Raw genomic sequence first — 54,763 nt, forward strand, 5'->3', positions numbered from 1 at the left:
GGCGGCGTCAGTGCGGCCGCACCGTGGTCGCGGTGGCGCGCGACTGCGCCTGGCGCAGGATATGCGGCGGCAGGCGCTTGAGGATCAGGTGGACTGCCAGCGGGATCAGCACCACGTCGTCGATGATGCCGAGGCCCGCGACGACGTCAGGCACCAGGTCGATCGGCGAGATCGCGTAGAGCAGCAGGCCGATCGCTGCCGGCTTGAGCCACGCCGGCGCGTCCGGATGGCGCAGCGCATACCAGAACAGGCGGCCGTCGCGGCGAACCAGCGTCCACAGGGCCGAAAAACGCTTCAACATGAGAGGCCTCCTTCACATGGCGCGCGCCTGACACTGGCGCATACGCAGAGAGGTTGGGCCGGTGTTGCGGGGTTCAAGTTCCGCGGGTGCCGGGAGATGCCTGGGGCGCTTTCTAACCTGCCAGTTTGCTCCCCTCTCCCGCGCGCGCGGGAGAGGGGCCGGGGGTGAGGGCAGGGAGCGTCAAAGGCTGAGGCCTGTGGGTTAAAACCGTTGGCCTCGCTTGATGTGGTTCCAAGCCAAACCGCCCCTCACCCCGGCCCTCTCCCCGTGAGGGGAGAGGGAGAACACCTTGCTTGGGCGAGTTCGAGCGGCTTGGGTGCATCTCGCTGTAGCCTGCCCGAGCGCCGTCGAGCAATCAATCAACCCGGAATCTTCCCTTCCACGCCCTCGACATAGAACTTCACGCCGTGCAGGAATTTGTCATCGGCCACTTGGTCCTTGGCCAGCTGTTCCTTGCCGGTGTTGTCCTTGATCGGGCCCTTCCAGATCGGCGCGCTGCCGTCGATGATGCCCTTCTTGCGCTCGTCGACCAGGGCCTTGACGTCAGCCGGCACGTCGGCGTTGTAGCTCTTCAGGTCGATCATGCCTTCCTTCAGGCCCCACCACGTGGTGCTGTTCTTCCACTGGTTGTTGAGCACGTCTTCGACCACCTTGTTGTAGTAGACGCCCCACGAGATCACCGACGCGGCCAGGTGGGCCTTGTCGCCGAACTTGCTCATGTCGCTGTCCCAGCCGAAGGCATGCACGCCTTTCTCCTGAGCGGTCTGCACCACGGCGGCGGAGTCGGTGTTCTGCATCAGCATGTCGACGCCCTGGCCGATCAGCGTGGTCGCGGCTTCGCGCTCCTTGCCCGGATCGAACCACTTGTTGACCCACACCACCTTGACCGTCGCGTTCGGGTTGACGCTGCGCGCGCCCAGCGTGAACGAGTCGATATTGCGGATCACCTCGGGGATGGGCACCGACGCCACCACGCCCATCTTGCCGGTCTTGCTCATCTTGCCGGCGACCACGCCGGCGAGGTAGGCGCCTTCATAGGTGCGCACGTCGTACTGGGCCAGGTTGTCGGCGGTCTTGAAGCCGGTGGCGTGCTCGAACTTCACGTCCGGGAATTCCTTCGCCACCTTGAGCATCGACTCCATATAGCCGAAGGTGGTGCCGAAGATCAGCTTGTTGCCCTGGCTGGCCAGGTCGCGGAACACGCGCTCGGCGTCGGCGGCGGATTCCGGCACGTTCTCGACGAAGGTGGTCTTGACCTTGTTGCCGAACTTCTCTTCGACGGCCTTGCGGCCGTTGTCATGCGCGAAGGTCCAGCCGGCATCGCCCACCGGGCCGATATAGACGAACGCGACCTTGAGCGGCTCGGCTGCCTGGCCGGCCGCGGGTGCGGAAGCGGCGCCCGCGGGTTCGGCGGGCTTGTCGGCCTCTTTCTTGCCGCAGCCGGCCAGGGCCAGCACGGCGGTGGCGGCCAGCGCCGCCAGGGTCTTCCTGCGCGTGACGATCATGATTTCTCCTTGTGTGAATTGTGGGTAGCTCGGGGATTTCCGTCAGAAAAAAATTCAGGCGTTGCCAGGGCGGAACGGCTTGCCCAGCGACGCCGGCATGTTCAGGCGTATCCACGCCGGATTGCGCGAGATCAGCGCCAGCACCACGATGGTGGCCGCGTACGGCAGCATCGACAGGAACTGCGACGGCACCGACACGCCGATGCCCTGCAGGTAGAACTGCAGGATGGTCACGGCGCCGAACAGCCACGCGCCGACCAGCACGCGCCCGGGGCGCCAGGTGGCAAAGGTGGTCAGCGCCAGCGCGATCCAGCCGCGGCCGGCGACCAGGTTCTCGACCCACATCGGCGTGTACACCAATGACAGGTAAGCGCCGGCCAGCCCGCAGCAGGCGCCGCCGAACAGCAGCGCGCCGAAGCGGATGGTGCGCACCGGGTAGCCCAGCGCATGCGCGGACTCCGGCGATTCGCCGATCGCGCGCAGCGTCAGCCCGGCGCGGGTGCGGAACAGGAACCACATGATGGCGAAGCACAGCAGCAGGCTGAAATACACCATCCAGTGATGCTGGAAGAAGGCCGGCCCGACAAAGGGCAGGTCGGCCAGTCCCGGCACCGCCTTGGCCTGCGCCGGCATGGCGAAGCCGACGAAGCGCTGGCCCATGAAGGCCGACAGGCCGGTGCCGAAGATCGACAGCGCCAGCCCGGTGGCGACCTGGTTGGTGGCCAGCACCAGCGCCAGCCACGAGAACAGCGTGGCCATCAGCATGCCGGCCAGCGCGCCGGCGGCAAAACCGAGCAGCGGCGACTGGGTCTGGTAGCCGACCATGAAGCCGGCCACCGCGGCGACCAGCATCATGCCTTCGGCGCCCAGGTTGAGCACGCCCGAGCGTTCGTTGATCAGCAGGCCCAGCGCCGCCAGCAGCAGCGGCGTGCCGGCGTTGATGGCGGTGGCGATAAGGGGAGCGAGTTGTTCCATGTTCTTTGTGTGCTCCGCTCAGGCCGTGGTGGCGCGCCAGCGCAGGCGGTTTTCGATCAGCGTGTCGCACGCCAGCAGGAAGAACAGCAGCATGCCCTGGAACACCCAGCCGATCGCCGACGGCAGGCCCAGGCGCGATTGCGCCATCTCGCCGCCGATATAGAACAGCGACATCATGATGCCGCCGAACACGGTGCCGACCGGATGCAGCCGCCCGATAAAGGCGACGATGATGGCGGTGAAGCCGTAGCCCGGCGAGATCGACGGCAGCAGCTGCCCGATCGGCCCGACCACTTCGAACGCGCCCGCCAGCCCGGCGGTGGCGCCCGAGATCAGCAGCGCGCTCCACAGCGCGCTGCGCGCCGAGAAGCCCGCGTAGCGCGCCGCCGCCGGCGCGGTGCCCCCCACCTGCAGCCGGTAGCCGGCAAAGCTGCGGAACACGAACACGGTCATTACCGCCACCAGCACCAGCATCACGACAAAGCCGGCATGCAGCCGCGAGCCCGACATCAGGTTGGGCAGCAGGTATTCGGACGAGAACACCTTCGATTGCGGGAAGTTCATGCCGTTGGGGTCCTTCAGCGGCCCGTTGACCACCCACAGCAGCAGTTGCTGCGCGATATAGGTGAGCATCAGCGAGACCAGGATCTCGTTGGCGTTGAAGCGGTCCTTCAGCAGCGCGGTCAGCGACGCCCACGCCATGCCGCCGGCGATGCCGGCCAGCGACGCCAGCACCAGCACCACGGTGCCGTTGACGGTCTGTCCCGGCACATCGAAATACAGCACCGCCGCGCCCGCGCAGATGCCGCCGGCAATCAGCTGGCCGTCGGCGCCGATATTCCACACGTTGGCGCGGTAGCACACCGACAGGCCCAGCGCGCACAGCACCAGCGGCACGGTCTTGAGCAGCACCTCGCCGATCGCGCGCCGGTCGCGCAGCGGATCGGCCAGGAACACCTTGAGCGCCGCCACGGGGTCCTTGCCGAGCGCGACGAACAGCAGCGCGCCGAACAACAGCGTCAGCGCCAGCGCCAGCACCGGCGAGGCGTAGGCCATCGCGCGCGACGGCACGCCGCGCGGCGCCAGCGTGAGGGGGGAACGTGGCATGAGGGTGCGCACATCAGCCATGGCTTGCCACCTCCGCGCCGGCATGGGCCGGGCCGCCTTGCCACAGCCCGCTCATCCAGAGCCCGACCTGCTCGCGCGTGGCGGCCTCGGTCGCCACCGACGGCGACAGCCGGCCCTTGGCGATCACGTGCAGCCGGTCGCAGATCGCGAACAGCTCGTCGAGCTCTTCCGACACCACCAGGATGGCGCAGCCGGTGGCCTTCAGCGCCAGGATCTCGTTGTGGATCTGCGCCGCGGCGCCGACGTCGACGCCCCAGGTGGGTTGTGCCACGATCAGTACCTTCGGGCCGCTCTCGATCTCGCGGCCGACAATGAATTTCTGCAGGTTGCCGCCCGACAGGCTGCGCGCCAGCGCATGCGGCCCGCTGGCCTTGACGCGGAAGCGGCCGATCACGGCCGAGGCCAGCCCGCTGGCCGCGCCGGGCGAGATCATGCCCTGCCGGACATAGGGCGGGGTCTGGTGCGACAGCAGGATATTGGTGGCCAGGCTCATGCCCGGCACCGCGCCGCGGCCCAGCCGCTCTTCCGGCACGAAGGCCAGTCCGGCGCGGCGGCGCCGGCGCGCATCGAGGCGGCCCGCCGGCTTGCCGTCGAGCTGCACCGCGGTGGCGTCGGCGCGCGTGTCTTCGCCGGACAGCGCGGCCAGCAATTCCTGCTGGCCGTTGCCCGAGACCCCCGCGATGCCGACGATCTCGCCCGCATGGACATCGAGCGAGACCTGGCTCAGCTCGGTCGCGAAGGCATGCGCGCGCGGCAGCGACAGGCCCTGCACGCTCAGCCGCACCGGGCCGCGCTGCGCGGCCACGCGCGCCTCGCGCGGCGGCTCGCCGCCGATCATCAGCCGCGACAGCGACGCCGCGGTCTCCTGGCGCGGATCGCAGACGCCGGTGACCTTGCCCATGCGCATGACGGTGGCGTGATGGCACAGCGCGCGGATCTCGTCGAGCTTGTGGCTGATGTAGAGGATGCTGGTGCCTTCGGCGGCCAGCTGGCGCAGCGTGACGAACAGCGTTTCGACGGCCTGCGGCGTCAGCACCGAGGTGGGCTCGTCCAGGATCAGCAGCTGCGGGCTGGCGAGCAGCGCGCGCACGATCTCGACGCGCTGGCGCTCGCCCACCGACAGCGTATGCACATGGCGGTTGGGCTCCAGCGGCAGGCCGTAGCGTTCGGCGGTGGCGCGGATGCGCTCGGCCAGCTGCTTCATGTTGCCTTGCTGCGCGGCGGGCAGGCCCAGCGCGATGTTCTCGGTCACGGTCAGGGTGTCGAACAGCGAGAAATGCTGGAACACCATGGCGATGCCCAGGTTGCGGGCGTCGTGCGGGCTGGCGATCGTGACCGGCGCCCCGTTGAAGTGCATCTCGCCGGCGTCCGGACGGACCGCGCCGAAAATGATCTTCATCAGGGTGGACTTGCCGGCGCCGTTTTCGCCCAGCACGGCATGGATCTCGCCGGGCGCGACGCTGAGGCTGACATCGTCGTTGGCGACGACGCCCGGGTAGCGCTTGCTGATATGGGCCAGCGCCAGCCGGGGAGGGAGTTGTGATGTCACTGAGGCGGCTCGGGTTGTTGTTGTGGCAGCAACGGGGGATGCGTCAAAGCGCGGCAGTGCGTGGCGCAGCATCGCCGCGACGCATTGCAGCATTCATCATGTTTTCGTGATGCCGGATATTGGTGACGAATTATATAAGTGCGCGGGGGCTGGAAGGCCTGAATCGGGCCGGTGTCCAGTCTGTGCAACGGTTGCGGGGTGGTTGCAAGTCGCGTGCCGGCCGAGGCGCAAAAAAACCGCCGCGTCCTTGCCGGAAGCGGCGGTTATGGGTTGGCTGGAGAAGCCAGAACCGCGGAGGTTTGATCCCCTCTTCCGCTGGCCGGGAGAGAGTAGCCTGCACGCTTGCCATGCCGACTTCCCGGTAACCGACACGTCGTCCCCGCGTAGGCGGGGACCCAGTGTCTTTGAAGCGCAAGCGCTTCTCAAAGTCGCTGGGTTCCCGCTTTCGCGGGAATGACGGGGTCTTTGTTTTTTTGGGTCGCACTAACCAAATCAAAGGCTTGGCGAAGGTTCCTGGGTAGGGGAGCATGCCCGCGGCATGTCGTTACGCCTGCGTACCAGCCACGCCCGCCGCAAACCTCCCATCCCGGAAATCGGCCAGGGTCTGGTAGATCTGCTCCTGCGTGTTCATCACGAACGGGCCGTATTGCGCGATCGGCTCGTTCAGCGGGCGGCCGGCGATCAGCAGGAAGCGCGCGTCGGCCTCGGCCGTGACGATGACGCCGTCGGACTGGCCGGCGTTGTCGAGCACGCCCATGCGCTGCGCTTCGACCACGGCGCGGTCGTCGCCGGTGCCGACCGAGACCTCGCCCCGGTACACGTAGATAAAGGCGTTGTGCCCGGCCGGCAGCGCCTGCGCGAAGGCCTGGCCGGCCGGCAGGTCCACATCCAGATAGACCGGCTCGGTCACCGGACGCGTGATCGCGCCGGCGACGCCATGGCTGGCGCCGGCCAGCACGCGCACGGTCCCGCCCTGCGGCAGCGCCACCGTCGGGATTTCGGCGGCGGGCAGGTCGCGGTACCACGGCGCGGTCATCTTGTCGGCGGCCGGCAGGTTCAGCCACAGCTGGAAGCCTTCCATGCGGCCGTCTTCCTGCTCGGGCATTTCCGAGTGGACGACGCCGGCGCCCGCCACCATCCACTGCGCGCCGCCGTTCTGCAGCAGGCCCTCGTTGCCGGCGCTGTCGCGATGGCGCATGCGCCCGGCCAGCATGTAGGTGATGGTCTCGAAGCCGCGGTGCGGATGATCGGGGAAGCCGCCGACGTAGTCGTCCTTGCTGTCGGTGCCGAAGGCATCGAGCATCAGGAACGGATCCAGCCGGCGCTGCAGGTTCTGCGTCAGCACGCGGGTCAGCTTGACGCCGGCGCCGTCCGAGGTGGCGATGCCGCGCACCACGCGGTCGACGGTGCGCGAGCGCCGCACGGTTTCCGCGGCGGCGGCGGGAATGGTGGCGAGGGTACGGGTGTCCATGTCTTGCTCCTGTGGGGCGGACTGGGGCGGTGATCGCCGGCCAGTCCGTCGTTTCGGCTACCCAGTCAATTTAGTGGTTTGGTGCGGAATGAGTAGAGGCCGCGGGGGCAAAAGATTGTTCTGCCGGCGCATCAAATCACGCACGGCGAGGCTCCGATTCCGGAACGATCGTCGCCTGGGATGTGCAGTCCGCGGTGCCTTCGGCGCGAGCGTGGCGAAGGCCGGAGATAGGCGCCAGATCGGCGCCGGAAACTCTAAAGGTGACAAGATCGATGAAGATCGCTATAATAGCGCTCTCTTTGTCATCCGTTGATGCGAGAAGCAGGGTGGGGAAATCCTCGCCAGCCCTTGCCAGTCAACGGCCGATGGACCGGCGGCGCGTCGGAAAACTTCAATATTTGCGCTGCCACTGGCCAACCGATCGCGACGTGCCTTGCACGCCGGTTGCGCCGCTTCAGGGACTGCTGCCCAAACGGCATCCCGTCAATCGAGATTCCCCGCCCACGGCGGACGAATCCACAGACCGTCCGCCGGCAATCGTGCCGGTCATGGCGGCAATGCAATCTGAACCGGGCCTGGTGGCGCCTATCTCCGCACGCACCAGCCCATATTGTTTTCCATCGCCTGGAAGTGGCGTTCTGCGCGCTTTTTGGCCTGGAGAAGGGGAGAATATGTCAAAGCAACCGGCACGGGCGCTGGCCTGGGCGGGACTGACGCTTGCCGCGCTGGCCGCACTGGTGGCGTGGATCGGCGTCGATGTGATCCGCCAGTACCAGGAACGCCTGCTCTACGACGTGGCCGACCACCTGCGGCTGGTGGTGCTGTCGATGACGCTGGCGCTGGCCACCGGCATCCCGGCCGGGATCGCGCTGAGCCGTCCGTGCATGCGCCGCTGGGCCGACCGGCTGATGCAGGTCTTCAACGTCGGCAATACCGTGCCGTCGCTGGCGGTGCTGGCACTGGCGCTGGCCGTGCTCGGCATCGGCGAGCGGCCCGCCATCCTGGCGCTGTGGCTGGCCTCGCTGCTGCCGATCGTGCGCAACACCTACGAGGGCCTGCGCAATGTCTCGCCCACGCTGCTGGAAGCCGCGCGCGGCATCGGCATGACCCCGGCGCAGCGCCTGGTGCGCGTGGAGCTGCCCAACGCGCTGCCGGTGATGCTGGCCGGCATCCGCATCGCGCTGGTGATCAACGTGGGCACGGTGCCGCTGTCGTTTCTGATCGGCGCCAACAGCCTTGGCGAACTGATTTTCCCGGGCATCTACCTGAACAACCAGCCGCTGCTGCTGCTGGGCGCGGCCGCCACGGCGCTGCTGGCGCTGGCGCTCGATGCGCTGTTTGCCGCCGCCGGGCAGCTGTACCTGCGCCGCCGCGGGCTGGCGCGCTGAACCGAGGGGCCGACATGAAAGATCCGATGCAATTTATCCGCCGCCGCGCGCGCCGCGCCGCCATGCTGGTGGCAGCCGTCACCGCGTTCGCGGCGGGGCTGGCGCTGGCCACCGCGCCCGAAGCGCGCGCCGAGTCCGCGCCGATCCGCGTGGGCGGCAAGAACTTCACCGAGCAGCTGCTGCTGTCGTCGATCACGTCGAAGTACCTGCGCGCCAGGGGCTTCAGTACCGAGCTGACCGCCGGCCTGGGCAGCACGCTGATGCGCCAGGCGATGGAGAGCAACCAGCTCGACGTGGTGTGGGAATACACCGGCACCGCGCTGATCGTGTTCAACAAGGTCGAGGAAAAGCTCGACGCCAAGGAAACCTATGCGCGCGTCAGGCAGATGGATGCTGCGCGCGGGCTGGTGTGGCTCGATGCCTCGGGCATCAACAACACCTACGCGCTGGCGATGCCGAAGGAACGCGCCGGCAGCGGCGTGACCACGCTGTCGGCCTTTGCCGAGCAGATGCGCAAGGCCGGCGCCGACACCAGCCACCCGTTTGCGGTGGACATGGAATTCGCCGCGCGCCCGGACGGGCTGGAGCCGCTCAAGGCGCTGTACCAGCTGCCGTTCTCGCGCCGCGACGTGATCCAGCTCGATCCCGGCCTGGTCTACACCGCGCTGAAGAACAACCAGGTGGAACTGGGCCTGGTGTACGCGACCGACGGCCGCGTCAAGGGCTTCGACCTCGTGCTGCTCGAGGACGACCAGCATTTTTTCCCGCCGTACAACGCGGTGCCGGTGGTGCGCAAGCCGGTGCTCGACAAGCATCCGGAACTGGCCGGCCTGCTCAATGCACTCGCTGCCAAGCTCGACAACGAGAGCATGACCGAGATGAACTACAAGGTGGACATCGGCCAGCAGCCGGTGGACAAGGTCGCGGAGGATTTCCTGCGCGGCCACGGACTGATCTGAGGAGGGCCGCATGGACTTGATCTCTTACCTGCAGCACAGCTGGCCCACGCTGCTGAAAATGACCGGCGAGCACCTGGCGCTGGTGGGCTCGGCGGTGGGCCTGGCGATCCTGATCGGGGTGCCGCTGGGCATCGTGATCACGCGCTTCCGCGCGCTGGCCGCGCCGTTGCTGGCGCTGGCGACGATCGTGCTGACGCTGCCGTCGATCGCGCTGTTCGGGCTGATGATCCCGGTCTTCGCGCGCTTCGGCCATGCGCTTGGCTACGTGCCGGCGGTGACGGCGGTGTTCCTGTACTCGCTGCTGCCGATCATGCGCAACACCTACACCGCGCTGGCCAATGTCGATGCCGGCATCCAGGAAGCGGGCCGCGGCATCGGCATGACCACCTGGCAGCGGATGCGGCTGGTGGACCTGCCGCTGGCGGTGCCGGTGATTCTCGGCGGCGTGCGTACCGCCGTGGTGATGAATATCGGGGTTGCCACCATTGCCGCCATCATCGGCGCGGGTGGCCTTGGGGTGCTGATCCTGCAGGCGATCAGCCAGAGCAACATGAGCAAGCTGGCCGTGGGCGCGGTCCTGGTCAGCGTGCTCGCCATCGTGGCGGACGCCTTGCTGCAGTGGCTGCAGCGGGCGCTGACGCCGAAAGGAATCCGGCTATGATCGAACTCGACCAACTCACCAAGTCCTTCCCGCAGAAAGACGGCACTGAAACGCGCGCCGTCGACGCCGTCTCGCTGACGGTGCCGCGCGGCGAGATCTGCGTCTTCCTGGGGCCCTCGGGCTGCGGCAAGACCACCACGCTGAAGATGATCAACCGGCTGATCGAGCCCACCTCCGGCACGGTGCGCATCGAAGGCGAGGACACGCGCGGCCTCGATGGCGTGACGCTGCGCCGCAAGATCGGCTATGTGATCCAGCAGATCGGCCTGTTCCCCAACATGACCATCGAAGAGAACATCATGGTGGTGCCGCGCCTGCTGGGCTGGGACAGGAAGCAGTGCCGCGAACGCGCGCGCGAGCTGATGGCGATGGTGCAGCTCGATCCCAACCGGCTGCTGTCGCGCTATCCGCGCGAGCTGTCCGGCGGCCAGCAGCAGCGCATCGGCGTGATCCGCGCGCTCGCGGCCGACGCGCCGCTGCTGCTGATGGACGAGCCCTTCGGCGCGGTCGACCCGATCAACCGCGAGAGCATCCAGAACGAATTCCTGCAGATGCAGCGCCAGCTCGGCAAGACCGTGATCATGGTCTCGCACGACATCGACGAAGCCATCAAGCTGGCCGACAAGGTCGCGGTGTTCCGCCGCGGCCAGCTGGTGCAGTTCGACCACCCCGACGCGCTGCTGGCGCATCCGGCCGATGAGTTCGTGCAGGCCTTCGTCGGCCACGACAACACCCTCAAGCGCCTGTTGCTGGTGCGCGCCGGCGACGCCGCCACCATGCCGCCGAGCTGCCGTCCCGACATGCCGCTGGCCGAAGCGCTGGCCGTGATGGACGACGCCGACGTGCGCCACCTGCCGGTGGTGGACGACGCGCAGGTGGCGCTGGGCTACGTCACGCGGCGCGATGCGCGTTCGGGCCAGGGCCAGTGCAGCGACGTGATGCGGCCGTTCGCGGTGACCGCCGCGTTCGACGAGCACCTGCGCATCGTGCTGTCGCGCATGTACCAGCACAACACCAGCTGGCTGCCGGTGATGGGTGCCGATGGCGCCTACCTGGGCGAAGTCACGCAGGAATCGATCGCCGGCTACCTCAGCTCCGGCCGTTCGCGCGGCCAGGCCGCCGCGCCGACGGCCCCGGCGGCCCCGGCTGCGCCGGCCGCGACGCTGCGCGCGGCCGCCTGAGCCGAGCGGGCCGGGGGACAGGGTCTCGGCACGGGCGCGGCTGGCGCGCTATGCTTCAGGCATGCTCCGCTACTGCCGCTCGCCGCTGTGCCTGGTCATCGAAACCCGCTGGCTGATCCCGCGCGGGTTTGACGGCTTCACGCCCGGTCCGCTGATCCTGCTGCGTCCCGGCGCCAGCCAGGCGCTGATCGAACATGAAAAGGTCCACGTGCGCCAGTTCTGGCGCAGCTGCGGCCTGATGGGCGTGCTCTACCTGGCCAGCCGGCGCTGGCGCCTGCGCTATGAGGTCGAGGCCTACCGCGAGCAGTTGCGGCACAGCCCGCCCGCCGCCGCGCGCGGCCTGGCGCGTGTGCTGGCGTGCAAGTACCGGCTCAGGATTTCCGAAGACGAGGCGTACCGGCTGCTGACGCAAGACCTGCAGCGCGATGCCGAATGAAAAAAAACGGCCCGCACCAGTCGCTGGTGCGGGCCGTTTTCTTGTCTGGCGGAAGCGGTGAGATTCGAACTCACGGATGGGTCACCCCATCGGCAGTTTTCAAGACTGCTGCCTTAAACCACTCGGCCACGCTTCCGGAAAAGTGCGGGCATTGTAGCGCGAGAGGGCAGGCCCTCCGGCGCATTGCCGCGTGCAGACGCAACGGTCTGGCCGCGCATTATACAAGGCCCGGGCGCTTTGATGGGGAGTCGCGCTGCGGGCATGGGCGCAGGCGTAAATTTCCTGCCACATCGATTGCCGCGCTGTCGGGCTCTGTCTGACAAGACGGAACCTTCATATCGCGCCATCGCTCATATTGTCGTGCCGGGCACTGCGGTGTGTGCCGCATCCCCGGCTTTCGCCTGGCAACAGAGGAGAACTCAAAATGCGAATCCCAAGCAAGACATGGCTGATCGTTCCGGTGGCCGCGGCGGCCGCGCTGGCCGGTTGTGCGGCGCCATACAACAGCGGCTACGACCAGGGCTACAACACCGGCTACAACGCGCCGCCTCCGGGTTACCAGAACCCCAACACCTCGCAGGCCCCGGCCGGCGCGGTGTACTACGGCCGCGTGGAATCGATCGAGCCGGTCACCACCACGCAGGGCAGCTCGGGCCTGCTCGGCACGGTGATCGGCGGTGCCGCGGGCGGCCTGCTGGGCCATCAGATCGGCGGCGGGCGCGGGCAGACCGCGGCGACCATCGGCGGTGCCGTGGTCGGCGCCGTGGCCGGCAACCAGATCGAGAAGCGTGCGGGCAGCAATACGCAGACGGTCTACCGCGTGAACGTGCGCCTGGATGACGGCCGCCTTGCCACGGTGACGCAGTCCAACCTGGGCAGCCTGCAGGTGGGCATGCGCGCGCGCGTGGCCAACGACATGGCGACTCCGTACTGACCTGCCAGGCCGACGTTTGCCAGAAGTCAAAGGCCACGCGCTTGCGTGGCCTTTTTTTGTCTGCGCACGGCGCGCTCAGTCCTTCAGGAACATCTCCTGCAGGTCATTGAGGAAGCGCCGGCCCAGTTCGGTGGGGCGAATCGTGGTCAGGTCCGCTTCCAGCAAGCCCTTTTTCTCGGCCTCGGCCAGCTGCTTGCTGATGGTGTGCAGCGGCAGCCCGGTGTAGTCCTGGAAGCTCGATGCCGGGACGCCGTCGGTCAGGCGCAGCGCGTTGAGCATGAACTCGAACGGCAGCTCGTCGGCGCCGACGTCGCGCGCTTCCTGCACCGCGTTGCCGGCCATGGCCTGCGCCATGTAGGTGGCCGGATGCTTGTGCCGCATCTGGCGCAGCACGCGCTGCGGGAACGACAGCTTGCCGTGCGCGCCGGCACCGATGCCGAGGTAGTCGCCGAAGCGCCAGTAGTTCAGGTTGTGGCGCGCCTCGCGATGCGGTTTTGCGTAGGCCGAGGTTTCGTAGTGCCGGTAGCCCGCCGCGGCGGTGCGCGCTTCGATCCAGTCCTGCATGGCGTAGGCGCTGTCGTCGTCCGGCAGCGCCGGCGGGAACTTCGCGAACAGCGTGTTCGGCTCGAGCGTCAGGTGGTACAGCGACAGGTGCGTGGTGCCGTACGACAGCGCGGTTTCCACGTCGGCCTGGCATTCCTGCAGCGTCTGGCCGGGCAGCGCGTACATCAGGTCCAGGTTGATGTTGTCGAAGCTGGCCTGGGCGATGTCGATGGCGCGGCGCGCTTCGGTGCCGCCGTGGATGCGCCCCAGTGCCTGCAGGTGCCGGTCGTTGAAGCTCTGGATGCCGATCGACAGCCGGTTGATGCCGCTGGCCCGGTAGCTGGCGAACTTGTCGGCTTCGAAGGTGCCGGGATTGGCCTCCATCGTGATCTCGGCATCGGCGTCGAGCGGCAGCAGGGCGCGGATATCCGACAGCAGCCGGTCCATTCCCGCCGCCGACAGCAGGCTGGGGGTGCCGCCGCCGATAAAGACGGCATGCACCGGGCGGCCCCAGACCAGCGGCAGCGACTGCTCCAGGTCCGCGCGCAGCGCGTCCAGGTAGAGGTCTTCCGGAATCTCGTGGTTGTCGGCGCCGGGCGCGGCGTGCGAGTTGAAATCGCAATACGGGCACTTGCGCACGCACCACGGGATATGCACGTACAGCGACAGCGGCGGCGAGCCGGACAGGCGGATCTGCCCCGGCTTGAGCCACAGCTGCTTGCTGTCCACGGGCGCGGACGCGGCCGCCGGTACGATCGGAATCATCGGACGGCAGGCTCCGCGGCCTCGGCCTGCAGCCGCGCCGCCAGCGCGCGCAGCGCCTGGGCGCGATGGCTGACGCGGTTCTTCTCTTCGGGCGGCAGCTCGGCGGCGGTCTTGCCCAGCGCCGGCAGCAGGAAGTGCGGGTCGTAGCCGAAGCCGCCCGCGCCGCGCGGCGTGTCGACGACTTCGCCGTGCCACACGCCTTCGGCAATGATCGGGCACGGGTCTTCGGCGTGGCGCACGAACACCAGCACGCAGTAGTAGTACGCGTGGCGGTTGCGCTGGCCGGCCAGCTGCGTCACCAGGTGGGCGTTGTTGGCCGTATCCGACCTGGGCTGCCCCGCCATCTGCGCATAGCGCGCGGAATAGACCCCGGGCGCGCCGCCCAGCGCCTGTACGCAGATGCCGGAGTCGTCGGCCAGCGCCGGCAGGCCGGCGAGCCGGCTGGCATGGCGGGCCTTGGTCAGCGCGTTCTCGACAAAGGTGGCGAAGGGCTCTTCGGCCTCGGGGATGCCGAGCTCGCCCTGGTTCACCACGTCAAAGCCGAGCGGGGCCAGCAGCGCGCCGAATTCGCGCAGCTTGCCGGGATTGTTGGAAGCCAGTACCAGGCGTTGCATGACGGGCTCCGTGGCTCAGGCCAGGCCCAGCGCTTCGCGCTGGTGCTGCACCAGGCGGGCGATGCCGGCTTCGGCCAGGCGCGTCATGGCGTCCAGGTCGGCGCGGCTGAAGGGCGCGCCTTCGGCCGTGCCCTGCACCTCGACAAAGCCGCCGCTGCCGGTCATGACCACGTTCATGTCGGTGTCGCAGCTGCTGTCTTCGGCATAGTCGAGGTCCAGCACCGGCACGCCTTCGACCATGCCGACCGAGACCGCCGCGACGTGGTCGCGGATCGGGCTGGCGGCGATCAGGCCGTCGCGCAGCATGGTCGAGACCGCGTCGTGGGCGGCGACAAAGGCGCCGGTGATGGCCGCGGTGCGGGTGCCGCCGTCGGCCTGCAGCACGTCGCAGTCGAGGTGGATGGTGTATTCGCCCAGCGCCGCCAGGTCGAACACCGAGCGCATGGCGCGGCCGATCAGGCGCTGGATTTCCTGGGTGCGGCCGGTCTGCTTGCCGCGCGCGGCCTCGCGGTCAGAGCGCGTATGCGTGGCGCGCGGCAGCATGCCGTATTCGGCCGTGACCCAGCCTTCGCCGCTGCCCTTCTTGTGCGGCGGCACCTTGGCCAGCACGCTGGCGGTGCACAGCACCCTGGTATCGCCAAAGGCGCACAGGACGGAGCCTTCGGCGTGGCGGGTGTAGTGGCGGGTAAGGCTGATGGAACGCAGCGCATCGGCTGCGCGGCCGCTGGGTCGCATGTGAGGGTTTTTCCGCAAGGGGTAGAAGGGGGAGAGACCGCGATTCTACCGCTGCCGGCACCGGCGCGCTGGCGCGCCGCGCCGGCCGGCCTGCTTGCGGGGACGTCAGCGCATCAGGTTGCTGGTCTTGTCGATGGCGGCGCGGATCTCGGCGATGGAGCGCTCGATCTCTTCCTCGGACAGCAGGTCGCTGTCGGTGCCGCTGCGCTCCAGGATCGAGGTGGTGAAGGCATTGAGCGGCAGGGTGTCGGTCATCACCGCGTCCTGGCCGGCGGTGTTGTTGTCGAGCTCCCACATCATGGCGATGCCGGTGGTGTTGTCGGCACCTTCGCCGGCCTGCTGCAGCGCCTGGTCGATCAGCGCCGGCACCGCCTGCACCACCGACAGCCGCGACAGCTTGTCCACCAGGGCCGGCTCGTCCAGCGGCCCCCACAGGCCGTCGGAGCAGAGCAGCGCGACGTCGCCCGGTTCCAGCCGCACCGGGCCGCCCAGGTCGATCAGCGGCAGGTTGGGGGAGCCGAGGCAGTTGTAGAGCTTATTGCGCTCGGGGTGGTTGGCCACCTCCATCGGCAGCACGCGCTCCTGCTGCAGCAGGTTCTCGATCTTGGAGTGGTCGCGCGTGCGCGTCAGCAGCCGGCCCTTGCGCAGCAGGTAGTAGCGTGAATCGCCGGCATGGGCCCAGTGGATCTGGCCGTGCTGCACCAGGCAGCAGACCACCGTGGTGCGGGGCACGTCGGCCATCTGGTTGGCTTCGGCATGGCGGTGGATCTCGCGGTGCGCCAGCATGATGGTGTCCTGCAGGAACTCGGCCGGGTTGCGCACCGCGGGCCGCGCCTGCAGCTGGAACTGGCGCGCCAGCGTCTGCAGCGCCTGCTGCGCGGCGACTTCGCCGTGGGCATGGCCGCCCAGGCCGTCGGCCAGCACCATCAGCAGCGCATCGCGCGTGAAGCAATAGCCCATGCGGTCCTGGTTGACGCGGCGGCCGCCTTTCCTGCTTTCCTGGTAGACAGAGAATCGCATGTTGGCTGGTTGTCTTTCTTTGGGGTTCGATGGCCCGGCAACGGGCGCACAGGCGCGGCGGCCGGGTTTGTGATTCAGTCGACGCTCGCGCCGGGTGCCCGCCTGGGTGCCGACTCATCGCGCCGGCGCAGCAGCGTCAGGAAGCGCGAGGTCGCGGGCGCTTTTTCCGGCGGGGCCGGGGCGGCTGCCGGCGCCTGTGTGGGCGGGGACAGCGCCTGCTCGCCCAGCGCGTTGGTCTGCTCGCGCAATTCCTTCTGCAGCCGGAACACGCTCTGCGGACGGCCGGACGGCTCCAGCCGCAGGCACCACTCGACCAGGTCGACCAGGCCGTTGGTGTAGCTGCTGCGCAGGCGCATCAGCGCCTCGCCCATGCGGTCGTCTTTCTCGCGCTGGTTGGCTTCCTGCGGCGGCAGCCCGGCCATGCAGGCGTAGAGCGTCGCGCCCAGGCTGTAGATGTCGGTCCACGGGCCCAGGTCGGAATGCTTGCCGTACAGCTCCGGCGCGGCAAAGCCCGGCGTGTACATCGGCTGGAAGCGCGCCGCTTCCATGGTCAGGGTCTGCCGCGCGGCGCCGAAATCGAGCAGGATCGGCGATTCGTCCTCGCGCAGGTAGATGTTGCCGGGCTTGATGTCCAGGTGCAGCAGCTTGTGGATATGCACCTCGCGCAGGCCGCTCATCAGGTCGTGGAACACCTTGCGGATGAAATGCTCGCGCAGCACCTTGGCGCGGCCCTGCTGCCGGGCCGCCAGCACGTGCTCCTGCAGCGTCTTGCCCAGCTCGTAGTTCATCACCATGTAGACGGTGGCGTTCTCGCGGAAGAAGTTCACCACGCGCACCACGCTGGGATGGGAGATGCGGGCCAGCGAGCGGCCCTCTTCGAAGAAGTACTTGAGGCCCAGCCGGAACGCGGCGGCGTTTTCCTCGGGCACCACGGGGATCAGTTCGCCCGGGTTGCGCCGCGCCAGCGACGACGGCAGGTACTCCTTGATGGCGACCGGCGCGCCGGTTTCGTCGGTGGCCAGGTAGACGAAACTGAACCCCCCGCTGGCCAACTTCTTTACAATACGATAGTTGGACAGCAGCGTGCCGACGGGCAGCGGTGCACTCTTCGGTTGTGGCGTGCCCTTTGGCTCTGTCATGGGAATAGGACCGGAGTTGCCCCCGCGGATTTGCCTCCGGATTGTCCGGGCTAATCGGTCACTTGTAAAGAACACAAATACGGGCGTTATTGCCCGCCTTTCAACGTTTTGAGGGCGCCCCCACAGGCTGCGCCGCGCCGCAGCCGGGCGGGCGTCCGCCGGCGGGCCGCAATCGGCTTCGGGTGTGGCGGCGCCAATCACGAGAACAAGCAATGATCCACAGCATGACAGGCTATGGCCTGGCGACGCGCCAGGCGCCATTGACCAACGCGCAGGGCGAGCCCAGCGGGCGCACCGCGTCCGTTTCGGTGGAATTCCGCACTGTCAATTCGCGTTTCCTCGACCTGTTGTTCCGGGCCCCCGAGGAATGCCGCGCATTCGAGCCGGCGCTGCGCGAGATGCTGATGGCCGAGCTGTCGCGCGGCAAGCTGGAATGCCGCATCAACCTGCAGCGCACCGATGCCGGCGGCGCCACGCTGGCGCTCAACGACAGCCTGCTGGCGCAGATCCGCGCGCTGGAAACCACCGTGGCCGCCACCTTCAGCAGCGCCGGCACGCTGCGCATGGGTGAGATCCTGCGCTGGCCGGGCGTGCTGGTCGAACCGGAGCTGTCGCAGGAAGCGCTGCGCGAGGCCGTGCTCGGCGCCGCGCGCGAGGCGCTCGACCAGTTGCTGGAAGCGCGCCGCCGCGAGGGCGAGGCGCTCAAGGCCACGCTGACGGAGCGCATCGACGCCATGCTGGCGATCGTCGAACGCCTGACGCCGACCATCCCGCAACTGATCGCGCATCACCAGGAAAAGCTGACCGAGCGCCTGCAGGAAGCCTTCAACCTGGCCGCGCCGCAGGGCATGCCGTCGATGAGCCGCGACGAGATCGCCGAGCGCATCCGCCAGGAAGCCACCGTCTACGGCATCCGCATCGATATCGCCGAAGAGCTGTCGCGGCTGCAGGCGCACCTGAACGAAACGCGCCATATCCTGAAGAAGGGCGGCCAGGTCGGCAAGCGCCTGGACTTCATGATGCAGGAGCTCAACCGCGAGGCCAACACGCTGGGCTCCAAGGCCGCCGCTAAGGAACTGGCCGACGCCTCGATGGAGCTCAAGCTGCTGATCGAGCAGATGCGCGAGCAGGTCCAGAATCTAGAGTAAGACAGTCACCGAATCATCATGAGCCAAACCTCTCCATCGGCCCCCCAGGCGACCTCCCACACCGCCATCGACACAATCTACCCCGGCAACCTCTTCATGGTGGTGGCGCCCTCGGGCGCGGGCAAGTCGACGCTGGTCAACGCACTGCTGGCGCAGGACCCGGCCATCCGCCTGTCGATCTCGCACACCACGCGCGCGCCGCGCCCGGGCGAGGAAGACGGCCGCGAGTACCACTTCGTCACGGTCGATGCCTTCCGCACCGCGCGCGACCGCGGCGACTTCCTGGAGTGGGCCGAGGTGCACGGCAACTACTACGCGACCTCGCGCGTGTGGATCGAGCAGCAGATGGCGCAGGGCAACGACGTGCTGCTCGAGATCGACTGGCAGGGCGCGCAGCAGGTGCACCAGCGCTTTTCCAACGCGGTCGAGATCTTCATCCTGCCGCCGTCGCTGACCGCGCTGGAAGAGCGCCTGAAAAAACGCGGCCAGGACGAGCCCAACGTGATCGTGCGCCGGCTGCTGGCCGCGGGCAGCGAGATGTCGCACGCGTCGGAGTCTGACTACGTGATCATCAACGAGGTATTCGACGACGCGCTGGAGCAGCTGCGCAACGTGGTCAGCGCGACCCGTCTGCGGTTTTCTTCGCAAAAGGCGCGGCATACGGAGCTGTTTATCGAGCTCGGCATCCACTGAGCCGAGGCCGCACGAAAGCACGCGCGCGGGGCGCCGCCGGCGTTTCCCGCCGCGTGCTGTAAAATGGCAACCCAACACAAGGTTTTGTCCCAAGGTGGATTTGATATGGCGCGTATTACCGTCGAAGATTGTCTGAAACACATTCCGAATCGTTTCGAGCTCGCGCTGGCGGCCACGTACCGTGCGCGCCAGCTGGTGCAGGGCCACACGCCCAAGGTCGAAGCGAAGGACAAGCCGACCGTGGTGGCACTGCGCGAGATCGCGTCGGGCCAGGTCGGCATCGAGATGCTGAAAAAGGTCCCGACCTGATCGACCAGGCGGCCCATGGCTCATCCTTGCATCGTGCCAGCACTGCTCCAGGCTTTACAGCCGGATTCAACGGGCCGCCGCCATGCCATCGCCGCATCTGCCCTCCAAGCCTCCCTCCCAGCCGTCGCCGACCGCGGTCGCGCCGGCGCCTGGCGATGCGGCCCCGCCCGCGGCGCGTAAGCGCACCATTCCGGGCCAGTCTTCCGTGAACGCGCGCACCGGCGCTCCCAATCTTCCCGATCCGCTCGGCGACGATGTCGTCGGCGAGCGCGCCGTCGCGCCCGCGCTGGCGGCGGCCAAGGCGCGCGGCGCGGCGGTGCAGGACGAACTGGCCGCGGCGCAGCAAGTGGCGCCGCCGGCAGCCGACAGCCTGTTTATCGATGCAGTGCTGGCGCAGTCATACCGGCACTTCTTCGGCCCGACCTCGCAGCCGGCGGTGCCGCCGCGCCAGCAGGTCATCTCCATCACCCGGCTGATGGAAAAACTCGCGTACCTGAAGGCGCCCGACCTGGCGCGCGTACGCGAGGCCTTCCAGTTTTCCGACGAGGCCCACCTGGGCCAGTACCGCCAGAGCGGCGAGCCCTACATCACCCATCCGGTGGCGGTGGCCGAGCTGTGCGCGGACTGGAAGCTGGACGTGCAGTCCATCATGGCGGCGCTGCTGCACGACGTGATGGAAGACCAGGGCATCACCAAGAGCGAGCTGGCCGAGAAATTCGGTCCCAAGGTCGCCGAACTGGTCGATGGCCTGACCAAGCTGGACAAGCTCGAATTCCAGAGCCGCGAGCAGGCGCAGGCGGAGAGCTTCCGCAAGATGCTGCTGGCGATGGCGCGCGACGTGCGCGTGATCCTGGTGAAGCTGGCCGACCGTACGCACAACATGCGCACGCTCGACTTCGTGCCTCCGGAAAAACGCCGCCGCATCGCGCTCGAGACCATGGAGATCTATGCGCCGATCGCGCACCGTCTCGGTCTCAACACGATCTACCGCGAGCTGCAGGAGCTGTCGTTCAAGGTCGGCTCGCCGTTCCGCTACGCCACGCTGGAAAAGGCCGTCAAGGCCGCGCGCGGCAACCGGCGCGAGGTGGTCAAGCGCATTCTGGAAGCCGCGCAGAAGGGGCTGGCCGATGCTGGCATCGTCGCGGAACTGTCCGGCCGCGAGAAAACGCTGTACAGCATCTACCGCAAGATGCACGACAAGCAGCTGTCGTTCTCGCAGGTGCTGGACGTGTACGGTTTCCGCGTGGTGGTGGAAACGCAGATGCACTGCTATATGGCGATGGGCGCGCTGCACGGCCTGTACAAGCCCATGCCCGGCAAGTTCAAGGACTACATCGCGATCCCGAAGATCAACGGCTACCAGTCGCTGCACACCACGCTGGTGGGTCCGTTCGGCACGCCGGTGGAATTCCAGATCCGCACGCGCGACATGCATCAGATCGCCGAGGCCGGCGTGGCCGCGCACTGGATGTACAAGCACCAGGCCGACCACGCCAACGATATCCAGCAGCAGGCGCACCAGTGGCTGCAGTCGCTGCTCGATATCCAGAGCCAGACCGGCGACTCGCAGGAGTTCCTGGAACACGTCAAGATCGACCTGTTCCCGGACGCGGTCTACGTGTTCACGCCCAAGGGCCATATCCGCGCGCTGCCGCGCGGCGCCACCGCGCTGGACTTTGCCTACGCGGTGCACAGCGACCTGGGCAACCAGTGCGTCGCGGTCAAGATCAACAACGAGATGCTGCCGCTGCGCACCGAGCTCAAGAGCGGCGACATCGTCGAGGTGGTGACGGCTCCCTATTCCAAGCCGAATCCGGCGTGGCTGTCGTTCGTGCGCACCGGCAAGGCGCGCGCGGCGATCCGCCACTACCTGAAGACCACCAAGCTGGATGAGGCCATCCAGCTGGGCGAGCGCCTGCTGGAACAGTCGGCACGCCAGCTCGGCATCGAACTGAAGGCGGTGCCGCAGTCGGTGTGGGACCGCATGATCCAGTGGACCGGCAACAAGCAGCGCGAAGACATCTTCGCCGACCTGGCGCTGGGCCGGCGCGTGCCGGCGGTGGTGGCCAAGCGCATGGAGATCCTGCTGCAGGAGTTGTCCGGCGACGTCGACAGCGCGCTGCTGGCCGCGGTGCAGACCTTCGCCGGCGAGGAAGCGCCCGCGGTGCCGATCACCGGCGACGAGGGCATGTCGATGATCTTCTCGGCATGCTGCCGCCCGATCCCGGGCGATTCCATCGTCGGCTACCTCGGCAAGGGCGAGGGCCTGCAGATCCACGTGCAGGACTGCAAGATCGCCAAGCGCCTGCACAGCAAGGATCCGGAACACTGGATCGACGTGATGTGGGCCAAGAAGACCACGCGTGCCTTCGATGTGTCGATCAAGGTGATGGTGCGCAACGTCAAGGGCATCGTCGCGCGCGTGGCGGCCGACCTGACCGCGGCCGACGCCAACGTCGCGCACGTGGCGATGGAGCAGCAGGACGGCGGCCAGCAGGAAGCCACCTACATGCAGTTCATCATCCAGGTGCAGAACCGCCTGCACCTGGCCAACGTGATGCGCGGGCTGCGCCGCAACCCCGACGTGATCCGCATCTTCCGCGACCGCAACGATAGCTGAGGCGCGGGTGCCGGCCTACGGCTTGCGCGCGGGGTAGCGGACTTCCAGGATATCGATCTGCTCGACGCCGGCCGGTGTGCGCAACGCCACGGTATCGCCTTCGCGCGCCTTGAGCAGCGCCTTGGCGATCGGCGAGATCCAGCTGACGTGGTTGTGGTCGAGGTCGACCTCATCCATGCCGACGATGGTGATGGTGGTCTCCTCGCCCGACGCATGCGCGTAGGTGACGGTGGCGCCAAAGAAGATCTGGTCGTTGTCGCCCTGCAGCGACGGGTCGACCACTTCGGCCTTGTCCAGGCGGCGCGTCAGGAAGCGGATGCGGCGGTCGATCTCGCGCAGGCGCTTCTTGCCATAGAGATAGTCGCCGTTCTCGGAGCGGTCGCCATTGGACGCCGCCCACGAGACGATCTGCACCACGTCGGGCCGCTCGACATCGATCAGCTGCATCAGCTCGTTGCGCAGGCGCGCATAGCCCTCAGCGGTGATGTAGTTCTTGGTGCCGGGCGGCAGCGGCGCTGCGCCTTCGGGGAGATCGTCGTCCTCGTCGCCAGACGACTCTTTGACAAATGCCTTGTTCATGTTCCGGATCACTTCTTCAGTCTGCCATTATAGGAAAAGCCCGCTGGCGGGCTGCCCCGGGGCAGGGCCGCTTCGACCCGTCCCAATAAAGATCGCAAAAAAGCGGGGAGGGGGCTTCCCAAAAACAAAATCTGGGTTATAATCTTTTTCTCGCGTGCGGCTGTAGCTCAGTTGGATAGAGTACTTGGCTACGAACCAAGGGGTCGTGGGTTCGAATCCTGCCAGCCGCGCCACCTATGCAGAAAGAAAAGGGCTTCCGGAAACGGAAGCCCTTTTTCATTGCCTCGTCCAGTTCGGGCCCGCTTCCTTTTTTCCTCCCTCCCTGCTTCCGGTGCGATCGGGTCATGCCTTGCGGTCGCGCGTGGCGCCTCCTAGTCTCGAATGGACATCATTGAACCGGGAGTCGATCGCATGGACAACGCAGACTGGCGCGTCGAGGCATATCGCGGCATGGACGTCTACGTCCTGGTGTCGCCGCAGGGGCAGGGCAGCATTGGCCGCTGGGGCTACGAGGTGCGCGTGTCGCAGGAAGGTGCCGATCCTGCGGATGCGGGCGACACCGAACTGCTCGCCAGCGGTCCCCAGCAGTTTGCCACGCGGCATGCGGCAGAGGTGGCGGCATTCGGCGCTGGCTATGCACTGGTCGATCGCCTGCTGGGGCCTGCCGAATAGGCGCGCTTTCTTGCGCGCAGCTATGCGCGCAAGAAAGCGCAACCCCATCGCGGCGATTTATATCACGTCGTGATGTATTGGGTTGCGCGACGACGAATGATTTCAGGCAAAGACACAAATAGTGCTTGCCAGCGGGCATTGGATCACCCATAATCATCTTCTTCGGACGCGGGGTGGAGCAGTTGGCAGCTCGTCGGGCTCATAACCCGAAGGTCGCAGGTTCAAGTCCTGCCCCCGCAACCAACGCCTGGCATCAGCCACCGCGGCACTCGCCGCAAATCCTTCAAGGCGTTGTTCCACAGGCCGACCGGCCAGATCCCCTTGGTATTTCGATCTCACTGCCCTGGCATCAAGGCAGCCAGTCCGCGCACGCGCTTGCCGCGTATCAGCGTCAGGCCGGCAAGCGTTGCGCCGCCTGCCTGAAGGTATCGCGCACCAGCGGCTGGTCTTCGCGCTCCGCCGCATCGGCGCGATCGCGCAGCCGCGCGCCGAGCACCGTCAGCGTTCCCTGCGCCTGCGGCCCGCCGGCCGCCTGGCATTGGGTCACGGCTTCGCGCATCACCGCATCGAGTTCGCCGCTGACGTCGGCACCATCGAAGGCGCTGACCGAAAGGGCCGAGATGCGTTCCAGGTAGAGATTGACCAGCGCTTCGTCGTGTAGCGGTTCGGACATGTCTGCTCCTTGTCGATGACGGCATACCCCAACCATTGTAGTGAAGGCGCCGCCTGCCCGGGATCAAACAATAATGATTCTTGTTCTGGGCCTGCGCGGGCTTCCCCTACAATGAGCGCCTGCCGATTTATCCCGACGTAGAAGCCATCATGATGCTGCAGATTCCCGACGTATTGACCAAGGACCAGGTTGCGCAAGTGCGCGAGATCATCGACGCGGCGCCCTGGGCCGACGGCAACGAGACTTCGGGCTATCAGTCAGCACTGGCCAAGCGCAACCTGCAATTGCCCGAGGGCTCGCCGGCGGCACGGCAGGTCGGCGACCTGATCCAGGACGCACTGGGCAACCATGCGCTGTTCTTCTCGGCGGCGCTGCCGCTGAAGGTCTATCCGCCGCTGTTCAACCGCTATGAGGGCGGGCATACCTTCGGCAACCATGTCGACAACGCGATCCGCTACCTGCGCGGCACCAGCTTCCGCATCCGCAGCGACCTGTCGGCGACGCTGTTCCTGACCGAGCCGGAAGACTATGACGGCGGCGAACTGGTGGTCGAGGACACCTACGGGCAGCAGCGCGTGAAGCTGCCGGCCGGGCACATGGTGCTGTACCCGGCCACCAGCATCCACCACGTCACGCCGGTCACGCGCGGGGCGCGGGTGTCATCGTTCTTCTGGATCCAGAGCATGGTCCGCGACGACGGCCAGCGCGCCATGCTGTTCGAGCTCGATGGGCGCATTCGCCAGGTGGCGCAGGAACTGGGGCAGGCGCACGAATCGGTGATCGGCCTGACCGGCGTCTATCACAACCTGCTGCGGCGCTGGGCGGACGCCTGAGCGCGGCCGGCGCGATTATTCGTTGCGCCGGCGCTGGCTTTGCAGCAGTTCGATGGGGGAGGGCTGGATGCGCCGTCGCGCCGGACGCAGCGCCCGGTTCGGCCACAGCACATAGTTGGTGTGCGGGTCCAGCGGCTTGCCGAAGTACGAGACCCAGACCTGTACGCCTTGCTCGGTTTCGGCAACGATGGCCGCGACGGCGCGCGCCGCGGCGGACGGGGACTTGAGCAGCTCCGCCAGGGCTTCGACGCCCTGCACGACATGGTGCTTCACCCCTGCAAACCATGCGTACTGACGCATGGCGGACAACAAACGCTTGGTCATGAACGCGACTCGGGTTGTTTGGAAGTGCGAATGAGACTTTCGTACATCCGTTTTGTTCACAGCAAATTGGCCCGGCAAGTATGGCTGAGGCGCCATGTCGAAGGTGTGTCACCTGCTTGCCGTGCGTGGCTGGCGGCCCCGGTGCCGGCCGCATCACGCGGTGCGCGGCGGGGCGGGCGCCAAGGCAGAGAGTACCATCGCCAGCCGGTCCAGGGCAGGGTCGATATCCAGCAGGTCGATGGCGCCGAAGCCCAGCAGCAGCCCGGCACAACTGGCGGGTGGCGTGGCATAGCAGGGGTCCAGCGTGGCCAGTTCCAGGTCTGCCAGCCGCGCCATCGACACCAGCGCCTCGGTGGCCAGCGGCACCCGCAGCCGCGCCGCCAGGTGGAAGCCGGCCACCGCCGGCAGCGGCTCCAGCCACGGTGACAGGTCGCCCTGCAGCCGCGCCAGCAGCCGGGCGCGGCGCTGGGCATGGCGCGCATGCGAACGCCGGATATGGCGCAGCAGGTGGCCCTCGGAAAGGAAGCGCGCCAGCGCCTGCTGCAGCAGCGTCGGCGTGTACCAGTCCATCAGGTGCTTGACCTTGCGCGCGGCCGGCATCAGCCAGGGCGGCAGCACCACGTAGCCGCCGCGCAGGTTGGCGGCCAGCGTCTTGGAAAACGTGCCCAGGTAGACCACGCGGCCGTGCCGGTCCAGCGTCTGCAGCGCATCCAGTGCCTGGCCGCCGTAGCGGAACTCGCTGTCGTAATCGTCTTCCAGGATCACCGCATGGCGGCGCGCGGCCCAGTCGAGCAGCGCCTGGCGCCGCGCCAGGCTCATCGGCACGCCCAGCGGCGACTGGTGCGAAGGCGTGACATAGACCAGCGTGGCGTCGTTGGGCAGCGCCGCCACCACCAGTCCTTCCTCGTCGACGGGCACCGGCACGACCCGCGCGCCAAGGCCCTGGAACAAGGCGCGCGCCATCGGATAGCCGGGGTCCTCCATCGCCACCACCGCTCCCGGCCCGAGCAGCAGGCGCGCCAGCAGGTCGATGCCCTGCTGCGCGCCGCTGGTGACGAGGATGTCGGTCGGCGCGCTCTGCACGCCGCGGGTAAAGGCGATATGGCGGGCAATGGCCTGGCGCAGCGGCATCTCGCCGGCGGCGTCGGCCGGACCGGGCGCACGCGCGCGCTCGGCCGCCAGCGCCGCGCGCACGCAGCGCGACCAGGCTTCATGCGGAAAGCGCGTGGTCTCGGCCTGGCCGGGCTGGAAGGCATAGCGCGCGCCGGCTGGCGGGGCCAGGAATGGCGTCGGCACGGCCAGCCAGCGCTGCACCGCCGGCGGCAGCACCGGCGCCGCGGCAATTCGTACCGCCGGCCGCGCCAGCCCTGGCGCGACATAGGTGCCGTCGCCGACGCGCGCGTGCAGCCAGCCTTCGGCCACCAGCCGCTCATAGGCGGTGGTCACGGTCTTGCGGGCGACGCCCAGTTGCGTGCCGAGCAGGCGCGACGGCGGCATGCGCGCGCCGGCTTCGAGCCGGCCGCCCTGGATCGCGTCGCGGATGTGGTGGACGATCTGCGCGGTCAGGTCGCCGGCGTGGTCCAGGGCCAGGTGCAGTTCCATGGCGGGTGGTGTCGATCTCGATTGGTCTACTGATTCTGCCGGAAATTGGCAGTGTACGGAGCCAATGCGGGCGTCTATCTTTCGTTTCGTCGGGCGCGCACCAGTGCCCGCCCAACCGAACCACCAACCTGTCTAAGGAGATCGATCATGGAAGAACGGATGAACTGGCAAGACGTGGCCCCTGACGCCTACAAGGCAATGGTCGGCGTCGAGATCTACCTGGCGCGCTGCTCGCTGGAAACCACGCTGAAGGAACTGGTCAAGATCCGCGCTTCGCAGATCAACGGCTGCGCCTTCTGCCTCGACATGCACATCACCGACGCGCGCAAGCACGGCGAAAGCGAGCGCCGCCTGAGCCTGCTGCCGGCCTGGCGCGAGGTGGGCTGGTTCACTCCGCGCGAGCGCGCCGCGCTGGCGTGGACCGAGGCGCTGACGCTGCTGCCGCAAAGCCAGGCGCCGGATGCGGACTACCAGGCGCTGCGCGAGCAGTTCTCCGAGAAGGAAATGGCCGACCTGACGCTGCTGATCTCGGCCATCAACGCGTGGAACCGCTTCGGCGTCGGCTTCCGCCGCCAGCCGCCGGCGCTCTGAAGCCGCCGCTGCCGCCTGCCTGACCATTGCGCGCCGGCTGGCCGATTGACAAGCCGGCGCGCGCTGCATTAGCTTCTGTTGCAGCGACTGCACATAGGGCAACCGCCGGCGGCGCCGGCATGGGAGGCGGTGTGGCGATACGTCAGGAAAGCCCCTCGGCACCGGCACCGGCTGCCGATGCCACGCCGGTCGCAACCCGGCGCGAGCGCGGCAAGGCGCTGCGCCAGCAGGTGCCGCGCGGCGCGCACGAGGCCATCGGCCAGGTCGACCGTGATCCGGTCGCGCTGCTGCAGGTCAGCAGCGAGGGCCGGGTGCCCCGGCTGGTGCCGCTGCGCTACGGCCGCATGATCCAGTCCCCCTTCGCCTTTTTCCGCGGCAGCGCCATCCTGCAGGCGCACGACCTCGCCGGCACGCCCGCTTCCGGCCTGGCGATGCAGATCTGCGGCGACTGCCACCTGGCCAACTTCGGCGCCTTTGCCACGCCCGAGCGCGCGCTGCTGTTCGACCTCAACGATTTCGACGAAACCAGCCCCGGCCCGTGGGAGTGGGACCTGAAGCGTTTGTGCGCAAGCTTCGTGGTGGCGGTGCGCCACCTGCGGCACGGCGCCGGCGTGGCCGAAGACGCGGTGCGTGCGGCCGTCGGCAGCTATCAGCTGCGCATGGCCGACTACGCCGGCATGGGCATGCTCGACACCTGGTACGACCGCCTCACCTTCGACCGGCTGATCGAGGAAGAAACCTCGCCGGAGGTCCAGAAGCGCATCCGGCGCGGCATGGAGCGCGCCGCCGACCGCACCCATGAGGCGCTGCTGCCCAAGCTTGCCGAACGCATCGGCGAGCGCTGGAAGATCCTCGACGCACCGCCCGCCGTGTTCCACGTGCACGGCCAGCAGACCCTGTTCGGGCCGGGCGACGACTGGATGACCCTGGCCGATCCGGAACAGGCGATGGCGCAGGCCTTCAAGGAGTATTTGTCGACGCTGGCGCCGGACCGGCGCCGGTTGCTGGAGCACTTCACCCGCCATGACCAGGCCTTCAAGGTGGTGGGGGTGGGCAGCGTCGGCACCCGCTGCCTGATCCAGCTACTGGTGGACCAGCATGACAAGCCGCTGTTCCTGCAGCTGAAGGAGGCGACCCGCTCGGTGGTGGCGCGCTTCTACAAAGGCCCGCCGTGCGCGCACGAGGGACGGCGCGTGGTCGAGGGCCAGCGCCTGATGCAGGCCGCCAGCGACCTGTTCCTGGGCTGGACCAAGGGCCCGCGCGGGCGGCAATTTTATCTGCGGCAGCTGCGCGACATGAAGCTGTCGGCGCAGATCGAACTGATGGATGCCGACCTGCTCTGCCGCTATGCCACGCTGTGCGGCTGGGTGCTGGCGCGGGCCCACGCCAAGGCCAGCGGCCTGGCCGCCGAAGTCAGCGGCTACCTGGGCCGCAGCGACCGCATGGCCGACGTGATGGTAGGCTATGCCAACGGCTATGCCGACCAGGTCGAACGCGACTACGACCAGTTTGTCGCCGCCTGCCGCTCGGGGCGCCTCGAAGCGCGCACCGATGCCGACATGGCCGCGGATTTCCGCGTGTAGTGTGACGTCCCCCGCCAGGAGTCTGCCCATGACCGAAGACACCCTGCTGCAACTGATGACGGAAGTCGAGAAGGAAGACCCGATCGACTACGCCGACCTGCCGTTCGACGACGCCGCGCTGCGCCGGCTGGCCTGCCGCCTGATCGCCGAGCGCTCCAGCGAGCTGGAAGCCTCGGGCCTGCCGGTCGAGGCGCTGCTGGCGACGATGTGGGCCTCGACCGCCAAGCTGGTGCTGGAGAACCTGGTCCTGAACGCGCGCCTGCTGACGCTGCAGGGCCAGCCCGACGACGCGCGCGCGCTGATCGAGCGCATCGCCCGCCAGTCGCGCGGCGACGCCTGATTCGCTGCTATCCGGCGCGACCACGCGGCGCCGTCGCCGGCCCCCCAGCCATGTGCCGCAGCCATCGCAAAGTGCGGTGCCCCCGCCGTTTCGCTAAAATACGGGTTTTCACCCAGCCGGGCCGCGGCGCGCCATGCGGCGGAGGCGGCTGACCAGGAGGATTTCGGTGATCAAGTGGATAATCGTCGCGGGCTACCTCGGTGCCATCCTGTATGTGCACTTCCGCGGCAAGGTGCGCCTGCGCCTGTGGCGCCAGCTGCTGGACCATTCGGCCCTGGTGGCCCCGATCAACTGCTTCATGTACGCGTTCTCGGGCGTGCCGCGCACCCCGTACATCCCGGTCGACCAGTTCCCCGACCTGGAAAAGCTGCGCGCGGCGTGGCCGGAGATCCGCGATGAAGGCCTGGCGCTGGCGGCGATGCGCAAGATCAAGGCCGCCGACAAGAACGACGACGCGGGCTTCAATTCCTTCTTCAAATACGGCTGGAAGCGCTTCTACCTGAAGTGGTACGAGGCCCAGCACCCGTCGGCCGAGCAGTTGTGCCCCAAGACCGTGGCGCTGCTGCGCGAGCTGCCCACCGTCAAGGCGGCGATGTTCGCCGAGCTGCCGCCGGGCGGCAAGCTCAATCCGCACCGCGACCCGTTTGCCGGCTCGCTGCGCTATCACCTGGGCCTTGCCACGCCGAACGACGACCGCTGCTTTATCGAGGTCGACGGCGAGCGCCACAGCTGGCGCGACGGCGAGGGCGTGGTATTCGACGAAACCTACCTGCACTGGGCCGAGAACCGCAGCGACGCCAACCGGCTGATCCTGTTCTGCGATATCGAGCGCCCGATGCGCTACGGCTGGGCCGCGAAATTCAACCACTGGATGGGCCGCAAGGTGATGACCGCGGCCAGCTCGCCCAACGACGAGCATGACCAGACCGGCATGATCAACCGCCTGTTCCGCTTTGTCTGGCTGGGCGGCCAGTATCGCCGCCGTTTCAAGGCCTGGAACCGCCAGCTGTACTACGTGGCCAAGTTCGGCCTGATCGTGCTGGGCGTGGGACTGATCGTCTATCTGTAAGCAGCAAGAGAGCCGGCGCCAGCCGGCTCTCTTGCCTTGTGGACCTGCTTCGTGCCGGAGATGCCGATGCGCTTTCGTACCGCCGCCCCCGGGCTGGCCGCCGTTCTTGTCGCTGCCGCCTGCACCACCACGCCCGCCGAACCTCCCGCCAGCTCCGGCGCCGCGGTCGGCAAGCCCAACCCCGCCTCGGTCAACTGCGCGCAGCGCGGCGGCAAGCTGCAGATCGTGTCGACGCCGGCCGGCCAGACCGGCATCTGCACCTTCCCGTCGGGCAAGCAGTGCGAAGAATGGGCACTGATGCGCGGCGAGTGCACGCCGGGCTGAAGCCGCGCGTAAAACGCTGGTTCAGTCGCGGCGGCGTTCGTCGGAGAGCGCGGCGTAGTGGTCGCGCTTGGCCTGGTACATGCGGCTGTCGGCCAGCTTGACGATGTCGGCCAGGCGCTCGCCCTGCTGGCAGGTGGCGTGCCCGATCGAGAAACTCAGCCGCGTGCCGGGGTAGAACTGGTTGTTCAGTTCGACCACCTTGCCGATCTGCTCGACCACGGTGGCGGCGCCGCGCTCGTCGCGCCCGGGCAGCAGCACCATGAACTCGTCGCCGCCGGTGCGCGCCACGCAGGCCTGCTCGCCCACGGCCTTCTTCAGCGCCTCGCCGGTGCGGCGCAGCAGGCCGTCGCCGTCGGCGTGGCCGAACTGGTCGTTGACGAGCTTGAGCCCGTTCAGGTCGACCGCGACCACGCTGACCGGCCATGGCCCCTTGCGGCCCAGCCGCGCCAGTTCGTCCTCATAGTAGGCCCGGTTGTAGAGCTTGGTTAGCACGTCATGCTTGCCGAGGAACTCGACATAGGCCTCGGCCTTCTTGCGCGCCGTGATATCGGTCAGCGACACCAGCACCTGGTCCCAGTCGGCTTCGCGCCCGGGGAATACCGACCACTGCATGAACACGTCGACGGCGCGGCCGTCGAGCGCGTAGTTGATGACCTCGCGCTGCTGCCACAGCCGGCCATGCCACAGGTCGATCAGCTGCTCGGCAAAATGCACGCGCATGTCGTCGCGGAACACGTCGCCGAGCCGCGCCAGCAGCGTGGCCTTGCTGTCCGCGCCGAACATCAGCAGGGTCTGCTGGTTGACGTCGAGCACGCGGATTTCCTGCATGCAGCGCGAGACAAAGTCGGGATGGACGTTCAGGAAAGTGCGGAAGTCGGTGATGCCGGCGGCGCGCACTTCGTCGATCAGCACCTTGACCGCGCTGAAGTCCTCGACCCACAGCGACACCGGCGAATGCTCGAACAGGCCCAGCGCATACTGCTCGCTGCGGCGCAGCTCGCGCTCGGTGCGCAGGCGCGGGGTGATGTCCTTGACCGACAGCAGCACGCGCTCCCAGGTCTGCTCATGGCCCGGCATCACCGTGGCCTCGAGCTGGATGTCGAGCCGCGCGCCGTCCAGCGCGTAGTTGACGGTCTGGCTGGAAAAGCCGCTGGCGCCATCCCATAGCTGGGCGAGTTCCTCGACATGCTGTTCGAACATGTCGTCGCGAAACACGGTGTCGAGGTTGGCGACCAGGTCGTCGAGGTCGGCCGCGCGGAACAGCTCCAGCGTGCGCCGGTTCACCGCGATCACGCGGATCAGCGCGGAGCATTGCGCGACCTGCCGCGGGTTGGCGCGCAGATGGGCACGCAAGTCGGTGATGCCCTGCTGGCGCCATTGCATGAAGCATTCGCGCACCGCGCTGAAGTCTTCCAGCCACAGCGATACGGGAGCCAGCTGGAACAGCGCCTGGTAGTCGTCGGGAAGGTGGCGGGCAGGGGCGTCGATACCCTGGGTGGCGGACGGCGCCACGGATGTACTGGTCAAGGCCATTCTCCTTGTTCTTGTTGTGGAGGCGTGCGGCGGCCGTGGGCTACCCATGCGCGGGCAACCGATGCGACGGGATCTCCGGGGACCAGCCGGGCAGCCGCCTGCGCACCAGCGCGTTAGGATAGGCGAGCCGCCGGCAAAAGGGGAGGGCTGTTGCAAATCGGCGCCGTGCCCGGCAACGGGATGCGCGGCGCTCAGCCAGCCAGCCGCTGCACGATCGCGGCGAGCGTGCCGAGCGCGCGCTCGATCTGCACGGAGCGCGGCGCACCGCAGTTGATGCGCAGGCAGTGGTCGAAGCGCCCGGCGTTGGAGAACATCACGCCCGGCATCACGCGGATGCCCGCCTGCAGGGCCTGGTCGAACACGGCCTCGGACGAGACCTGCGCGGGCAGCTCCACCCACAGGTGCATGCCGCCGCGCGGCGCGCCCAGCCGCGTGCCGGCGGGAAAGCTGGCGCTGATCGCCTGCGTGAACCACTCGCGCTGCGCGCGCAGCCGCGTGCGCAGCCGGCGCAGGTGGCGGTCGTGCGCGCCCGATGCCAGGAAATCGGCGGCGGCCATCTGCGACAGCATCTCGTTGGGCCGCGACAGCCCGAACTTCAGCATCTCGACGCGCGCCTGCCATTTGCCCGCGGCAATCCAGCCCAGCCGCATGCCCGGCGCCAGCACCTTGTGCAGCGACGCGCAGTGGATCACGTTGCCGCTGCCGTCCCAGGCCTTGGCCGCGGCCGGCGGCGCGTCGCTGTCGGCGGTGGCCGAGAAGCAGTCGTCCTCGATCAGCGCGATGCCGCGCGCCTCGCACCATTGCACCAGCCGCGCCTTGTGCGCGTCGGGCATGATGCAGCCGAGCGGGTTCTGCAGGTTGGGCACCACCGCGACCGCGCGGATGTTGTCGTAGTGCTGCGCGGCCAGCTCCAGCGCCTCGAGCGAGATGCCGGTCTGCGGGCTGCACGGGATTTCCAGCGCGCGCATGCCCAGGCTTTCCAGGATCTGCAGCAGGCCGTAGTAGGTGGGCGACTCCACCGCGATCACATCGCCCGGGCCCGCCACCGCGCGCAAGGCCAGGTTCAGCGCCTCGGTGCACCCGTTGGTGATGACGATCTCTTCCGGGGCCAGCTGCACGCGGTTGCGCAGCGCCTGCCGCGCGATCGCGGCGCGCAGCGGCTGGTAGCCATCGGGCTCGACGCCTTCGCCGAACAGCTGCGGATGCCGGCGCAGCGCGCGTGTCGCGGCAGCGCGCAGGGCTTCGGTGGGATAGAGCGAGGGCGCGCAGTAGGCGCCGCCCAGGTTGGTGTGGACCGGTTCGTGCTGGGCGCGCGCGAGCAGGCCGGAAATGCGCTGGTGGATGCCGACGTACTGGGCCGGGTCGGGCAGCGCGGCGGCGGGCTCCGACAGCGCGGCCAGCGCGGCGCGCGGCGGCACGGCCACGAAGTAGCCGGAGCGCGGCCGCGCTTCGAGCAGGCCGTCGCTTTCCAGCTGCCGGCACGCCTGCAGCGCGGTCGACAGGCTCACGCCGTGCAGCGCCATCAGCGCGCGCACCGACGGCATGCGGTCGCCGGCGCCGAGCGTGCCGGAGTCGATGGCGCGGCGGTAATGGCCGGCAAGCTGGCGGTAGAGCGGGATGGTATCCATGGCGGCATCGTGGCGCGGCGGGCCGCATCGGTACAGATACAGAGGCGGGGGCTCTGTATCGTAACAGGCAGGGATCCTGGTTGCTGTTCCGGTCAACGCAACCGGCCGGTGTGCCTGCCGCGGGCGCGAGGCGGTCGATAGGCTGGAGTCCTGTGCCTGCTACCGGAGTCCTGCCATGCCAAGCGATCTCGACTACCCCTCGATCACCATGCCACTGCCGGCCGGCCAGGCCTTGCGGCTGCACGTGGCGGCCGGAACCGTGCTGCACGCGGCGGCGGGCGACATGGCGCTGGCCGGGCCGATGCAATGGCTCGCCGGCCAGTGCCACGTGCCGCTGCGGCGCCTGCGCGCGGGCGACACCTGGATCGCGCCCGCGCGCGGCTGGCTGACGGTGTCGGCAAGCCGCAGCGGGGCGTTGTCGGTCACGGCGCCGCCGGGGTGGCTGGCGCGCCTGCGGGCGCGGCTGGCATGGCGCTGGCAGCCGGCCTTGCTGCGGATTCCCGACCCGGCGCGCCAAAAACGATAAAATTGCGCTCCGGCCGGCCTGGCACATTGGTGTGCCCAACCCCCCGGCCGCAGTTCCCGGGTCCCCCATGCTACGTCTAAGTGAAGTCAAACTCCCGCTCGACCATACCGAAAGCGACCTCGACGCCGCCGTGCGCGCCGGCGCCGCGCAGATCGGCGTCAAGGGAGACGGCCTGATCGGCTATACCGTATTCCGCCGTGCCCACGATGCGCGCAAGCGCTCGGATATCAAGCTGACCTACATCATCGATATCGAAGTGCGCGACGAGGCCGCGGCGATCCGCCGCATGGCCGGCAAGCCGAACTGGAGCGTGACGCCCGACATGGCGTACCACTTCGTCGCGCACGCGCCGCAGGGCGGCACGCATCCGCGCCCGGTGGTGATCGGCATGGGCCCGTGCGGCCTGCTGGCCGGACTGATCCTGGCGCAATCGGGCTTTCGCCCCATCATCCTGGAGCGCGGCAAGGCCGTGCGCGAGCGCACCAAGGACACCTTCGGCCTGTGGCGCAAGAGCGTGCTCAATCCCGAGTCGAACGTGCAGTTCGGCGAAGGCGGCGCCGGCACGTTCTCGGACGGCAAGCTGTACAGCCAGATCAAGGATCCGAAGCACTATGGCCGCAAGGTGCTCAACGAGTTCGTGCGCGCCGGCGCGCCGGAAGACATCCTGTTCAAGGCGCGCCCGCATATCGGCACGTTCCGGCTGGTGAGCATGGTCGAGAAGATGCGCGCCGAGATCACCGGGCTGGGCGGCGAGATCCGCTTCGAGACCCGCGTCGACGATATCGATATCGACGGCGGCCGCGTGCGCGGCCTGAAGCTGTCCACCGGCGAGTATCTCGAGGCCGACCACGTCATCATGGCGGTGGGCCACAGCGCGCGCGACACCTTCCAGATGCTGCACGACCGCGGCGTGTTCATGGAGGCCAAGCCGTTCTCGCTGGGCTTTCGCATCGAGCATCCGCAGGGGCTGATCAACCGCAGCCGCTTCGGCAAGTTCGCCGGCAACAAGCTGCTGGGCGCGGCCGACTACAAGGTGGTGCACCACTGCAGCAATGGCCGTTCGGTGTACAGCTTCTGCATGTGCCCGGGCGGCACGGTGGTGGCGGCGGCGTCGGAGCCGGGGCGCGTGGTGACCAACGGCATGAGCCAGTACCGGCGCGCCGAGCGCAACGCCAATGCCGGCATCGTGGTCGGCATCACGCCGGAGGATTATCCGGGCGGCCCGCTGGCCGGCATCGAGTTCCAGCGCAAGTGGGAAGAGCGCGCTTTCGAGCTGGGCGGCCGCAACTACAACGCGCCTGGCCAGCTGGTGGGCGACTTTATCGCCGGCCGTGCGTCGACCGCGCTGGGCTCGGTCGAGCCGTCCTACAAGCCGGGCGTGACCCCGACCGACCTGAGCACGGCGCTGCCCGACTACGTGATCGAGGCGATCCGCGAAGGCATTCCCGAGATCGACAAGAAGCTGCCGGGCTTCGCGCTGCATGACGCGGTGCTGACGGGGGTGGAAACCCGCACCTCGTCGCCGCTGCGCATCCGCCGCAACCACGACGACTACCAGAGCATCAACGTCAAGGGCCTGTACCCGGCGGGCGAGGGCGCGGGCTATGCGGGCGGCATCTACTCCGCGGCGATCGACGGCATCGAAGTGGCCGAGGCGGTAGCGCTGAGCATTGTCGGCGGCACGACCGCCTAAGGCTGCCCGAACCCCTGTTGCTTCAGGTAAGCCGCGGCCCCCAGCGCCGCGGTGCGCCCGCTGGCAAAGCATGCCGTCAGCAGGTAGCCGCCGGTGGGGGCTTCCCAGTCGAGCATCTCGCCCGCGCAGAACACGCCGGGCAGCGCGCGCAGCATCAGGCCGTTATCCATCGCTTCGAAGCGCACGCCGCCGGCGCTGCTGATGACTTCGTCGATCGGGCGCGGGCGCAGCACGCGCAAGGGCAGGGCCTTCAGCGACAAGGCCAGCGTGCCGGGATCGAGCATGGCGTCGCGGGACAGGCACTCGCGCAGCAGGCCGGCCTTGACGCCGGTGATGCCGAGCCGGCTTTGCAGGTGGCTGGACAGCGAACGCGAGCCGCGCGGATGTTCCACTTGCGCGCTGACCTGTTCGGCGCTGTGCGATGGCAGCAGGTCGAGGTGGATGGTGGCCTCGCCATCGGCCTCGATGCGGTCGCGGATCGGGGCCGACAGCGCGTAGACCAGGCTGCCTTCGATGCCGTCGCGGCTGATGACGAATTCGCCCTGGCGGTAGTGCGCGTGGCCTGCGCGGTCGTTCAGCGCGATCGCCACCGGCTTGACCGGCGCGCCGGCAAAACGCGTGGCGAAGTCCTCGCTCCATGCCACGTCGAAACCGCAATTGGCCGGGCGCAGCGGCGCGATCTCGACGCCGCGCCCGGCCAGCCGCGGCACCCATGCGCCATCCGAGCCCAGTCTTGCCCAGCTTGCACCACCGAGCGCGAGCACCACGGCGCGTGCGCGCACGACCGTGTCGCCGTGCGGCGTGGCGAAGCGCAGCGCCTGCGGCCCGCCGTTGCCGTCTCTGTCGCCATCGTCCCAGCCCAGCCAGCGATGGCGCATATGGAACTGCACGCCGGATTCGCGCAGCCGGTGCAGCCACGCGCGCAGCATCGGCGCGGCCTTCATGTCGGTCGGAAAGACGCGGCCGGAGCTGCCGACGAAGGTGTCGATGCCGAGCCCGTGGACCCAGTCGCGCAGCGCCTGCGCGCCGAAGTCCGCCAGCATCGGCGCCAGCTGCGCGGTGCGCGCGCCGTAGCGGCCCAGGAAGGCCGGTTCGGGCTCGGCATGGGTCAGGTTCATGCCGCCCTTGCCGGCCATCAGGAACTTGCGCCCGACCGACGGCATCGCGTCATAGACCGCCACGCTGGCGCCGTGCGCCGCCAGCACTTCGGCCGCCATCAGGCCGGCCGGGCCGCCGCCGATGACGGCGACGTCGTGAATGGCTGGGGCAGAGGCGGGTGGGGTGGTAGAGGGCATTGGCGGGGCTCGGCAGGGCGGGGGTGCTTCCGCCGCGGATTATAGAGCCTGCGGCAGCGCTAGAATGACGCTTTGTCGCGCCCATGCCATCATGACCTCAGCCACGCACTCCGCAGAAACCGTCATCGCCGCCACCCGCCATTGGCTGGAACGCGCCGTGATCGGGCTCAACCTGTGCCCGTTCGCCAAGAGCGTGTATGTGAAGGAGCAGGTGCGCTACGTGGTCAGCCCCGTCACCGAGGCGCCCGACGTGATCGACGAACTGGAGCGCGAACTGCGCCTGCTGGCCGATGCCGATCCCAATCAGATCGACACCACGCTGCTGATCCTGCCGCACGCGGTGGCCGATTTCCTCGACTTCAACGACCTGCTGTACTTTGCCGAACGCCTGCTCGCCAGCCTGGGGCTGGAAGGCACGCTGCAGATCGCCAGCTTCCATCCGCAGTACCAGTTTGCCGGGACCGAGCCGGACGATATCGAGAACTACACCAACCGCGCGCCGTACCCCATCCTGCACCTGCTGCGCGAGGACTCGATCGCGCGCGCGGCGGCGGCGTTCCCCGATGCGGCGGACATCTACGAGCGCAACCAGGCAGTCATGCGCCGCCTTGGGCACGATGGCTGGCAGCGCTGGATGGCGGGCGATGATGCGCCCGAGTCCGGGCCCGAAAAAAGTTGATTACGCCGCCGACACCGGCGCGGTGAAAAAACGCTCGCGCATTTCTTCCAGCCCCAGCCTTTCCAGCACCTCTTCCAGCCGCTCGGCCGGGCGGCGGCGCGGCAGGTCCTTGTACTGGGCGATGATCAGTTCGTTCTTCATCGAGTGTTCCCAGCCCACCAGCTCGGTCACGCTGACCTGGTAGCCATGCGCCTCCAGCTGCAGGCAGCGCAGCACGTTGGTCACCTGGCTGCCGAACTCGCGCGTATGCAGCGGATGGCGCCAGATCTCGGTCAGCGGGTTGCCCGCCAGCAGCTTGCCCTTGTGCTTGCGCAGCACGCTGGCCACCTCGGCCTGGCAGCACGGCACCAGCACGATGTGCTGCGCATGCTTGGCCAGCGCGAAGCGGATCGCGTCGTCGGTCGCGGTATTGCACGCATGCAGCGCGGTGACGACGTCGACGGCGGGCGGCAGCTGCGGCGAGGCGATCGAGTCCGCCACCGACAGGTTCAGGAACGACATGCCCGGAAAACCCAGCCGCGCGGCCAGCGCCTGCGAAGTCTTCACCAGTTCTTCACGGGTCTCGATGCCGTAGATGTGCGAGTCGTCCTGCAGCGTCTTGAAGAACAGGTCGTACAGGATGAAGCCCAGGTACGACTTGCCGGCGCCGTGGTCCACCAGCGTGACGCGGCCGCGTTCGGCCTTGACCTCCTGCAGCAGCGGTTCGATGAACTGAAACAGGTGGTAGACCTGCTTGAGCTTGCGCCGGCTGTCCTGGTTCATCTTGCCGTCGCGCGTCAGGATATGGAGTTCCTTGAGCAGGTCGATGGACTGGCCGGGGCGGATTTCGTGGGTATTTGACATGGAGGGGACTGCACAGGCTGCGGGGCGCGGCGCGCCCCGGAATGGCGACAGTTTACCCAAAAGTCGCCCGGTGGCCGCCGCGGGCGCCGCTGTGCGCTAAAGTTCCCGGCGCGGCTGCCGTTGGTGATGCATCGATAACAAGCAGAGCGCCGGCACCCGCCGTCGCCGCCAGACGATTCAGGGGACGCATGACACATGAATCGGGACTGCGCCTGGAGCTTGCCGAGCCGGGCGAACAGGTGCATGCACGCTACACGCCGCAGCCGGGCCGGCTGCCGCCGGATGCGGCCAGCCTGCAGCAATGCCTGGCGGCGCTGGGCTGGTCCGGGGCGCGGCTCGATGCGCGCGCGGTGGCGCAGTTCCTGGCGCAATGCCAGCGCGCCGAGCATGAAATCGATGCCACCATCGGCGCGCTGATCGACGGCGCGTTCGAGCTCGACATCACCGGCGACGGCCTGGCGGTGCGGCTGACGCTGATGCCGCCGGAAGGCGGCCGGCCGGTCAGTGCGGACGAGATCCGCCGCGCCGTCGCGGAGCGCGGCGTGGTGGCGCCGATTCAATCGCTGGCACTCGACGCCGCACTGGCCGAAGGCGGCTGCGAGCTGCGCATCATCGCCGCGGGCATGGCGCCGCGGCAGGGCGAGCCGGCGCGCTTTATCAACCTGCTGGAGCCGCGCAAGCCGGCGCACGGCGACGACGAGGCCGGCAAGGTCGACCTGCGCGAGCTGGGCAACCTGCTGCTGGTCAGTCCCGGCACGCCGCTGATGCGGCGCATCGCGGCGGTACCGGGCCATGCCGGGGTGGACGTGTTCGGCAAGCCGGTTGCCGCGGATCCGGTCGATGACCCGCCCTTTGCCGAGGGCCTGAGCGGCGCGGCGGCGGATGCCGACGACCCCGGACTGCTGCGCGCGGTGATCGCCGGCTCGCCGGTGGTCGGCGTCTACGGCATCTCCGTCAGCCCCGTGGTGCAGGTGGAATCGGTGGACCTGCACTCCGGCAACGTGGCCTTCGACGGCACGCTGCGCGTGTCGGGCGACATCCGCACCGGCATGTCGGTCAACGTCAGCGGCGACGTGGTGGTCGAAGGCACCATCGAAGCCGCCAATGTCGAGGCCGGCGGCAATGTCATCGTCAAGGGCGGCATCATCGGCAAGTCGGAAGCCGCGCATGCCGAAGGCGGCATCAGCCGCGCCAGCGTGCGCTGCAAGGGCGCGGTGAAGGCGCGCTTTATCGAGAACGCGGTGGTCGAGGCCGGCACCGAAGTCAGCGTCGACAGCGGCATCCGCCAGAGCGATGTCGCCGCGGGCCAGCGCATCGTGGTGGGCGGCAACGGCGTGCAGGGCAGCATCAGCGGCGGCCGCAGCCGGGCCTTGCTGGCGGTGCGCGCCGCGGTGCTGGGCGCGCCGGCCGGCACCGCCACCATCATCCAGGTGGGCCTGAATCCCTATGCCGACGCGCAGCGCGCCGCGCTCGAGGCCGAGCGCCGGCGCATGCTGGAGGAGCAGAACAAGGTCAGGCAGCTGGTGGACTTCTTTGCCAGGCACCCGGAGCGCGCCGTCGGCGACCTGCGCGAAAAGGCGCGCGCGACGCTGTTCAAGCTGTCGCGCGACCTGTTCGAGCTGGACGCGCGCCTGACTGAACTGGGGCAGCAGATGCAGCCCGCCGCCGATGCCGTCATCGACGCCGCAAGGCGCATCCATGGCGGAGTCACGCTGCAGGTGGGCAGCCGCGTGCTCAAAGTGATGGAAGACAAGCCCGGCGGCCAGATCCGGCTGCTCGACGACCGCATCACGGTCAGCTGAAACGCACTTCCTTGATGCCGCTTTGATCCGCGGAGATTTGTACTATGCTGCAGGTATGTCCTGGGGTGCCGCAGGATGGGCGACCGAGCTAGTGTTGGGCAATGAATGCAGAAGCGGATCAGCACTCTGTGGAAGCGTTACACCGAACCGACACACGTGGCACTTGAATGAACGGGAAGGCCAGCCATCGCGCTGGCCTTTCTGTTTTTGTGCGCGCTGCGCGGCAAGGTTGCGGCTTAGGCCGCCCACAGCCGCAGCTCATGCAGCCCACTGCGTGCCACGCGTGTGCCGAGCGCACTGCCTTGTGCTTCGAACATGGCTTGCAGCCAGGCCATGTCGACTTCGCGCGCATGCGCCAGCCGGAAGTGGCTGCGCCGCAACGGCACCAGCCTCAGGTCCGCGTTGCCGGCGCCATCGAAGCTGACGAATGCCATCAGCGCCAGGTCCGGGCGGTAGTTGTCGTAGCCGCCGATGCCTTCGTAGTCGTTGATGAAATCGCCGCAGCCGTACAGGATCGGCTTGCCGGCGTGCAGCTCGATGCCGAGCGGATGATGCGACGAATGCCCGTGCACGATGTCGATGCCGGCATGCTCCACCAGCGCGCGGGCGAAGGCGCGCTGCGCGGGGTCGATGTGGTAGCCCCAGTTCGGGCCCCAGTGGATCGACAGCACCACCACATCGCCCGGGCGCCGCAGTTGCCGGACCTGCGCGGCGATGCGTTGCTGCGACGCTGCGGACCAGTCATCCAGCAGGTTCACGCCAGAATGCCCGGCGGTGGCGCGCCACGCTGCCGGTGTGCCGGCGTTGGGCATGGCGAACGCCAGTACGATGACGCGGCCGCCGCCAGGCCGCGCCAGCACCGCGGCGCAGGCGGCGCTGGCCTCGTCGGGACCGGCGCCGGCATGCGCGATCTGCGCGCCATCGAGCGCGTCCAGCGTATCGGCCAGCCCCGCGCGTCCCCAGTCCAGCACATGGTTGTTGGCGAGCACCGCGCAGTCGATGCCGGCGGCCTGCAGGCAATCGACGTTGCACGGGTGCATGCGGTAGTGCACGGCCTTGCCGGGCCAGGCATCGTCGCTGGTGGTGATGGCGGTTTCCAGGTTGACGATGCGGCGCGGCTTGCCAGTTCCGCCAGCGCATCGCCCCAAGGATAGTCCGGCGCCACCGGGCGCGCGATCGGGCCGGCCTTGCGTTCGGCAAGACGCACGTAGTCGAGCGCGGAATGCACATACGATTCATGCAGCAGCGGCTGGCTGGGATGCGCCAGGATCTGGTCGATGCCGCGTCCTGTCATCACGTCGCCGCACAGGAACAGGGGAGTTGGGCGGGCTGGGTCCATTGCGCAGGCGGACGGCGCGCGGTCACCGTGCCGGCCGTCCATCCATGATAGGGCGCATGGCGTGGTCCACGGCAGGCTCTCGGCACAGCGCGCCGTCCTGCACCGGGCCCAGCGTCCCATTTACATTCGCGTGGTGCCTGCCTTAAATGATGAAGTCATCGGTCCTCGTGGCCATTTCTTGATGCTGACGCCGCGTGCCATCCGATGTTTCCAACCAGCATCGGGAGGCAGATCATGGCCCAGCCATCGCAGGAACATATTGAGGCACTCAAGGCGCAACTGCGCGGACGCTTGCTGCAACCGGGCGACGGCGGCTACGACGACGCGCGCCGGATCTGGAACGCGATGATCGATCGCCACCCGCAGTGGATCGTGCAGGCCGCGGGCGCTGCCGACGTTGCCGCGGCGGTGAACTTCGCGCGCGACCACGGCGTGCTGCTGGCGATACGCGCCGGCGGGCACAATATCGGCGGACTGGCGATCTGCGAGAGCGGCATGGTGCTGGACCTGTCGCTGATGCGCTCGGTGCGCGTCGATCCCCACGCGCAACGCGCCTGGGTAGAGCCCGGCGCGACGCTGCGCGACTTCGACCATGAAGCGCAGGCACACGGCCTGGCCACGCCGCTGGGCATCAATTCCACCACCGGCGTGGCCGGGCTGACGCTGGGCGGCGGCTTCGGCTGGCTCAGCCGCAAGTTCGGCACCACCGTCGACAACCTGGTGTCGGCGCAGGTCGTCACCGCCGACGGCAAGCTGGTGCGTGCCAGCAGCGACGAGAACGCCGACCTGTTCTGGGCGCTGCGCGGCGGCGGCGGCAATTTCGGCGTGGTGACGATGTTCGAGTTCCGGCTGCATCCGGTCGGACCCGAGGTCTATGGCGGATTGATCGTCTATCCGCTGGAGCAGGCGGCGAGCGTGCTGCCGGCCTATCGCGAACTGTATGAATCGATGCCCGACGAACTGACCGTCTGGGTGGTGCTGCGCCAGGCGCCGCCGCTGCCGTTCCTGCCGCCGGAGGCGCACGGCAAGCCCATTGCGGCGCTGGCCATCTGCTATATCGGTCCGCCGGACAAAGGGCCGGAACTGGTCGAGCCGTTGCGCAAGCTCGGCACGCCTTATGGCGAGCATGTGGGGCCGATGCCGCTGGCCGCGTGGCAGCAGGCCTTCGACCCGCTGCTGACGCCCGGTGCGCGCAACTACTGGAAGTCGCACAACTTCGCGGGCCTGGACGACGGGCTGATCACGATGCTGATCGAGCAGATCGGCAAGCTGCCGTCGCCGCAATGCGAGGTCTTTATCGGCGCGATGGGCGGGCAGACCAACCGCGTCGCGCCCGATGCCACCGCCTACGCCAACCGCGATGCCAAGTTCATCATGAACCTGCACGGCCGCTGGGACAGCGCCGCCGACGACGACAAGTGCATCGGCTGGGCGCGCGAGGTGTTCCGCGCGGCGGCGCCCTATGCGCTGGGCAGCGTGTACGTCAACTTCCTGACGCAGGAGGAGAGCGACCGCGTCGGCGCGGCCTATGGTCCCAACTACGACCGGCTGGTGGCGGTGAAGCGGCGCTACGACCCGGACAACCTGTTCCGGCATAACCACAACATCAACCCTGCGGCGTAGCCCGCGTCAGGGAGCAAAGCGGCGTATTCTGGTCTCACATACCACCGGTGGCGGGGCCGGGCGCGCAGCCGGCCCCGCCTTCACGCGGCTGCAACACAGGCATGCCAGCATCGCCGCGACCGCGTTGTATCCACAGGGAGAGCAGATCAGATGAGACCGGGCGAAGCAGAGCTGGTGCGGCGCATCCACAACGAGGTGGCCGACTACTACGACGAAGAGATCGAACTGGAGCTGGACGACCGCGAGGCCAGCGAGGCCTTCGGCGACCCGGTGCACCTGGACGACCAGGCTGAGCAGGACAGCCGCCGGCGCTATTTCCGCGAGCTGTTCCGGCTGCAGGGCGAACTGGTGCGGCTGCAGAGCTGGGTCGCCGCCACCGGGCACAAGGTGGTGATCCTGTTCGAGGGGCGCGATGCCGCCGGCAAGGGCGGCGTGATCAAGCGCATTACCCAGCGCCTGAACCCGCGCGTCTGCCGCGTCGCCGCGCTGCCCGCGCCCAACGACCGCGAACGGACCCAGTGGTATTTCCAGCGCTACGTCGCGCAGCTGCCCGCCGCCGGCGAGATCGTGCTGTTCGACCGCAGCTGGTACAACCGCGCCGGCGTCGAGCGCGTGATGGGCTTCTGTACCGACGACCAGTACGAAGAGTTCTTCCGCTCCGTGCCCGAGTTCGAGAAGATGCTGGTGCGCTCCGGCATCCAGGTCATCAAGTACTGGTTCTCGATCACGCACGACGAGCAGCGCCTGCGCTTCCTCAGCCGCATCCACGACCCGCTCAAGCAGTGGAAGCTGAGCCCGATGGACCTGGAATCGCAGCGCCGCTGGGAAGACTACACGCGGGCCAAGGAGATCATGCTCGAGCGCACCCATATCGCCGAGGCACCGTGGTGGGTGGTGCAGGCCGACGACAAGAAGCGCGCGCGGCTGAACTGCATCCACCACCTGCTGAGCCAGGTGCCGTATGCCGAAGTGGAGGCGCCCACGGTGGTGCTGCCGGGCCGCGAACGCCACGAGGACTACGTGCGCCAGCCGGTGCCGCGGGAAATGATCGTGCCGGAGGTGTACTGAGCCGAGCTGGGCGGCGGCGGGCGCCTAGGGTATCCACGGGGTGCGCCATCGGCCCCATGCCGGCGCGGCTACCTATAATGAAAACGGCCGCCCCGAAACCCGCGGCGGCCGTGATCGTGGAACTGCTAGCTTTCTGGGCGGCCATGCTTGCCGCCTATCTCCTGATGAAGCGTGCCGGCTGCTTCAGCCAGCCGGTGCTCTATCCCGATCTGGAACACCCCTTCCGCTACTGGTGGGCGCAACGGCTGGGGCGCCAGCCGGTGGCATTGCCGCCGCCATCGCCACAACACAGGCAACAAAAAACCCGGGGAGCGTGACGCTGTCCGGGTTTGTGGGGGCTGGGCCCTGAATTCTGGTGAAGAGAGGAATCGAAAAGTTCTCTTTTTGGCCCGTAAATCCTTGGTGTTTGGTCTGAGACGGTGGCTTCATACCCTATTGCATACCCCAAAAACCCTTGTCGATGTCCTTGCTCCCACACCTTTAACCGATGAAAATATGCTGCTAGACGCGATTAGTGTCTAATGCGTAACTTCTTTGAGCCGCCACGGTACCGTTGGGCGGTAGGACTTCAGGAGCGGCCTTGATTAGCGTCTTGCAGGCGGATGCGTACTGTGGCTTTTCAGCCTGGATAAGCGCCCACGATGAGGGCCATAGGGAGGGTGCCCAACCGGTTTTTGTGGGGCGCATTCTTTGGCCCGGCTGCGATGAAGCGGAAGACGCGGTTATCAAGCTCTACCCGACAGACTCATGCGGCGTGGCAAACGAAGTGGTTGGCTTTACGGCAAACGCAATTCGTGGGGTCCCCCAGCCAGCAAAAGGCGCTGTAATTTTGCTACCTCAGGCTATATTGCCCGCGTTTGAAATTGACCTCAGTCCCTATGTCGACAAAGGTACAGGCTTAGCAGTTTGCTGGGTAGCGACGCTTGTGCAGAGCGCCAGGCCATTCCGTTTCTTGCGTCGTCTTGCCAGTTTCGAGCAGAACCAGCTCGCAGCATTCTTCAAGAGCAAGTTCGCTCACATGCTCGCCGGTGTGGACCACATCACCGGTAACAGTGACCGAAGTGACGCGAACTTTCTTTATTTGGATGATATGAAGTACGTGGCCATCGACCAGGGGTCCGTAGGGGGAGGGCCTTACTGGCATTCCTCTTGGCCAGATGACAGAGCCACAAATCAACTACATCTGATGGCCGAAAGGGAAATGACGGCATCACAACTTCCGGCTTGGTACACATCAGTCTTGCGAGAGGGCCTCGCTACGCAGGAGCTTTGGCATTCCGTGTCGGACGAACTGCGCCAGAACTTGGTCGGTCTCCTAGACTCTGACCAGATTGAGACAATCGTCGAATACATGAGCGCGCGCTCCAGCAATGGGACGCTTGCGCAAGCCTGTGGGCGCCTACTCTGATGGACCTCTCTCTTCTACTTTCCCGGGCGACGGCAGTACGTGAACCCGTATTTTCGGGCGAGTGGGCTACTCTTGTCTTTCGTCCCGACCTCGGCAGCCAGCAAGACTTTGTCATCGGAGTCGCTGCTGCTATCAGGGGAGATGAACGCCCGTTGCTACGCTGGTTGCCAGCGTTCACCAAGCTCTCAGCACTCTACGGTGATGCTCTCAGCGGAACAGATATTCGTGACCTGGTCAAAGGAGCCGAAAGCGCGCTCGTCGCCAGCTCACACGGAAGCCTTTCCAAAGCCACGACCGGCACGCCGCATATCCGGATCGTGCGCTGTGGTTACCTTGCTACCGATCATATCGAAAACGAGTTGACGAGCTTGCTTAAGCGGCAAGCTGGTGCTCTGTGGGCAGATGTGGTGCCGCGCGCGCCAGCTATGGATGATGACTGGGCGTATGCGGAGATGCGTAGGGCGGTCAGCAGTATTGCTGGCAAAGTGTTTCTTCCAAATCGTGAACTAACGATTGGCACAAAGAAGCTTCACGTTGAGCTCGACAATGGTAGAAGCTACGGAAACATTCTGTCCGCTCGATATGTGAATATGCATACTGTGGAGAGACATATCTACAAGTCCCTCAAGGATGTCGTAGTTGCCCACAATCTCACCAACAGGCGAGATGCCCTCCCGGCCTTGTTCGTGGTGCTCCCTAGCCCCGAGACCCCAGTAGATGTCGTGATTGGCGCTAAGACCAATGAGTTGCTGGAGGAAGTTCAGGATATGGGAGTGCTCTCATATTCCCGAACTACTCCGAATGATTTAGCCGGCCAGTTAGAAGACTGGCTGTCATAGTTGCCCATATTTGTACTAAGCCCGCCAGACTGGCGGGCATTTTTTGATCCTTGTCTCGCGACAAGACCGCTTTCCAAGAAGCTACATGCTTCAAGGTTCTACCGGTCGTTGTTTAACGTCTGCGGCGGCGGGAGACAGTACATTTGCAACTTGAACAAGGGCGCTGCGGAGCGCGGCTCTATCCGCATTGGCCATGGCTTTCTCAATGCTTGAGAACTCGAAGGTGTCAAGGAGGGCTTGGCAAGCCTTTTGGGCCATTGAGCGTGCGGCACGGGACCGAATTTCCTCTTCCGGGCCGTTGGGCTTTGACAGTTCCAAGGTGAGAGGTTGCACTACGCTACCCATGTCTGCCCCGGCGGCAAGCTGAAGGCAGATGGCTGCATAGAGGGCGCTCTCCATCGTGTTAAACCCGTTTCTGTGTTTGCCTGCCAGGACTGCCCAGCACACCAACTGCTTAACCAACGCATTTACGATTTTTGGGCAGTTGTATTTGTGTGCGGACTGTGCCGTCTCAAACAAGAGCTCTGAGAACGAGTATGCCTCGAGGGATCGCACCGTTTCCGCATCTTGGGGAAGGAATGTAAGTGTGGAGATCAGCCAAAGAGCGTTTTTTTGCAGTGCGGAACTGGACGACTCATCGCAAGTCTGCGCAGTCGAGAGCGCTAGCAGGAGTTCTGTAGTCCCTGTGATCCATTGCAGCATGTCGAGAGCGAATTGGGACTTGTGCGCAAATGCCAAGAGCAACAGGTCCTTCTCGTAGCGGTGAAGGTCATTTGACCAAATGCGTATGTGCTGCACAACTCGACGTCCGTCTTGATTGTCGGCTTCCAAGACTAGTACAGCGTTCACCAACTGCGTCAGCTTTGCGCGTAAGGAGGTGTAGCTAGTGCTCGAATAGTAGGGCGCAAGGTAAGCGCTATGGTCAAAAGTGCTGGAATCACCTTGGAGCGAAAGGACAAACTTTGTCGCGTGGAAAACGTTAAGTTGCAACTGCTCAGCGGCCCATCGAATATCCCGGTGCGACGTGCGCAGAAGATCAAACGTTAGCGTAGCGAGTTGCTCGAAGGCTACTAGGGTGACTGGCTCATGCCCGCTCTTGACAGCTCCGATCGCCGAAAGGGTTGAGATCTTTTGCGTAAGCGAGGTGGCGTCTGAAGGTTCCGAGTTGTATAGGAATGCCTGTGCCGCTTTGCCCATTAACCTCAGACCCTCCATCATCGCATTTGGCATATTGTGGCCACCAAGTTCCTGGACGGCGTCTGCGAGATAGCGAGCTGCTAAGTGGGGATGTGCGCGCGACGTACCTGCGCCCGGATATTTTATGGAAAGGTAAGTCCCAACGAGAGCGGTGAAGGCTTGAAGGGTCTGCTCTATCTGTCTTTCATCCCCTCGGCTCAGCCCAATACGAAAGGTATGTCGTAAGAGTTCGAGCGTTTTGTTAATGAATCCGTCGGTCGAAAGTGGGCTGTCAAAGAGGGCATTTCGACCGAAGAATGTCCTCCCCTTAACTTGGACATAAGTTACGTTGATAGCAAGGACTGCATTCAGCGCTACGTCCGCAATATCATGGTCACCCTGTTCGGAATATCGCCGTGCGTAGGCGATGGCGTGGTCCATTGATTCTTTGGCGACTGCATCCCATCCTTGGTTTGCACGAAAAAAAACGACCCTAGGATTGTCGTTGGTCGGAAAGGGGCCGGTGGCCTCTGCTTCTACTGCTTCGTGCAGTAGGGTCGCTCGATCCGCGTGCTTTCCCCAACTCCTCAGGTCTCGCTCTGCCCTGGCAACAGCGATGCGAAGTTGTTGAGCCGGATTGATTAGAAGGAGCGCTCGACTATAGGCAGAAAGAAAGAGGAAGACGATTCCTGCGGTGCACAGACAGGCTACAAACACGACGGCGCCCACATTCTGAGAGGTGGCTACAAGAGAGAGGGTTGCAACCGTCACGGCAAGCAAGAAAGAACTGACGAATGAGCCCAATAGTCGCAAGTCGGCGCTGAGTCTGCGAAACAACCCGTGGGGAACGCGCTCGACGTTCACTTGCATGGCGAAGAGAACGAGAGAGAATGCGATAGCTGTTGCCCCTAGTAAGGCTCCTCCAATTGAAGTCAATAGCGCTTGGAGGGCGCTCAATTTCGCGGTGTCGGTGAATATTGGATGCAACAACTTTTGAAGGGGGGCGACACCGAAGCTACTAACTGCGACTAGCGTCATGGACGTAGCCAAGCCGAGCTTTGCGCGGTGACGCCTCGTCCAAGCGGAGCAGCGAAAAAAAAGCACGTAGCTCCCTTGGATTGCTTTCGCCTTCGCGACTTCGAGTTCGCGCCGTATATGAGTGCTTGGTTTGCCGTTCTTGAACATCTAGTGCCTTGCTGAAAGGTCACGCGGTGATAGGGACATGGCTATTGATGTTAATGCAAGAGAGGGTGCCTCAGGCGTCCGTAACTCTAGAGTCTCTATTGAGCTAGCTTGAGGACGGCGCACACTGGTGAAAAATTGCGTGGGTCCGTGGTAATGCGTGCCTAGGTACTCCCAATCCCATATATATCAACAAGTTAGCTCCGGCTTTGGTCCCACGAAATGACGTGTGGCAGCCCGGTCATTCCGTGGCACAAAAAATAGGCAATGCCCTGAAGCTGTGGCAGCCTGCTGTTTGCTTGTTCTCCGCTTTCTTTCTCTTTCTCCTTGATTTTAAAAGGAAAAAGGAAAAGAAAAAGAAGGGACGCCAAGAGGGTGGTGTGGCAGAAAGAAGGCAAATCGTGGCAGATCTGAGCAAGGCTGTGGTGCTAGTTTCCTTATTAATCAAAGGGTTACGGAGCAAGACGCACGGAGCCACAAGATTTTTCAGATTCCCCGCCACCCAATGGCACTGGTAAAGTTGCTTGGCTCGCCGCCATGGCAGCGGGGAACGGTTCCGACGGATGACTTGCAACTGCACAGCGAAACCCTGGATTCCAATGATTGAAGAAGCCGCACCCGACAAGCCACAAGGGGACTGTGTCCTGCCGCCCGACCATCCGTTGCCCGCGGACCAACTGGGACGGTACAGCCCTGAACGTGACTACTACGCAGAAAAGGACATTGCCGACTATGTAGAGAGCCAAGCGCGCGATGAGGCAGTGCAGAACGTAGAGCGCGTGAAGACCGAGTACGTCGTGGGCCAGCCTTATGAGATCTGGGACGTGGCGACCAACAAGGACCGTTGGTGGGTAATCACTAACCCGACGAACTTATATTCGCAACGCCACTTCCCCAGCCTGGACTACACGCTTTCGTTTCACGTTGGCCTAATGATGCGCGTAGCGAGTCATGCGGAACGTGCTGGCGAGCCGGAGCCGACGCCATTCGATGAAGTGTTTCGGCGTCAGAATCAGGCTATGGATTTGTTGGAGCGGGCGGTAGAAGCGGTGGACCTGCAGGCGGTCGGCATGCAGCTACGCGAATGCCTCATTTCACTCGTTGCCGCCATTCGGCGCCGTGTCGATGTGCCTGTGGACGGTGAGAGGCCCAAAGACGCCGACGTCGTGGCATGGAACAGGCTACTGACTGGGCATCTTTGCCCTGGCGAAAGAAACGATGAACTGCGCAACTATTTGAGGGCAACCACCGATAAGACATGGCCCCTCGTCAATTGGCTGACGCATCATCGGAACGCGAGCAAGACTGCCGCCCTGATCGCCGTTGATGCCGTTGACGCCATCGTGAAGCATTATGTCCGCTTGCTAAGTCGGGAACGCACGGATCGCGTCGAACAATGTCCACGTTGCAAGTCACGCAACGTGCGCACCTTCTTTGATATCGAGATTCAGCCTGATGGGGCCTACTTCGAGGCTTGCCGTGAATGTGGGTGGGACAGTCATCCGGGATACCAGGACGAAGGCGAACAATCCTTGGATGGCACAACTGAAACAAAATAGGCCCGCGCAGAGCGGGCCTAGCAGCTAAGGCAGAAGCGCGCCACTATGGCGGCATTTGCCCATCTTCGAGCTCAGGGACGGCATGGAGTCCAAGTCGTTCGAGGCGCGGCACGCTGATGGCCGTCATATGGGCTAGGCGCCGCCCGTATTGGCGCCTTTCCACATCATCCAAGAGCTTACCTGCGTGTGTCGGGACAACGCCGGATTGCAGCAGTTGTTGCTTGAAGATCCTGGCCGTCTTGATAGGAAGCGCGTCGAATTTCGGACGCAGGTGTGGCGCTGTCGAGATATGGTCCATGATGTGGCTCGGCCGCACGAAGAGGGCCATTTCCTTGCTGCCGTCGTCGGTCTCCACGATGCCCCAGCAGCGGGGGAATTCGAATCGCCGCGCGGCGATCTCTGACAACAAGATTTCCATGATCCAGACCCAAGGCAGCCGGGTACCGTCGGTGTCTGCAATGTGTGCGTTCATCTCGGCCAGCAGGTCGTCCACGAAGCCGCCTTGCTCCACGTCGATCTCCGCGAATTCGGCCAGCAGCGCCCACGCTGTCATGACAGCGGCATAGTTCTCCATCATGCGCCGCGCGGTCGCATCGCTTGCCTCAGCGCGGCTGCGCTTTACGCATTCCGCCAGGAAGGCGGCATGCAGGTCCCGGATGCGCGCCGGCTCGATGGCGGCGAGAAACTGCAGCCACTCCCACACGGGGAACTGCGGCAGGCTGTGCGGGATGATGTCCCCCTGCTTAGCCACGGCCAGTGATGTACGGCAAATCTTCGATTGCAGGCTCTCAACATCCACTTCCTCGCCGGCCAGCAGCACCGGCGCGCACATCAGGTACGGCGTTAGTGCCGCGCCCACGCGTGTGAACTCGAAACGGTAGGTGGACTGCAGCAGGCCGTCGATGTCGGAAAGCACGGCCTTCGGCAGCTTGGAAAATTCGTCCCATCCAACAGGATGCGTGGTCCATGAGACGGAGGCGCGCCGGCGGTGGTCGGTCTTCAGCATCTGGCCGGACAGGACTTGGAATGCAAGGGAAGTTTGCAGACTCTCCAATAGCTTCGATTTGCCTGAACCCTTTTCGGCCTGCATTTGAAGATGAGGGTAGAACCCTAGAACCGTCTTGAGATGGGCGCCAAGGGCCCATACGAGCCCGATAGCGGCCGCATTGCCCCGGAAGGTCGCTTGATAAGCCGCAATGACGGCGCGGGCGTTCTGGCGCGTTCCACGCGGGAATGTCATGTTGTAGTAGAGGCATTGCTTCTGCGGCTCCATAAAGTAGCAGTCGCTGCCTTCCAGCGCGGCCAGCTCACCGCCACGCCACGCCAGCCCAACGAAGTTCACCACGTCTCGGGCGCCGAGGTCAGCGGCACGCTCTAGGACGGTGACCATTCGGGAAAACTGCGCGGGCATCCAGATGTGCCCAAACTTGCCGCGCCACCATTCGTGGTTATAGAGCTTGTCGTTGCCTACAACTTCACGCTGTAGGACGGCGCCGTGTCGCGGCACCTGGGCGCTGATGCCAAATACCGTTTCCGGCTGGTTGTCCGGCGTGCCGTTGATGGTGGCCAGATGGCTCTGAATACGAAGGCGCGAAAAGCCGGCTACTCGAAACGAACACAGATCGCCCAATTCCTCTGTTCGGCGCGGCTGGCTGTCGTCGCCTTCTCCCTCCTTGTACTTTTCCACGAACTGCGTGAAGTCCTCCTTCACGCGGAAGCGCCAATAGACCGCAAAGTCATGGCTCGGCAGGAAGACGCGGCGGGTGCCTTCCATGTGCTCGCCTCCGCCGGGCATGCCGGGAATGAGCCATGGCTCCAGGCGCTTGAGCCGTTTGGTGAGCTCATCAGCGCCATGCTGCTGCAACACATCGTTGATGTCCTCGCCTTCCTCCCAGTCCTGCATGTCAACAAACATGGAGCCAATATCGGCAGCGGTCAGCGCCTCGGAAAGCTTCCATGCGGCCGCAAGGCCGGGGCGCTGCCCGGTGCGTTCGTTGACGGCATCGGTGTGATCGAGGGCAATCAGCACGCGCTTGCCGCGCAAGAATGCCCAATCGATCCGGTCGACGTTGGCGGTTCCTCGGATGGCAAATGCGGCGCAGCCGTCGGGCAGGTGGCAGGACTCCACCGACAGCGCATTAATGGGACTTTCCACGATGAACACCGTATGTGCGCGGCGCAGGCGCATGGCATCAGCCGTCCAGCCGTACCCAATTTTTTCGCCCTGGCATTGCGTCTTGACGTTGCCATTGGCTGCGGGGTCTGCATAGCGCAGGTCAACGGCGACGACGCGGCCAGTGCCTGACTCCCGGACAATGAAGGCGGCAGCTGGGCCGCCGTGCCCAACCTCACCAACAGGAATCTTCTGGCTCTGCCAGGCGTTCCACCCAACCGTGCCCGCCTTGATGGCGCGACGCGTTACGCTCTCGTCTATGCCGCGGCTGGCCAAGTAAGCTATCACCGGGGCCGGGTCAATCCGAACCCGGTCTGCGATGTATTCCTCGGTGCTTTTCTTCGTCGGCAGCGCACGCTGCTCGGGAGCAGGCATCGGCATGCCGTACCACTCGCCGAGAAGCTTTGCGGCATCCAACGGGCCTGCGACATCAGGGAGGCAATGTCGCACCAGGTCGATGCAGGAACCGCCGGCTTCGGTAGACCAATCTTTCCATGCGCGGCCGTTGTCAAAGATGGAAAGGGAGGGATTCGAATCCGTGTGAAGCGGGCTGTGATAGTTTCCCTTGGCGCCGCTCCTGCGGAGCTCAAGGCGCTCCGCCAGGTCGTGGAGGTCGATGTCGCGCTTGAGCTGATCAAACCATGAACGCAGGGCAGGGCTTTGCTGTGTCTGCATGGCGCCCCTCATAGCATGTCGTGGACGCGGCTCAGGGCCTCATCCAATTGTTGTTTGAGAGGGCTCAGCAGGCAATGCAGACTGTGGTGTGCCGGCGATCGGTCACTCTGCAAGTCGAGGAAGCGCAGAATGCCATCAAGCCCGGCGCTGACGCGCAGCAACGCATAGCAACTGTCTTGTGTGGTTTCCCGGATGCAGTCGCCCAATGCGCCAATCTGTTCCATCGCTACGTTGAGTTCTGTCTTCGCCCGCGTATTGGCAGGGCGCACCTGCGTCATGAGCTGAGCAATCATGCGGTGTTGGCGGCAGAGGGCGAGGTGGTGTGCCGGTTGCTGGCGTTCAAGCATGGGCCACCTCCGCTTTTGCGATAGCAGCAACAGCAACGAGCGCGGCGCCAACGACATCGAGCGAAGCGCGGTCGCTGGGCGCCTCGATGGCTTCGCGCAGCGCAGCGCGCACGATGGCAAGGATCTCGGGGAAAGCGGTTTGCTCAGGACGAGCGAGGACATTAGGCATTGCGGCCTCCACGTGTGTTGGGGGAGGCCCGCCGCTCATTTCCACGTGAGGGGTGGCGGGCCAGACAGCGGGGGTGGAAAACCGGCACACACGGCAACCGGCCAGCCCGAAGGCTGCCCCGCCCGGCCCGCCATAGAAAAAGGCGCGCGAAGGCATACGGACGAAAAAATACCGCCTAGTGGCGGCTGTCCGCCGTGTGTTATTCGGGTTTCCACACCCGGCCACCGTTGTTTCGGCGACGGCTGAATTCTTCATCATCTCGAAAGGGGTGTCAAGCTATCTAGATCCTGGTCGAATGGGACGGAGACGGCGCATTCGGGACGCTTGTGCCGGCGTCGATATACGCGTCTACGCAGGCACCAGAGCGTGCGGCCAGCTGCATGGCAATCTCCGGATCCGGTTTGCTGCTGGGCGAAAGCGTGCGCACCACCTCCACCAGGCCGACGAACGTGTGCCCGCAGGTTAAGTTCGTGCATTGGCAGTAGAGCTCGCGCGTCATCCGTGAAACCTTGCGGCTCGACCGAATATGAGCCACGGCGCCG

Annotated in this window: 52 protein-coding genes, 3 tRNA genes and 1 pseudogene (1 of these 56 cut by a window edge); 30 read left to right on the forward strand and 26 right to left on the reverse strand. The window is 66.3% G+C overall.

All coding sequences use genetic code 11. The annotated features are described in order from the left end of the window. Window positions 1-7: 7 nt before the first annotated feature. The 6 genes from CBM2594_RS05475 to CBM2594_RS05500 form a co-directional block, all read right to left on the reverse strand. Window positions 8-301 (reverse strand): YkvA family protein, encoded by a 294-nt coding sequence (locus tag CBM2594_RS05475; protein WP_116355956.1) that lies wholly within the window; start codon window positions 299-301, stop codon window positions 8-10. Window positions 302-660: 359 nt separating this feature from the next. Next, complete coding sequence (locus CBM2594_RS05480; protein ID WP_116355957.1) at window positions 661-1,806, reverse strand: BMP family ABC transporter substrate-binding protein; 1,146 nt, start codon at window positions 1,804-1,806, stop codon at window positions 661-663. 54 nt (window positions 1,807-1,860) lie between these two features. Further along, window positions 1,861-2,781: an ABC transporter permease gene (locus tag CBM2594_RS05485; protein WP_116355958.1), complete on the reverse strand. Its 921-nt coding sequence runs from the start codon at window positions 2,779-2,781 to the stop codon at window positions 1,861-1,863. Window positions 2,782-2,799: 18 nt separating this feature from the next. Continuing rightward, the gene (locus CBM2594_RS05490) at window positions 2,800-3,909 is read right to left on the reverse strand and encodes an ABC transporter permease (protein ID WP_116355959.1); all 1,110 of its coding nucleotides are present in this window, start codon (window positions 3,907-3,909) and stop codon (window positions 2,800-2,802) included. Continuing rightward, window positions 3,902-5,458, reverse strand: coding sequence for an ABC transporter ATP-binding protein (locus tag CBM2594_RS05495; RefSeq protein ID WP_116355960.1), 1,557 nt, complete (start codon window positions 5,456-5,458; stop codon window positions 3,902-3,904). The genes CBM2594_RS05490 and CBM2594_RS05495 overlap by 8 nt, the downstream gene beginning before the upstream one ends. A 544-nt stretch (window positions 5,459-6,002) precedes the next feature. Next, window positions 6,003-6,929: a pirin family protein gene (locus CBM2594_RS05500; protein ID WP_116355961.1), complete on the reverse strand. Its 927-nt coding sequence runs from the start codon at window positions 6,927-6,929 to the stop codon at window positions 6,003-6,005. A gap of 671 nt (window positions 6,930-7,600) precedes the next feature. Here CBM2594_RS05500 and CBM2594_RS05505 point away from each other — a divergent pair. The 5 genes from CBM2594_RS05505 to CBM2594_RS05525 all read left to right on the forward strand — a co-directional run bounded on the left by CBM2594_RS05505 (window position 7,601) and on the right by CBM2594_RS05525 (window position 11,554). Then, entirely contained in the window at window positions 7,601-8,317 is a 717-nt protein-coding gene (locus CBM2594_RS05505; protein ID WP_116355962.1) for an ABC transporter permease, read from the forward strand. A gap of 26 nt (window positions 8,318-8,343) precedes the next feature. Then, entirely contained in the window at window positions 8,344-9,276 is a 933-nt protein-coding gene (locus tag CBM2594_RS05510) for a glycine betaine ABC transporter substrate-binding protein (protein ID WP_116355963.1), read from the forward strand. A 10-nt stretch (window positions 9,277-9,286) separates the two neighbouring features. Further along, window positions 9,287-9,937 carry an ABC transporter permease gene (locus CBM2594_RS05515; RefSeq protein ID WP_116355964.1) on the forward strand — a complete coding sequence of 217 codons (651 nt, stop codon included), beginning with the start codon at window positions 9,287-9,289 and terminating at the stop codon, window positions 9,935-9,937. Next, window positions 9,934-11,118 carry an osmoprotectant ABC transporter ATP-binding protein OsmV gene (locus CBM2594_RS05520; protein ID WP_116355965.1) on the forward strand — a complete coding sequence of 395 codons (1,185 nt, stop codon included), beginning with the start codon at window positions 9,934-9,936 and terminating at the stop codon, window positions 11,116-11,118. The genes CBM2594_RS05515 and CBM2594_RS05520 overlap by 4 nt, the downstream gene beginning before the upstream one ends. Before the next feature lie 61 nt (window positions 11,119-11,179). Then, window positions 11,180-11,554: a hypothetical protein gene (locus CBM2594_RS05525; protein WP_116355966.1), complete on the forward strand. Its 375-nt coding sequence runs from the start codon at window positions 11,180-11,182 to the stop codon at window positions 11,552-11,554. Window positions 11,555-11,600: 46 nt separating this feature from the next. Here the strand turns inward: CBM2594_RS05525 and CBM2594_RS05530 are convergent. Continuing rightward, window positions 11,601-11,690, reverse strand: a tRNA-Ser gene (locus CBM2594_RS05530). 288 nt (window positions 11,691-11,978) lie between these two features. Between CBM2594_RS05530 and CBM2594_RS05535 the strand changes: the two genes are divergently transcribed. Then, window positions 11,979-12,488, forward strand: a complete 510-nt coding sequence (locus CBM2594_RS05535; protein WP_116355967.1) for a glycine zipper 2TM domain-containing protein — start codon at window positions 11,979-11,981, stop codon at window positions 12,486-12,488. Window positions 12,489-12,563: 75 nt separating this feature from the next. Here the strand turns inward: CBM2594_RS05535 and hemW are convergent, their stop codons facing one another. The 5 genes from hemW to CBM2594_RS05560 form a co-directional block, all read right to left on the reverse strand. Then, window positions 12,564-13,796 carry a radical SAM family heme chaperone HemW gene (gene hemW / locus CBM2594_RS05540; RefSeq protein WP_116355968.1) on the reverse strand — a complete coding sequence of 411 codons (1,233 nt, stop codon included), beginning with the start codon at window positions 13,794-13,796 and terminating at the stop codon, window positions 12,564-12,566. Then, on the reverse strand, window positions 13,793-14,410 hold the full coding sequence (gene rdgB / locus CBM2594_RS05545; protein ID WP_116355969.1) for an RdgB/HAM1 family non-canonical purine NTP pyrophosphatase: 618 nt from the start codon (window positions 14,408-14,410) through the stop codon (window positions 13,793-13,795). The genes hemW and rdgB overlap by 4 nt, the downstream gene beginning before the upstream one ends. A gap of 15 nt (window positions 14,411-14,425) precedes the next feature. After that, a complete protein-coding gene (gene rph / locus CBM2594_RS05550; RefSeq protein WP_116355970.1) occupies window positions 14,426-15,145 on the reverse strand; it encodes a ribonuclease PH in 720 nt (239 codons plus the stop codon). A 105-nt stretch (window positions 15,146-15,250) separates the two neighbouring features. Beyond that, window positions 15,251-16,165 (reverse strand): PP2C family protein-serine/threonine phosphatase, encoded by a 915-nt coding sequence (locus CBM2594_RS05555; protein WP_116355971.1) that lies wholly within the window; start codon window positions 16,163-16,165, stop codon window positions 15,251-15,253. 74 nt (window positions 16,166-16,239) lie between these two features. Continuing rightward, window positions 16,240-17,304 carry a serine/threonine protein kinase gene (locus CBM2594_RS05560; protein WP_116355972.1) on the reverse strand — a complete coding sequence of 355 codons (1,065 nt, stop codon included), beginning with the start codon at window positions 17,302-17,304 and terminating at the stop codon, window positions 16,240-16,242. 212 nt (window positions 17,305-17,516) lie between these two features. Here CBM2594_RS05560 and CBM2594_RS05565 point away from each other — a divergent pair, with 212 nt between their 5' ends. The 4 genes from CBM2594_RS05565 (at window position 17,517) to CBM2594_RS05580 (ending at window position 22,074) form a co-directional block, all read left to right on the forward strand. Further along, a complete protein-coding gene (locus CBM2594_RS05565) occupies window positions 17,517-18,452 on the forward strand; it encodes a YicC/YloC family endoribonuclease (RefSeq protein WP_116355973.1) in 936 nt (311 codons plus the stop codon). 96 nt (window positions 18,453-18,548) lie between these two features. Further along, window positions 18,549-19,145, forward strand: coding sequence for a guanylate kinase (gene gmk / locus CBM2594_RS05570; protein WP_373457582.1), 597 nt, complete (start codon window positions 18,549-18,551; stop codon window positions 19,143-19,145). Between the two features lie 105 nt (window positions 19,146-19,250). Continuing rightward, the gene (rpoZ, locus tag CBM2594_RS05575; protein WP_006578656.1) at window positions 19,251-19,454 is read left to right on the forward strand and encodes a DNA-directed RNA polymerase subunit omega; all 204 of its coding nucleotides are present in this window, start codon (window positions 19,251-19,253) and stop codon (window positions 19,452-19,454) included. Window positions 19,455-19,659: 205 nt separating this feature from the next. Then, window positions 19,660-22,074, forward strand: coding sequence for a RelA/SpoT family protein (locus CBM2594_RS05580; protein WP_116355975.1), 2,415 nt, complete (start codon window positions 19,660-19,662; stop codon window positions 22,072-22,074). 15 nt (window positions 22,075-22,089) lie between these two features. Here CBM2594_RS05580 and greB read toward each other — a convergent pair whose 3' ends face one another. Then, window positions 22,090-22,653, reverse strand: a complete 564-nt coding sequence (greB, locus tag CBM2594_RS05585; protein ID WP_116355976.1) for a transcription elongation factor GreB — start codon at window positions 22,651-22,653, stop codon at window positions 22,090-22,092. Between the two features lie 156 nt (window positions 22,654-22,809). Between greB and CBM2594_RS05590 the strand changes: the two genes are divergently transcribed. The 3 genes from CBM2594_RS05590 (at window position 22,810) to CBM2594_RS05600 (ending at window position 23,568) form a co-directional block, all read left to right on the forward strand. Then, window positions 22,810-22,886, forward strand: a tRNA-Arg gene (locus tag CBM2594_RS05590). Between the two features lie 178 nt (window positions 22,887-23,064). After that, window positions 23,065-23,325: a hypothetical protein gene (locus CBM2594_RS05595; protein WP_018006978.1), complete on the forward strand. Its 261-nt coding sequence runs from the start codon at window positions 23,065-23,067 to the stop codon at window positions 23,323-23,325. Window positions 23,326-23,492: 167 nt separating this feature from the next. Further along, window positions 23,493-23,568 (forward strand) — tRNA-Met (locus CBM2594_RS05600). A 148-nt stretch (window positions 23,569-23,716) separates the two neighbouring features. On the opposite strand, the gene CBM2594_RS05605 is transcribed toward CBM2594_RS05600, so the two are convergent. After that, window positions 23,717-23,998, reverse strand: coding sequence for a hypothetical protein (locus tag CBM2594_RS05605; RefSeq protein ID WP_116355977.1), 282 nt, complete (start codon window positions 23,996-23,998; stop codon window positions 23,717-23,719). A 149-nt stretch (window positions 23,999-24,147) separates the two neighbouring features. On the opposite strand from CBM2594_RS05605, the gene CBM2594_RS05610 reads away from it, so the two are divergent. Then, window positions 24,148-24,831 carry a Fe2+-dependent dioxygenase gene (locus tag CBM2594_RS05610; RefSeq protein WP_116357701.1) on the forward strand — a complete coding sequence of 228 codons (684 nt, stop codon included), beginning with the start codon at window positions 24,148-24,150 and terminating at the stop codon, window positions 24,829-24,831. Between the two features lie 15 nt (window positions 24,832-24,846). On the opposite strand, the gene CBM2594_RS05615 is transcribed toward CBM2594_RS05610, so the two are convergent. Beyond that, entirely contained in the window at window positions 24,847-25,155 is a 309-nt protein-coding gene (locus CBM2594_RS05615) for a hypothetical protein (RefSeq protein ID WP_116355978.1), read from the reverse strand. 153 nt (window positions 25,156-25,308) lie between these two features. After that, window positions 25,309-26,757, reverse strand: a complete 1,449-nt coding sequence (pdxR, locus tag CBM2594_RS05620) for a MocR-like pyridoxine biosynthesis transcription factor PdxR (RefSeq protein ID WP_116355979.1) — start codon at window positions 26,755-26,757, stop codon at window positions 25,309-25,311. Between the two features lie 147 nt (window positions 26,758-26,904). Between pdxR and CBM2594_RS05625 the strand changes: the two genes are divergently transcribed. The 5 genes from CBM2594_RS05625 to CBM2594_RS05645 all read left to right on the forward strand — a co-directional run bounded on the left by CBM2594_RS05625 (window position 26,905) and on the right by CBM2594_RS05645 (window position 30,664). Then, a complete protein-coding gene (locus CBM2594_RS05625; protein ID WP_116355980.1) occupies window positions 26,905-27,348 on the forward strand; it encodes a carboxymuconolactone decarboxylase family protein in 444 nt (147 codons plus the stop codon). 119 nt (window positions 27,349-27,467) lie between these two features. Further along, window positions 27,468-28,931: a DUF2252 domain-containing protein gene (locus CBM2594_RS05630; protein ID WP_116355981.1), complete on the forward strand. Its 1,464-nt coding sequence runs from the start codon at window positions 27,468-27,470 to the stop codon at window positions 28,929-28,931. A gap of 28 nt (window positions 28,932-28,959) precedes the next feature. Next, the gene (locus tag CBM2594_RS05635) at window positions 28,960-29,271 is read left to right on the forward strand and encodes a hypothetical protein (protein ID WP_111519011.1); all 312 of its coding nucleotides are present in this window, start codon (window positions 28,960-28,962) and stop codon (window positions 29,269-29,271) included. Window positions 29,272-29,437: 166 nt separating this feature from the next. Next, complete coding sequence (lpxO, locus tag CBM2594_RS05640; protein WP_116355982.1) at window positions 29,438-30,340, forward strand: lipid A hydroxylase LpxO; 903 nt, start codon at window positions 29,438-29,440, stop codon at window positions 30,338-30,340. A gap of 66 nt (window positions 30,341-30,406) precedes the next feature. Beyond that, window positions 30,407-30,664, forward strand: coding sequence for a putative hemolysin (locus CBM2594_RS05645; protein ID WP_116355983.1), 258 nt, complete (start codon window positions 30,407-30,409; stop codon window positions 30,662-30,664). A 21-nt stretch (window positions 30,665-30,685) separates the two neighbouring features. Here CBM2594_RS05645 and CBM2594_RS05650 read toward each other — a convergent pair whose 3' ends face one another. Both CBM2594_RS05650 and CBM2594_RS05655 read right to left on the reverse strand, forming a co-directional pair. Next, complete coding sequence (locus CBM2594_RS05650) at window positions 30,686-32,197, reverse strand: sensor domain-containing diguanylate cyclase (RefSeq protein WP_232346565.1); 1,512 nt, start codon at window positions 32,195-32,197, stop codon at window positions 30,686-30,688. Between the two features lie 191 nt (window positions 32,198-32,388). Continuing rightward, window positions 32,389-33,825 (reverse strand): aminotransferase-like domain-containing protein, encoded by a 1,437-nt coding sequence (locus CBM2594_RS05655; protein WP_116355984.1) that lies wholly within the window; start codon window positions 33,823-33,825, stop codon window positions 32,389-32,391. A gap of 175 nt (window positions 33,826-34,000) precedes the next feature. On the opposite strand from CBM2594_RS05655, the gene CBM2594_RS05660 reads away from it, so the two are divergent. Beyond that, entirely contained in the window at window positions 34,001-34,351 is a 351-nt protein-coding gene (locus CBM2594_RS05660) for a hypothetical protein (protein ID WP_116355985.1), read from the forward strand. Between the two features lie 67 nt (window positions 34,352-34,418). Then, the gene (locus CBM2594_RS05665; RefSeq protein WP_116355986.1) at window positions 34,419-36,044 is read left to right on the forward strand and encodes an NAD(P)/FAD-dependent oxidoreductase; all 1,626 of its coding nucleotides are present in this window, start codon (window positions 34,419-34,421) and stop codon (window positions 36,042-36,044) included. Here CBM2594_RS05665 and CBM2594_RS05670 read toward each other — a convergent pair. Further along, entirely contained in the window at window positions 36,041-37,339 is a 1,299-nt protein-coding gene (locus tag CBM2594_RS05670) for a TIGR03862 family flavoprotein (protein WP_116355987.1), read from the reverse strand. The genes CBM2594_RS05665 and CBM2594_RS05670 overlap by 4 nt on opposite strands. A gap of 91 nt (window positions 37,340-37,430) precedes the next feature. Between CBM2594_RS05670 and CBM2594_RS05675 the strand changes: the two genes are divergently transcribed. Beyond that, the gene (locus CBM2594_RS05675) at window positions 37,431-38,018 is read left to right on the forward strand and encodes a DUF1415 family protein (protein ID WP_116355988.1); all 588 of its coding nucleotides are present in this window, start codon (window positions 37,431-37,433) and stop codon (window positions 38,016-38,018) included. Here the strand turns inward: CBM2594_RS05675 and CBM2594_RS05680 are convergent, their stop codons facing one another. After that, window positions 38,019-38,861 carry a class I SAM-dependent methyltransferase gene (locus CBM2594_RS05680; protein WP_116355989.1) on the reverse strand — a complete coding sequence of 281 codons (843 nt, stop codon included), beginning with the start codon at window positions 38,859-38,861 and terminating at the stop codon, window positions 38,019-38,021. A gap of 188 nt (window positions 38,862-39,049) precedes the next feature. Between CBM2594_RS05680 and CBM2594_RS05685 the strand changes: the two genes are divergently transcribed. After that, a complete protein-coding gene (locus tag CBM2594_RS05685; RefSeq protein ID WP_116355990.1) occupies window positions 39,050-40,663 on the forward strand; it encodes a DUF342 domain-containing protein in 1,614 nt (537 codons plus the stop codon). A 236-nt stretch (window positions 40,664-40,899) separates the two neighbouring features. On the opposite strand, the pseudogene CBM2594_RS05690 reads toward CBM2594_RS05685, so the two are convergent. Beyond that, window positions 40,900-42,002 (reverse strand): annotated as a pseudogene (locus CBM2594_RS05690) (CapA family protein). Between the two features lie 234 nt (window positions 42,003-42,236). On the opposite strand from CBM2594_RS05690, the gene CBM2594_RS05695 reads away from it, so the two are divergent. From CBM2594_RS05695 to CBM2594_RS05715, 5 genes are all read left to right on the forward strand, one after another. Then, window positions 42,237-43,625 carry an FAD-binding oxidoreductase gene (locus CBM2594_RS05695; protein WP_116355991.1) on the forward strand — a complete coding sequence of 463 codons (1,389 nt, stop codon included), beginning with the start codon at window positions 42,237-42,239 and terminating at the stop codon, window positions 43,623-43,625. Between the two features lie 150 nt (window positions 43,626-43,775). Further along, window positions 43,776-44,693, forward strand: coding sequence for a polyphosphate kinase 2 (ppk2, locus tag CBM2594_RS05700; protein WP_116355992.1), 918 nt, complete (start codon window positions 43,776-43,778; stop codon window positions 44,691-44,693). Between the two features lie 77 nt (window positions 44,694-44,770). Further along, window positions 44,771-45,010, forward strand: coding sequence for a hypothetical protein (locus tag CBM2594_RS05705; protein WP_116355993.1), 240 nt, complete (start codon window positions 44,771-44,773; stop codon window positions 45,008-45,010). Window positions 45,011-45,273: 263 nt separating this feature from the next. Beyond that, window positions 45,274-46,101: a hypothetical protein gene (locus tag CBM2594_RS05710; RefSeq protein WP_116355994.1), complete on the forward strand. Its 828-nt coding sequence runs from the start codon at window positions 45,274-45,276 to the stop codon at window positions 46,099-46,101. Continuing rightward, on the forward strand, window positions 46,101-46,940 hold the full coding sequence (locus CBM2594_RS05715; protein WP_116355995.1) for a hypothetical protein: 840 nt from the start codon (window positions 46,101-46,103) through the stop codon (window positions 46,938-46,940). The genes CBM2594_RS05710 and CBM2594_RS05715 overlap by 1 nt, the downstream gene beginning before the upstream one ends. Window positions 46,941-47,030: 90 nt before the next feature. On the opposite strand, the gene CBM2594_RS05720 is transcribed toward CBM2594_RS05715, so the two are convergent. Next, on the reverse strand, window positions 47,031-49,154 hold the full coding sequence (locus CBM2594_RS05720) for a DUF2254 domain-containing protein (RefSeq protein ID WP_147310402.1): 2,124 nt from the start codon (window positions 49,152-49,154) through the stop codon (window positions 47,031-47,033). Window positions 49,155-49,525: 371 nt separating this feature from the next. On the opposite strand from CBM2594_RS05720, the gene CBM2594_RS05725 reads away from it, so the two are divergent. Both CBM2594_RS05725 and CBM2594_RS05730 read left to right on the forward strand, forming a co-directional pair. After that, a complete protein-coding gene (locus CBM2594_RS05725) occupies window positions 49,526-49,816 on the forward strand; it encodes a hypothetical protein (protein ID WP_147310403.1) in 291 nt (96 codons plus the stop codon). An 81-nt stretch (window positions 49,817-49,897) separates the two neighbouring features. Next, on the forward strand, window positions 49,898-50,857 hold the full coding sequence (locus tag CBM2594_RS05730) for a gamma-glutamylcyclotransferase (protein WP_116355997.1): 960 nt from the start codon (window positions 49,898-49,900) through the stop codon (window positions 50,855-50,857). 43 nt (window positions 50,858-50,900) lie between these two features. On the opposite strand, the gene CBM2594_RS05735 is transcribed toward CBM2594_RS05730, so the two are convergent. From CBM2594_RS05735 to CBM2594_RS05750, 4 genes are all read right to left on the reverse strand, one after another. Beyond that, a complete protein-coding gene (locus CBM2594_RS05735) occupies window positions 50,901-53,705 on the reverse strand; it encodes a toprim domain-containing protein (protein WP_116357703.1) in 2,805 nt (934 codons plus the stop codon). Between the two features lie 8 nt (window positions 53,706-53,713). Next, the gene (locus tag CBM2594_RS05740) at window positions 53,714-54,052 is read right to left on the reverse strand and encodes a DUF1484 family protein (protein ID WP_116355998.1); all 339 of its coding nucleotides are present in this window, start codon (window positions 54,050-54,052) and stop codon (window positions 53,714-53,716) included. Beyond that, the gene (locus tag CBM2594_RS05745) at window positions 54,045-54,221 is read right to left on the reverse strand and encodes a hypothetical protein (protein WP_198048097.1); all 177 of its coding nucleotides are present in this window, start codon (window positions 54,219-54,221) and stop codon (window positions 54,045-54,047) included. The genes CBM2594_RS05740 and CBM2594_RS05745 overlap by 8 nt, the downstream gene beginning before the upstream one ends. 280 nt (window positions 54,222-54,501) lie before the next feature. Further along, window positions 54,502-54,763, reverse strand: the 3' portion of a protein-coding gene (locus CBM2594_RS05750; protein ID WP_116355999.1) for an ogr/Delta-like zinc finger family protein. The gene runs 23 nt beyond the window's last position; 262 of the gene's 285 nt are visible here — the last part of the coding sequence; its start codon lies off the right edge, out of view; its stop codon occupies window positions 54,502-54,504.

This window comes from Cupriavidus taiwanensis (assembly GCF_900249755.1).
Classification (GTDB): Bacteria; Pseudomonadota; Gammaproteobacteria; order Burkholderiales; family Burkholderiaceae; genus Cupriavidus; species Cupriavidus taiwanensis_D.

Coding starts and splice junctions, on each gene's coding strand:
- rph (WP_116355970.1), bottom strand. CDS start 15,145: ATGCGACCCAGCGGCCGCGCAGCCGATGCGCTGCGTTCCATCAGCCTT.
- CBM2594_RS05655 (WP_116355984.1), bottom strand. CDS start 33,825: ATGGATACCATCCCGCTCTACCGCCAGCTTGCCGGCCATTACCGCCGC.
- CBM2594_RS05505 (WP_116355962.1), top strand. CDS start 7,601: ATGTCAAAGCAACCGGCACGGGCGCTGGCCTGGGCGGGACTGACGCTT.
- CBM2594_RS05670 (WP_116355987.1), bottom strand. CDS start 37,339: ATGCCCTCTACCACCCCACCCGCCTCTGCCCCAGCCATTCACGACGTC.
- CBM2594_RS05610 (WP_116357701.1), top strand. CDS start 24,148: ATGATGCTGCAGATTCCCGACGTATTGACCAAGGACCAGGTTGCGCAA.
- CBM2594_RS05560 (WP_116355972.1), bottom strand. CDS start 17,304: ATGACAGAGCCAAAGGGCACGCCACAACCGAAGAGTGCACCGCTGCCC.
- CBM2594_RS05565 (WP_116355973.1), top strand. CDS start 17,517: ATGATCCACAGCATGACAGGCTATGGCCTGGCGACGCGCCAGGCGCCA.
- CBM2594_RS05520 (WP_116355965.1), top strand. CDS start 9,934: ATGATCGAACTCGACCAACTCACCAAGTCCTTCCCGCAGAAAGACGGC.
- rpoZ (WP_006578656.1), top strand. CDS start 19,251: ATGGCGCGTATTACCGTCGAAGATTGTCTGAAACACATTCCGAATCGT.
- CBM2594_RS05525 (WP_116355966.1), top strand. CDS start 11,180: ATGCTCCGCTACTGCCGCTCGCCGCTGTGCCTGGTCATCGAAACCCGC.
- CBM2594_RS05595 (WP_018006978.1), top strand. CDS start 23,065: ATGGACAACGCAGACTGGCGCGTCGAGGCATATCGCGGCATGGACGTC.
- CBM2594_RS05510 (WP_116355963.1), top strand. CDS start 8,344: ATGCAATTTATCCGCCGCCGCGCGCGCCGCGCCGCCATGCTGGTGGCA.
- CBM2594_RS05490 (WP_116355959.1), bottom strand. CDS start 3,909: ATGGCTGATGTGCGCACCCTCATGCCACGTTCCCCCCTCACGCTGGCG.
- CBM2594_RS05680 (WP_116355989.1), bottom strand. CDS start 38,861: ATGTCAAATACCCACGAAATCCGCCCCGGCCAGTCCATCGACCTGCTC.
- CBM2594_RS05705 (WP_116355993.1), top strand. CDS start 44,771: ATGAAAACGGCCGCCCCGAAACCCGCGGCGGCCGTGATCGTGGAACTG.
- CBM2594_RS05625 (WP_116355980.1), top strand. CDS start 26,905: ATGGAAGAACGGATGAACTGGCAAGACGTGGCCCCTGACGCCTACAAG.
- CBM2594_RS05650 (WP_232346565.1), bottom strand. CDS start 32,197: ATGGCCTTGACCAGTACATCCGTGGCGCCGTCCGCCACCCAGGGTATC.
- CBM2594_RS05500 (WP_116355961.1), bottom strand. CDS start 6,929: ATGGACACCCGTACCCTCGCCACCATTCCCGCCGCCGCCGCGGAAACC.
- hemW (WP_116355968.1), bottom strand. CDS start 13,796: ATGATTCCGATCGTACCGGCGGCCGCGTCCGCGCCCGTGGACAGCAAG.
- gmk (WP_373457582.1), top strand. CDS start 18,549: ATGGTGGTGGCGCCCTCGGGCGCGGGCAAGTCGACGCTGGTCAACGCA.
- CBM2594_RS05715 (WP_116355995.1), top strand. CDS start 46,101: ATGGACCTCTCTCTTCTACTTTCCCGGGCGACGGCAGTACGTGAACCC.
- CBM2594_RS05605 (WP_116355977.1), bottom strand. CDS start 23,998: ATGTCCGAACCGCTACACGACGAAGCGCTGGTCAATCTCTACCTGGAA.
- CBM2594_RS05635 (WP_111519011.1), top strand. CDS start 28,960: ATGACCGAAGACACCCTGCTGCAACTGATGACGGAAGTCGAGAAGGAA.
- CBM2594_RS05730 (WP_116355997.1), top strand. CDS start 49,898: ATGATTGAAGAAGCCGCACCCGACAAGCCACAAGGGGACTGTGTCCTG.
- CBM2594_RS05695 (WP_116355991.1), top strand. CDS start 42,237: ATGGCCCAGCCATCGCAGGAACATATTGAGGCACTCAAGGCGCAACTG.
- ppk2 (WP_116355992.1), top strand. CDS start 43,776: ATGAGACCGGGCGAAGCAGAGCTGGTGCGGCGCATCCACAACGAGGTG.
- CBM2594_RS05480 (WP_116355957.1), bottom strand. CDS start 1,806: ATGATCGTCACGCGCAGGAAGACCCTGGCGGCGCTGGCCGCCACCGCC.
- CBM2594_RS05665 (WP_116355986.1), top strand. CDS start 34,419: ATGCTACGTCTAAGTGAAGTCAAACTCCCGCTCGACCATACCGAAAGC.
- CBM2594_RS05735 (WP_116357703.1), bottom strand. CDS start 53,705: ATGCAGACACAGCAAAGCCCTGCCCTGCGTTCATGGTTTGATCAGCTC.
- CBM2594_RS05720 (WP_147310402.1), bottom strand. CDS start 49,154: ATGACGCTAGTCGCAGTTAGTAGCTTCGGTGTCGCCCCCCTTCAAAAG.
- CBM2594_RS05535 (WP_116355967.1), top strand. CDS start 11,979: ATGCGAATCCCAAGCAAGACATGGCTGATCGTTCCGGTGGCCGCGGCG.
- CBM2594_RS05475 (WP_116355956.1), bottom strand. CDS start 301: ATGTTGAAGCGTTTTTCGGCCCTGTGGACGCTGGTTCGCCGCGACGGC.
- CBM2594_RS05660 (WP_116355985.1), top strand. CDS start 34,001: ATGCCAAGCGATCTCGACTACCCCTCGATCACCATGCCACTGCCGGCC.
- CBM2594_RS05555 (WP_116355971.1), bottom strand. CDS start 16,165: ATGCGATTCTCTGTCTACCAGGAAAGCAGGAAAGGCGGCCGCCGCGTC.
- CBM2594_RS05675 (WP_116355988.1), top strand. CDS start 37,431: ATGACCTCAGCCACGCACTCCGCAGAAACCGTCATCGCCGCCACCCGC.
- CBM2594_RS05485 (WP_116355958.1), bottom strand. CDS start 2,781: ATGGAACAACTCGCTCCCCTTATCGCCACCGCCATCAACGCCGGCACG.
- rdgB (WP_116355969.1), bottom strand. CDS start 14,410: ATGCAACGCCTGGTACTGGCTTCCAACAATCCCGGCAAGCTGCGCGAA.
- CBM2594_RS05515 (WP_116355964.1), top strand. CDS start 9,287: ATGGACTTGATCTCTTACCTGCAGCACAGCTGGCCCACGCTGCTGAAA.
- CBM2594_RS05645 (WP_116355983.1), top strand. CDS start 30,407: ATGCGCTTTCGTACCGCCGCCCCCGGGCTGGCCGCCGTTCTTGTCGCT.
- pdxR (WP_116355979.1), bottom strand. CDS start 26,757: ATGGAACTGCACCTGGCCCTGGACCACGCCGGCGACCTGACCGCGCAG.
- CBM2594_RS05745 (WP_198048097.1), bottom strand. CDS start 54,221: ATGCCTAATGTCCTCGCTCGTCCTGAGCAAACCGCTTTCCCCGAGATC.
- CBM2594_RS05685 (WP_116355990.1), top strand. CDS start 39,050: ATGACACATGAATCGGGACTGCGCCTGGAGCTTGCCGAGCCGGGCGAA.
- CBM2594_RS05630 (WP_116355981.1), top strand. CDS start 27,468: ATGGGAGGCGGTGTGGCGATACGTCAGGAAAGCCCCTCGGCACCGGCA.
- CBM2594_RS05615 (WP_116355978.1), bottom strand. CDS start 25,155: ATGACCAAGCGTTTGTTGTCCGCCATGCGTCAGTACGCATGGTTTGCA.
- CBM2594_RS05740 (WP_116355998.1), bottom strand. CDS start 54,052: ATGCTTGAACGCCAGCAACCGGCACACCACCTCGCCCTCTGCCGCCAA.
- greB (WP_116355976.1), bottom strand. CDS start 22,653: ATGAACAAGGCATTTGTCAAAGAGTCGTCTGGCGACGAGGACGACGAT.